The organism is Alphaproteobacteria bacterium (assembly GCA_040216735.1).
In the GTDB taxonomy this organism is placed as follows: Bacteria; Pseudomonadota; Alphaproteobacteria; order SHVP01; family SHVP01; genus CALJDF01.
In genome coordinates, this window is record JAVJOO010000005.1 from 567,955 (window position 1) to 624,060 (window position 56,106).

The following is a 56,106-nucleotide window of genomic DNA, read 5'->3' on the forward strand; positions in this document are numbered from 1 at the left end:
TACCTCCCCGAGCGTTACCTGTCCGTTGCCATCGCCCCAGGTCTTTGTGTCCGCTAGCCCCTGGAGCGCCATCAAGAGATGGCGTGTGAACAGGCCATGCCCGGCGTCTTCGTCCCAACTCGCGACTTGATCGCCCGACGCTGCGGTGACCATGACGATCCCCGCTTGGCTCCCCTCCGGCAGCGCCGGCGACAATCCAATCCCCGAGGTCGCCCGCAGGAGCGATCCACCCGCGGAGTTACCCGAAAAGCATGCATCGAGAAAAATCTGCACCGACCGCGCCGGCAGGCGCGACAGATTGTGGTGTAGCGTATCGAGCGAGTAGCCGGTCAGTTCTGCAAGGTTGGGATCGCCGTCCACCGGCAGAAGATATCCTCGGCGATCCTCCAAGCCTGGGACGCCGTGCCCAGAATAGAACACCGTCACATCCGACCGTCCGTCGCGTATCCAGTTGGCGAGTTGCGCCCGCCTGCTGCGCTCGGTGCCAAAGACCCGATTGAAGTCGGCTAGGGTCGCGTCGCGCAAGTCGATGACATTGCCATCGCGGTAACCAAGGACGTCGATCACATGACGGCGAACCGCGTCGGCGTCGTTGTGCGCGTAGGTCACATCCGGGATATCGCCGCCGTAGCGGCGGTTGCCGATAATGACCGCAACGGCGTGGCGATTTTCCGGAACATCCGCCGATCGCTGGGGCGTCAACGGAGCAAGCGCCGCCAATGCTTCCGGGCTTCCTTCCTCGGCAATTAGCGGGGCAAAAACGTAACCAAGGGGCGCGCCGTCGCGCGCAATGAAGAACCAATCCGCGCCGCGTACGCGGCCAAGGGCGACCACAACGGTCCCTTGGGTCACGGTGGCAACGCGCTGCGCGCGCACGTCAGGCCCTTCGCGTACGTTGGCGTTGCCGATCGCGACAAAACGCCGATCGATCGGCTCGAGATCGGGCGCCACGACAGCCGATTCCGACCGCGGCGCCCCGGCAACCTGGGGGCTGTTGGCCACGGCGGTGCCTAGGGCGGCAACGAGGGCCGTCATCGCTGCATTTGCCTGCGCATCGACGAAGCCGCTGCGCCCGCTGGGCAAACGGACGAGAAACCACCCTGCGCGACTCGTTTCCGCGACCACATCCAGTTCGAGGTCGTCAAGGCAGCCTCGGCCTGAGATCAACGGCCGAGCCGAGGGATCGGGCAAAACCCGCACGACATAATCGTCGGGGCCGAATATGCACGGACCGGTGCGCGGCGTGGGGTTGCGCGACTCGGGCGCGCGGGGCGCTTGCGCGACCGTCGCAGGCACGGTCAAAGGTTCTTGCGCCGCCAAGCGGGTGGGCGGCAACGCCAGCGTAGGCGCCACGGCAAGGGCCGCGCCGACATAGGCGCGTAGCGAGGGGTTGGTAACCTCAACAAAGCCGACGCGCCCGTCGTCGAGACGAACTTCTACCCAGTCCTCCACCGCGTCGCGTAAGACGGTGAAGCCGGGCTGATCGAGGCACCCGCCCCCGGAGCGGAGCCGTTCGCTGCTATCGCTGGTAGCGGCGCGCACAGTGAAAGTGCCCACAAAGGTATCGCACCCTACCTCCCGCATTGGCTCCGCAGACACCATTGTTTGCGGGCTGGACGGAACGCTCCGCGCCGCCGACGCCGTTCGTCCCGCCGGTGCGGCATTGGCCTTTTCAATTTCGGCAAACCGCGCAGGCTCGATGAAACGCAGCCGTCCAATATCGCGGCGTTTTGCACCCCGCATGAAGGACCTCGTGATGAGCGAGGCGCTGGCCTCCCACAAAGGTCCGGTGATATCCACCTCGATCTTTTTGTCGTCGGCGCCGTGCATGACAAAAGCGGTGCCCAAGAAATCTCCCCTTGGGTCGATACGCCCGGTGACCGCGCCTTTGTAGGCTGCGCCCTCCCAAAAGAGCGTGAGGTTGCCCATAACATTGCCGCCGGCAATGCGGATCTCACCGTCCCATCCGCCGATGCAGTGTCTTGCCGAGGGAATACAGCGATACGTGCCGCTCCATTGGCTGACGTTTTGGGCGCGTGCCTCGGGTGTGGCAACCATTGAGAGCCAAAGAAAACCTGCAAATAGGATCGCAACGCACTGCAGCGGTGTCTTGCGCCAAATCATCGGCGCTAGGCGTGGCAGAGGATTTTCACGGTGAAGCCGTTCGCCCGGCGGGCAATGTCAGGGACCGTCGCTGTCGCACCGTTGCCTACGCGGCTGTAGGCGACGCCGAGCGAATCCAATAGTTGTGTGACGACCGCACCGTGAATCGCAAAGTTGGTGTTTTGTTGCCCGTCGATGGCGAGCCGCGCGTTGTTAACGCCGACTACCCGCGCCTGCCCGTCAAGCAGCGGACCGCCGCTATTGCCCGGATTGATGGGCGCGGTGTGTTGCAGGTTGTTGACGTTGTTGGCGACGCCTGAGAGCGCCGAAACGATCCCCGTCGATACCTTCGGTTCGTCCGATAGGAGATCGCCGAAGGGGAACCCGTAAGCGACGACGGACTCTCCGGGCGTCGGGCGCTCGACCGCGAAGACGGCAAAACCGGACTCGGCCGACTGTTGTTGTTGCGGCACCGAACCGCGCCGCGCGGTGGCTTCGACCACGTTGCGCCAGCCGCCCCGCGCGGGCGGCGGCGGTGGCGCGGCGGTCGGCTGTTGGACTCGTGGCGGTCGTCCGCCGTCGGCGAGTTCAACAAAGCGAAGGACCGCGAGGTCCTGTCGCGGCGCTTCGCCGACAACCTGAGCCGCGCCGTCGAACCCGAGACCGACAATTTGGAGCCCCCCGCATCGACGCACGTCGCCTGCGTCGTCGCGGTAGAGGATCACATGTTGATTAGTGACGATATCGCCGTCGGCGTTGACGATGAAGCCGGTGCCGGAACTCACGATGTCAGCCTGCGCGGTTGTCGCGGTCGCGATCAGGAACGCAGCAAACAGTGATGTCCTCATGGTGCCCCCTAGGATCTCCCCCGCAGCGACACCGATTATGGCAGGATTCGAAGGACGCGGGGACCTGGAACGAGATCGCCCGGTTCGGCAACCGGTAAACCGGCGAAAATCCGCCGAACCGCGTCCTGGGCGAGCGAGGGCAGCACATCGGGATCATAGGCGAGGGCCGCCGCCCGGTGATCTGCGATGGGGGCCGCGATCACCCCGAGCGGGAACTCGCCGTCGCTGCGGACCGCGATATGGTGAGCCCGCCACAGCAGGGTGTCACTCTCCCACACGCCAATGGAGCGCCAAGGCGTCGGTGCGCCCACACCAGCGCAAAAACATTCGTGTCCACGGTTACCGACCAGCGCAGCACACCCGTGCATTTAGTGTCGTCGGCAAGACGGCGTGAATTGCTCGAGCGAGCCGCCCTTTCCGCGCCGTCGAATAACACGCGATCAAAGTGCTGAGGTGCGTGTTGCCCGATCGCCTTCGCGACGACCCTCTGGACCCGATCGTCTTCATTCTCCGCTGCGGTAATCGCAACGCAACCCGGATGCTTTGCCCCAAGTGCCGGAGAGATCTCGCGCTGAACGAAACGTACACCGACAGGCACTGGGTGCCCGTCGCCGTAATCGCGAAAGACAACGGGCGCACAGCCGATTGCGAACCATGCACCCATGAGGCACATCGCCCCCACCCGCTTCCCCTTCAGTGGAGGCATGCGCTGTTCAACGGGTTCAGGTCGATCTCGGTTACGACCCGGGCGCCGTCCACACGGAGATCGACAATAGACAACGCGTTTCCCCGTTGGCGGTAGCGTCCGGTAATCGTTTGGATGGCAATGTGGCCGGCGGTGCGTTGCAGCGACGCAAACGCCTCGAGCAGCGCGGCATCGAGGCGCCGCGGAAAAACCCGTACGGAGGCGCCTCCATTCCTTGCCAAACGGCTCGCCATCGCGGCCGGTAATCCGTCGCCCGGCAAGCGCGCGAGGCGACTGTAGCGGTCGTCGTCCGTTGCGGTGTCGAGCCCGGCCCGGTCGACTATGAGGCGGCCGTCGAGCAATACACGGGCGTCGCGCATCCCGTAGCACCGGCGCAGCACCCGCTCCAACGCGGCACGGTCGGCCGCTGCCTGCGGCCACTCGATCTCGATCGCTGGGCCGTCGCCATGTTCGGCAAGACGGAGCATCGCCGCCGCCGAGGGGCCGATCCTGTCGCGCGGATTGAGCAGTGCAACGGTTGAACCGGCGGGGCCGGGCACTTCGGCTCGCGCCTCAAACGCCGGGGTCGGCGCGCCCCCCCGGTGGGCCGCACGTATGGTTATGGCGAGCGACCCAGGTGCCGCGGGAGGCACTGGGGAACGCGGTGGCGGCGCAAGCCCGGACGCAAGTCGCTGGTTCCGCTCAGTCGCCGGCAGAGATTTCGTCTCTGACGGCGTTGTCTGGCCGACGCTAGGCCCGTGCGGCAGGAGCGTCGCCACCCCGGCGGCCTGCGCCAAGGCCCCTACTGGGCGGGCAACAACAGAGATCGGGGCGGGCGGCGTCGGCGACCGCACGCCGCCGTCGCGCAACGAAATCGCCGGGGGCGGTGGCAACGTCACGCCAGGGACGGATGCTTCCGGTCGCGCCATGGAGTCCTGCTGGACCGGCGCAATGGTATTGCGCGACGACGGCTGCACCGCATGGATCAGGGGGAGAAAGATCAGCGCCGCTACGCCCAGTCCGCGGGCAACACGAGGCCGGTCCACTACCTAAGGCGCGCACGGCCGGCAGCGATTTCCAAATCCGCCGCGAGGCGACGCAAGGCACGGGCATCGAGGATGGTGTCGGGCGGCGCAGAGGACAGCAGGTCGATAGCGAGTGATTCCGGTGCGGTCCGGGGAGCGCTGATTGGCTCCAGGTCTAGGGTAACCGATGATACATCCGCCGCGGTCGGAACGGGGCCTAAGTCGCCAGCGATATTTGGCAGCTCCGGCGGAAGGACGGAGTTCGTATCGGGCGCGAGCATACCTGTCGCTGGGACAACATCGGAATCCCCTTGAACGTTCAGATTGAGCGGAGGATCGGATGACCCCCCTTGCGCACGGTCGGCACTCTTCGCTCGGGGTCCGGTCGCAGTCGATCCAGGTGTGGACGGCAATTCGTTAGACCGTCGCGGCGACGAGTCCGGCCAAGCGGCGTGGAGATTGAAACCGGATAACCGATCCGCAAACAAGAGGTAGCCCAGAGCGGCGACCACGCTCGCCGTAAACGCCAGAGACTTCACGGCGTACTTCCCGTGCCGATTCGCATTGTCATCGAAACGCCAAGCAGCGCACGTAGCGCGGCGGCGACCGGCAGACCGACGATCGTCGTCAAGAAGGCACGCCCGAACGCCTCGCCAAGCTCGGCGATGATCGGTTGGACGGTCTCGGGGCTAAGGGTTCGGCCATGCAACGTGGTGATACCCGCGCTGATACCGACAAGGGTGAACGTTAGTGCCAACGTGACCAAACCGTTTGCGGCGGCCGACCCGACCTCGAACCAGAGCCGTGCGTCGGGTCCGGTCCGAACGCGGTACCATGCCACGAGGGCGGTGCCGACAAGACCGATCGCCCCGGCGGCGAACAAAGGGCCGAGACCGTCGGTCACCGCCGCAAGGGCATTCCGCGGCGATGTCCCGGCGACTAAGTGTACCGCGGCGAGCGAAATCAAGACCGCCCCAAGGCACCAGCCCGCAACGCCGACGCCGTCCCGCACGAGCGCTAAACGCGTACTCACCGCCGCCCTATCCGTGCCGCCATCAGAGTCTCGGTCGTTAGGCCCACCTGGGCGAGCCATGTGTCGATCGCTGCCTGGCGCTGTTCGATCCCCGCGTGGGTCAGGAAGGTGAGGTCAAAATTCGCGAACGCACGCCGCACTGTCGGTGTGTTGCGCCCAATCAGCGAATCGTCGCGGAGGACCAGTTGTTCAAGGGTCAGCAAGCGCCGCTGCGATAGCGTCAGCGCTTCGGCGCGCGCCTCGGCATCGAGGCCTGGGTCGAACCACGTCCGGATCATCGACGCGCGTTCGCGCTCCAGATTCTCCAACGGACCGGCTACCCCCGGTCGCGTCTCGGCAACCCAAAAAATCAAGCCAATCGTCAACACGGCGGCTACGCGAGCCGTACGAATCCTACCTATCATGACTACCTCGACTTGCGGTTGGTGAAGAGAGAAACGGCGGCTGGCGTTGCAAGGTCCGGGCCTGTCCGGCGGTCTCGCCCGCTGACTCGATCGAAGGTCGCGGCGAGCGCCTGCGCGTCGAGGGCAACCAAACGGGCCATCAACCCCGTCAGACGCACTTCTTGGTCCAACAGCGAGAGCCGTGATTCGGTATCTGCCAGCAACCCGCGCACGGCATCGGCATCGGCATCGCCACCGCCCGCGTCGTCCTCGGGTGCCGCGAGAGGGTGGTCGGCAATCGCTGCGGCAAGTGCACCTATTGCGTCTTCGTTGGCGGCATAGTTTTGGGCGTAGCGGCCATACGATGCCTCCGGGTCGGATGGCGCCGCGTCCTCGACACCGGCAAACCTGCGCCGTGCACCATGTTGTATCTCGACAAGGTTTTGAACGACGACCGGAGCGTTGCGTCCGCCTTGCTGCCGCTCGACAAGCAGACCTTCCAGGAGATCGCGGCGCGCTTCCAGCGCCCGTCGATACAAAGCATGGTGCCGCAGCCGGTAGTCGACGAAGGCCTTTTTCTCGACCACAAGCGCGCGCCTCAGGTTGTCCGCCACATCGCCGTCGGCCAACGGAAGCGCTTCTTGGAGTTCGAGAATTGCCGAGTGGCTGTCGTTGAGGGCGTTTTCCACGCTGGCGATGGCACTGGCCAACGCCGACTCGCCAAAATCGTCTTCGATCGCTTGGTCGAGATAGCGCACGGGGAGCTGAACCAATCGCTCGCTCACCGCCGGGCGCCAGTCTTGCGCCTCCCCATCGCGGCTCTGCGCCCCGGCCCACGGGACGCCAACCGCTGCAACGGCGAAAAAGCCGCAAACCACTGCCACGAAGCCCGCGCGGCCCATCAGTTCCGCGCCCAATAGCGCACCCGGCGCAATTCATCGCGCAGCGGCTCACCGATGTTGGGGACAGTCAGATCGACAGTGTCCGTAGCGGAATCGCCCCGGAGTAGTAGGTCGACCGTGTCGATGAACGACGATCCGTCACCAAAATAGAGGTCACGCCCGGCGAAGGCTTCTCGGTATCGGTCCAGGCCGGTGCGCGCGGCGGCAAGATCGCCGCCCTTGATGTAATTCTGAATAGCTAGGGCGTATACCCGCATGCGCGTTTCGACCGGCACCAACGACAGGGCTGCGGCGTCCAACGCGCCGTCGCAGGTGTCGGCAACCCGCGCACTTGCGAGGTACCGCGCGGTAGACGCGCCTTGCCGGGCCAGGGAATCGAGCGTTACGGCTTCGTCTTGGCATTCGTCGTAGTCGCGCAGGGTTTGTGCCTGGAGGGCGCGCGTTTCACGAAACCCGATTCCGACGTCGGGCCCGCTTACGGCATTGCTCATCGAACACCCCGCCGCACCGAATCCGGCGAGGATGACCGTCACAGCGATACGGCAGTTCGAGCGTCGTGACACCATGTCCGCTTCCTCCATTAGCACTGCAACAGAGGCTATGGCGGGGCTAGAGCGCTTTTTTCAACGCCCTTCGATCCGGCGGCGTTGAATCTGCACCGCTGGCTCTACGGTTGCGCCGGAAAAGGCACGGTCCAACGCGGCCGGTGCGATCGGCGTGTCCGCGGACAGGACGACCATGTCGTAATCGATTGCGCGCGCCTGACGAACCGGCAAATCGATCCGCCACGCGGCCGCCCCCGCAAAGCGCGTCGCGCCGCCAAGCTCGGGCGGTCGGGGATATTGCCGGTCGGATCCGCCCTGTCGCCCGCGAAGACCCGCCAACACGAAAAGCGATGTGGCGGTGCGGACGTTGACGGAGAACCCGCACAGGTCCGAACCCAGTGTCATGGATACGGTCCCGTCGGGGCCGGCGCTCAATGCTGCCCGACGGGATTCCACACGGTCAAAAAGTACCGCTTGGCAGGTGCTGCCGGCTGGCGCAAAGAGCCCCACGACGGTCACCTCGATCGGCTGCGCGGGCGGTGGTGCAACCGGCGGCGCGGACGCAGCGTCGTCCTGGACCGGCCGCAACACCAGCAGCGCTACGAGGACGCCTGCGGCGACCAATCCGGCACCGACAGCCGCCCAAAACCATCGTCTGCGGATCGCGGAACGGTTGTTCTGGGCAGGCACTCGCCCCGGCGACGCGGATCCAATGCCTAGGTGACGCAAGACATCGTCGACCGCTCGCGCGGTCGCGACATCGACGACGGCAGCATCGAGCGCGGGAATCGCCGCAGCATTCTCGACCGGCACGATGAACACCGGTTTTGTGCCGTGCACCGCGCATTCCGCGAGGAGCGCACCGGAAGCGTCGATTTTGGAGGCGACCCCGGCGACCGCGCCGATATTAAGGTCGCCGTCGACTGTACCGGTGAACCAATAGACCGCGTCGAACGGATCTTCCGGGCCTGCCAACTGGCCCCGGGCCCATAGGGCGTGGGCAACAAAGACGCCGAGCTGCCAACTATCGCCGTCGCCGATTTCGCCGGATACATCCAGACGAAAAGCGCCATCGCCGAACGGTCCGAATTCGCGATCGATGACCCCCGAAGGCGCGCGGACAAAGGCATCGTACCCGGCGCTCACCGGAAGCACCCGCGTCGTTCGCTTGAGGCACATGGCCGAACGCGGCGCGGATTCGCGGGCGATGCGCTCGACCAACACCGGTCCTTGGGTGGTCGCAAGGTAGACCCGTGCTTTCATTCAGCGCAGGAAGACTTCGGCGTCCAGATCGCGCAATCCGCGCAGCAGGTCGGACTCGGAATCGACGAGGAGTTGTACGACGCCGCCGATGGCGTCCGGCAACCGGTGGCGAAGTGGCGCCCGATCGGCCCGGCAGACAAAGACGGTACGCGGCGCCGTCTGCGCCGTATCGTCGAATTCGAAGATGATATAGGTCTGCGTCGATTCTGCTTGGGACGGTTGGAGGCGGATTCGGTACCCCCGCCCTTCCCGCGTCGTGACCTCACGCGAACTCGCGGCGGCGAGCTTCGGCAACGCGTAGAGCGCCGTCCGTTCGAGTAGCGTTTGAAAGCGCACGCGCAACGCCGGGTTTTCCGCCAATTGAACCTCGAGCGCCGCGTCGTCGTGCTGCGGGTCGGTCGCCAACCGGTAAAGTTGCGCCATCGTGACGGTCGGCGACTCCGGCCGCACCGCGAGAACAGCGCGCATGTCCGTCAACGCGTCGAATACGAGGCGCGCATCGTCGTCACGAGATGGTAAGCGCAGAGAAATCGTCATAGCTATGTTCCATAGAGTGCTGCGAATTGCGCCGCAAACGCGGGGCGATCCGCGGTGAATTGGGCGTCGAGGTCGACGCCGTCGAAGCGCACCAAGAAACGGTCGACATGATCTTTGGCGTCGGAAAGTGCCGGTGCGGCGAATTGGTAGGCGGCGACGACATCGGGATCCTTCAGATCTTCTTCGCGGAATCCGGCCCGTGACAATTGACGAAACGCGAGTGAAGCGCGGTCGACCACAACGCTGTCCTCGACGCCGGCCGCTTCGGAGGGCGAGTCGCGGAACCGACGCAACACGTGGAGGACGGCGAGCATGATCCGCTCCTGTTGCGCGAGGCCGCGCTGGTAACCGGCGACCCGCGCTTCGTAGGTCTCAGTCTCGCGACAAGTACACAGGGCGGGAACCTCGTCGGCGGCGGCACGGCGTAGCGCTTGGGTGATCTGACCCTGCGTCGCACCGAACGTGTCGGCCCGCAGCACCGACACCGGCAGGTCGAACGCCGCTGGCCCGTAATCCATCAAGTCGCGTAGAAACTCGCCCTCCTTTTTATTGAAGAATTTGACCCGGTCGGCCGGTGCCTCCGCCAAGACCGCGAGCGGAGAGCGCCAGGGGTCCACCGTATCCAGCGTGGCTTCCAACGCATCGGGATCGACCTCGCCCAACTCGCGATCGCTGCCTAAGCGCAGGGCGCGCGACATGGCACCCTTGGTTTCGACGCCTCGGATCGACTCGACGAAAGAAACAAACGCCGCCAAGACGGTGCGGTAGGCCCGAAAGTCGCTGGCACCGTCGGGATCGTTCGATACCGCTTGCCAAAACTCCAAGACCGTTTTGTCGTCGATCGACACGGTGCCGTCATTACTTGTGGCCGACACATGATCGACAATACGGCGGTATTTGTCTTGGTTCTGGGCGCTCGGCAACTGGTCCGCCAGGACGCGGTAGAGACGTCGCGCCAACGCGTTCGACGCGTCCTTGATCGCGCGCTGGCCATGCGCGTCTGTCAGCATCGCGGTGAATATCCCGTCTATTTCCCTGTAGTCGTCGACCCCGATCAAGAATTCGGCGACGGCAATGAGATAGGGCATCCGCGCATAGGGCACGCTAAAACCGCCGTCGCGGTAGGCGATGTCGACACCGTCCGCGGTCAGTTCAAAACCGGGCCGGCGCCACCCATGGGCGTCGATGGCCCGCCGCAAATGGCCCCGCGCAGCGGACGACGCGACGCGGTCCAAGCCGAAGAGAAGGGATTCATAGCGTTCCCGTCCGTGCCCAGCGGCGTCGGCAAGGTTAACGAAATGACAAAGCTGCAGCAGCGAGGACGCGTAGCTGCGGCAGGCGATGGCGCGCGCAAGACGGCGCGGCACCGTCGGCGCATAGCGCAAATCGCCGTCCGCCGTGGTCGCTTCGGCAAGCGCAGCAAAGGCCGCTGCAAGGGTGTCGCCGATACCGCCTTCGATCAACCGGCGTGTTGCTTCCTGTCCGTCCATGGATCGTCCGGTCAACCTCCAGTCCAGCGAAACACCGGCGTAAAGTCGTCGAGCGTGTGCCGGACCCTTAGTCTACGCATGTGGATCGACGAGCCCAACGACCATTCTCCGGCGGCAAAGAGCGGTTCGGGAAGCGACCCAGGCGCAACCGCCACCGCTAGGGCGCGCACCGAGGTACGGGCCGGATACCAGCCAGGCTTGGCTTGCGGGTCGCCCCACAGCGCCGTCTGGAGCCGGTATCGCCGCTCCCATTTCAGCACCGCGCGGACGTAGTCGCGCGTGACCGGTAGCGGCACCGCATGGGGCGGCGTACCAAGCACGCTCCCGCCGTTGTAGTGCGAAAGGGCAAGGTCCCAGGCGCCGTAGCGGTCGTAGAGCTGCTCAAGAAACGCCACCCCAAGCTGGACGTTGAGCCGGGCGTCCCATAATTCGTCTGGCTCGACACCGAACTCGCCACGCGCGGTTGCCGGCATGATTTGCATCACGCCCCGCGCGCCAGCCGAACTCTCGGCGTCGGGGGCGAAATTCGACTCGATCCGCGCAACCGCGAGCGCAAGGCTGGGCGGCACGCGACTGTTCAACGCCTCCTCGACGATCAGTCGTTGGAGCACCGTGGGTTCGGTCGCCGCCTCGGCGTCTGCCGGTAGTCCCAGCGCCACCACCAGGGCGACAAGCGCGGCAGCCCAGCCAATTGTACGGGTCATTGCAAATCCTTTCGAGCGGCCAGGGCGTCGATCCATTCTTGGGTCTGGGCCGCGATCACCACATCGCGCCCCGCGAGTTGCTGGGTGAGCGCCACCATGGCGGCGAGCGGGGTCGCCGGATCAACCGCTACCGCTAGAGGCTGAGCGCCTAGAGGATCGACCGGGTCGAGCGTGTGGGGATCGAGGAATTGTCCGCGATGCCAAATGAGGACATCGCGGTCGTTGGCGGCGCCGACAGGTCCGACGCGGCTTTCCACCACGGCGACACCACCCGAGCCAACCCCGGGGGTCGCAATCCCCGTGCCCATCGAAACCAACGCCAATACCAACAGGGTAAAGAAGGCCATGGCCAGTGCTAGCGCGATTTCAGTCATCGCGTGATTGGCAAATTCATCGCGCATCGAGAGCCGCCGCTGTCATGGCGTTCCCTATGCAAAGGTTAGGCGCGGATTGACAGCCGCCTAGCGCGCTTCGGTCACCGTGATCGGTAGCGAAGCCTCGGTCGTGCCGGAGTCGGGCAGCGCGCGGAAGACCGACGAGAGGCGGAAGCGGAAACCGGGGGGGAGCGGACGCAAGGCATTCTCGCGCACCGGGGCCGGCAGATCGGCAGTCACGTCGCGCTGGGTCGCATAGCACTTCAGTAGTTCGATCCCCGCCGGCGGCAAGACGTCGAGCGAAAACGGAAACGCCGCCCCGGGCATCTCGTGAACTTCACCGCCCGCGAGCCGCGCATCGGTATGCCGACTGTTGGGAAAGATCTTCACCAACGTATCGTCGGCCTGAAGGTAGAAGCAATAAACGTAAGCGTCGACGTCGGTGCGCAACAGGAACGAGAACCGTTCGCCGATAGCGTAGCTCGGAGTCCGTCCGCGGTCGCTGTCGAGTTGTAAGCGAATCGGGCCAACCTGGTTTTCGGCGAGCAGCCCAAATTCTCCTGGCGGCCGCAACCGACCGGGGGGCAGATCGTCGCGGCGCACGGCGCTTCGGAAGGAGACCAAGTGGCCGCCAGCACCCTCTAGGCGCACCCGCACCTCCACGGTATCGCCCTGCTCCCAATAACTGCCCGACAACACGTAGGCCCCGCGCTCGGCACCCCCGTCGTCGCGCAGTCCCTGCCGGGCGACACGGAGGCGTCGGTCCGACAACGCCGATGCAAATACCTCCTCCAAATCGCGCACGATATGCCCTTCGATGGCGTCGCCGATCGGCGTCCGCAAGCCGGTATCCTGGTATGAAAGTCCGGCAAGCCGCAGCAATCGAAGGTCCGGCGCGCGCTCTCGGATTTGCCGGGCGGCCGCCCGCGCGACCTGATCCAACAGGTCACCCTGGGCGCTCACTGTGGCGCCGCCACGAACGGTACGCCAATCGGTGGCGGCAACCGTTTCGGGGCGGCCGCTTGTGCGAGTCGCTTGGTAGCGCAGTCGAAGATCATTCTGGTCGCGTTGCATCCGGCCGACAATCAGAACGTCTACCCGCGCGCTTTCGATCAGGGCGGGCACCGGATTATCAAGCTGCAATGCGCCGGTTTCCTCGAGGTCGCGGATGACCTCGCGCAAGTCCTCGCGGGCGATGACCACCACAGCACCATGACCGCGCTGCACCAGAGCGGCGACGAGGCGATCATTGAAATCGGCCGCGCGATCGGCGGGCACAGGAATACGCTCGCTATCGAAGGGAAATACCGCCACGCGCAGGGGCGCGTCTTTGAATTCGATTTCGGCCCGACGCAGTCCGATCAGCAATTCTTCGGCAAGGCACGCCACGATGGCCTCGGCAGAATCAGGTTCGTTGCGGCACAGCGGTGGTGGCGACACGTCACGCTGCGCCAGCACCGGGGACCCACCTCCTAGGGCAACTAGGGCAACGAAGACCGCCAGCGGTCGGGCGAGGTTATTCAGTAATGGCACGGCGGGTGGATTTTGGCACGGGGCGATGGGGGAACGCGATTACCTCGACCCGCCGATTGTCGGCGGCGTTGGGGTCGAGCGGGCGTTTTAGCCGCGATTCCCCGTAGCCCTCCGCGGCAACCCTGTCCGCGGCGAGACCGTGTATTTCGATGAGGTAGCGGCGAACGGCTTGGGCGCGCGCCTGGGAAAGGCGCAAATTGAGACCTTCGGCGCCTCGCGCATCGGTATGACCGGCCAGAACGAACCGCGCCTCGGCCAATTCTGGTCTGCTTAGCGCCGCAGCAAGCTCGTCCAACTGGTCTTTAGCCCGCAGTGTCAGAACCGCTGAACCGAGGCTGAACGCGACATCGAGGTCGATGCGGGCGCTCCGCTGGGCATGTTCGGGGAGGAAACGGACGGGGGCCAACGCCTTCACAATGTCACTACGATCGACGACGAGCTCGGTCGCTTCGCCGCGGGACGCTGGGGAAAGGGGCGCGATCAGCGCGAGGAACAGCAGCACCGACCACCGGCACATATGGAGGGCGCGTCGTCTCTGCCACAGGTTAAGAGGTGCGTCGTCCATCCCCAATTCCCGCAAGGTCACCGCCGGTGCGTCGCCACACCACGTCGTCGAGCCGCCAGTCGCCGTCGCCGCGCTTGCACAGCCGAATACTGCCGCGCACCGCACCCAAATCTAGGCGATGCTCATGTTGAACCAAGGCGCAGGTCCGTACGTCGCCGATCAACGCACCGAAACGCGAGAGTCGCAACGTCCCCTCGTTGCGGCCATCCGATCCGCTCCACACGATCCTAGTTCCTTCGCGGCCCTGCCCGATCAGCGCGGCAAGGGCTCCGTTAATCTCCGCGCGTGACGCGTCGGCCAAGAGGCCACCCGACCGCTCAGCGACCAGCGCTGCCAGATCGAAGATCTCGGGTAAGGGTGCAGCGACCACTGTTGTGGGCGGCGCAGATGGCGGGGCGATCGTCGTCTCCACAGCGACCGCACATCCGGTAACCGCCAGGACAAAGACCAAGATCGCTGCCGCGCGCATCGCGACGCTCCGGTGTTACTCGAAATCGTCCGCGTCGACCTTGAGGCTACGGCGCGCTCGGATCTTAGTCACACGAAACTCGCTGCCAGAGAAATTGACCTGACCGCGCACGTCGAGGTGGTCGAGCATCTTTTCGAGATTGCGGGAGAGCCGCGCCGAAGTGGAGTCGGTTTCGTACCAATATTCCCGGTGCCGGCCGCCGGTGAATACCGGGCGGTAGCGCTTGTAGCCGCCAAAGACCACGAGAAACTCCTCGACATCCAACATTTCGTCGGCGTCGAACCCCCGGAATACCAGCGTGTAGGCGCCGCCCAACCCCTCGCTGCCCCGCGCGGCCTGACCATCGTCGTCGCCCTCGACGAGATCGGCCAACTTGATCGACAACGCGTCCCCGACATCCTCGGCCAGTACCTTGGCGTACCGGCCAACCGTTTCCAGGATGCAATCGCGCGGGCAATCCACCGGGGCATTCCACGCCCGTGGACTGTCGACCTCGAAGTTGCCGAGGCGTTTGCCTGTTTTGACGTTGAGCAAACGACCGGTCACACGGGCATGGACGCGCGTCGTGTAGCGCAACTCTTCGACGCTGGCGAAGATCGTGAAAATGACAGCGACGTCAATCGGCGGCCGGGTGACACTGCGGGCGACATCGATCAATTCGGCGTCGGTGCGGCGCACGCGGTCCTGGGCAAAATTGCCAAGGCTCGCCGCGGTTTCATCGTAGACATCGAAGCCGGCGATATTGAGCTCTTCAATCAGCGCGTCTTGCACTCGCTGAAAAATGCGGCTGAAGCGCGGCACGCTGTCTTCGTCGGCATCCTCGCCCACCACGATGATATTGATTTGGTCTTGCGCCAGCGCACCGGACGGAAACATTGTTACCGGCCCAACTAGGGCGAACAAAAAAAGAGAAACAAGCGCCGCTTTCATGGGAGTTCCCTTCGCTGCCGCGTGATACCGCCGACTCCATCCCCTAGGCATGGATCAGGGCGGTTTTAGCTTCGCCCATGGAACCATGATACGCGAGGCCTTTGCCCAGCACCAACCGGCGATTGCAATCCCCGCCCGTTAGTCGCCCCCTTGGGCCACAACCTGGGACATTGTCCCCACAATGCTGGCGCGCTGGTCGCGGTTGAAACGGCGGCGGGCCTGAAAGGTCATTTCGTCGTCGAGGTAGGCCTTCACCTCGGACAACGTCACATTGCCGTCGCCGTTGCCCCAGTCGGTTCCGTCGGCGACACCGCCCAGCGCCGCGAGCAAATGCCGCGTAAACAAGCCCTGTTTGACGTCGTGGTCCCAACTCGCCACTTGGTCCCCGGACGCAGCGGTGATCATGACAAAGCGCTCACCAGCAGTTTCGGCGAGAGGAGTCGAAATTCCGATCCCCGACGTTGCCCGCAGCAACACGCCGCCAGCCGAATTCCCCGAGAAGCATGCATCGATAAATATCTGCATGGAGCGCGCCGGCAGCTTGGCCAGATTGCGTTGCAAGACGTCGAGGGGGTAGCCGGTCACTTCCGCTAGATTGGGATCGCCGTCAACCGGGAGCAGGTACCCCCGTTTGTCGTTAAGCCCCGGCACGCCGTGGCCGGAGTAAAATACGGTCACGTCGGAACGCCCGGCGCGAATCCAATTGGCAAGCTGCGCCCGCGGATTTCTATCGTTGCCAAACACGCGGTTCAAATCTGCCAAGGTCGCATCGCGCAGATCGATAACATTGCCGTCGCGGTAGCCCAGCACGTCCATCACGTAGCGCTTCATGGCGTCGGCATCATTATGCGCGTACGACACTTCCGGTACGTCACGGCTATAGGTGCGGTTGCCGATGATGACCGCCACAGCATCGCGGTTTTCCGCCACGGTAGCGGTTGGGGGTGGTGCGGCCTGCGTGGGCCCGGCCCGATCCAGCGCCGCCATTGCCTTGGCACTCCCAACCGGTGCGACGAGCGGGCCGAACACGTAGCCTAGCCGTTGACCGTTGCGTGAGATCAGATACCAGTCGGAATCGCGGACTTTGCCGAGCGCGGTGACTTGGTCCCCAAGAGGAAGCGTCCGGAGTCGTTGCGACGACACCGACGCATCTGCCCGAACATTCGCGTTGGCTATAACGACGAAGGCCCCATTGAGCGGGTCGAGCGCCGGGTCTTCGCGCGTCGCATGGGCATTTGCGCGACCTTGGGCGATTTCCTGACGGACGTGCTGAGAAAACTCAGAGTCTGCCCCCAGGGCAATTGCATGGGCAAGAGTGGGATCAGCCTCATCGAAACGGCCAAGGCGGGCAAGCATCAGGGCTGCGCGGACGGCCGGTTCCGGATCGCCAGGCGAAATGCTCATCATCCGAGTGGCTGCGTTCAACGCCTTCTCGTTTTCGCCGATTTCCATTGCAGAGGCCACGAGGACCGAAAGGATCAATAGGTCGTCCGGCCAATGCCGTAGTCCTTCCTCGGCAGCGAGAACCGCCTCGGGCTTGAGGCCCAACGCGTGGAGCGCAACGCCAAAATGACCGGTTGCTGCGCGTCGAGAAAAATCGTCCAGATGATGGTCCTGCGCTGCGTTGCGGCAATACGTCGCCGCGGCAGCGGGATCTTTCTCCTCTCCCGTTGCTGCGTCGATACATGCTTTGTATTGGCGTTTCGAGTCGAGGGTCGGCGTCGTCGTGCCTAGGGCGAGCCGAGCGCGCTTTCCCGCTACGGATGCACGCTGATCCTCAAGCACGGACCTATAGATTTCGGGTTCGATGTTGCGTGTGAGCGCAGAATCGAGAGCCTTGTCGGCCTCGTCAAGCCGCCCTAGCGCTTCGAGCGATTCGGCCTCCAAAATATATGGTACGCCGCTATCGGGCTGGGCTCTGCGCCAACGCTGTGCCATAGCGATCGACTCTTCATAATCGCCAAGGTCGCGGAACGCGAGGGTAAGCGCCTTAAGGTAGATGAGATTGTCCGGATCCTCTACCAGCCCCTCTTCTGCAGCAGCGACGGCGTCCTCCATGCGCCCCGCTCGTACAAGGGTTGCTACGAAAGCGCCGAACGCCGCACGTCGCTGACCTGGCTCTAGGTTTCTGTCACGCCCCGGCCCTCGGCATGCATCAAGGATTGCCTCGAGGCTCGCGTTGCTATCTCGCACTGTCGCTACGCAGGCATCGAAGCTCTTTTGAGCACTTTCAGACGGAGTCGATCCAACGGGTTGAGCGACGACCAGCGCCGGCCAACCGACCAGGATTACCGACAGCACTATTGCCGAGACGGATCGCCCACCGCGCGACCTCGCCAACCGTGGAGACAAGCCTACCAACTTCACGGAGGAATTCTCCTAAGGTGTTCCGGCAAACTAAGTAAAAAAAATTCTAGCCATAATCTGTTGACGGTCCAACAAATGCTGGCTGACCCATCCATAGCCCCCATTGCGCCGCCCCCAACCGGCGCGTCAAAGGCCCCCCGGGCCTGGGGCGGACCGACGGGTCCGCCCCTACGCCGGGTCGAACAGGCCGAAACCGACCCCGAGGCCCGCCCCTTTTCGATTTGGGGGTCGATCAACCCGCCCGCCCGCCCGCTATCGCGTTACCTCTCCAAACGATGAATCAATTGCGAATAGTTCTCAGTCGCAATATAATCTGCCTATGAAAGCCGAGGGACAAAACTTGCCCGCCAATTCCTGCCAAAACTGCCTCAGCGTGGCGGAACGGCACCTCCTTTGTGCTTTCCGGTGGTGGCTGGTGGGCTCCGCCCAGTTCGATCGGACCGCCAACGACCGGGCAAGGAAGGAACTCGAGCCCCTTGTAGGGACCGCCCAAGCCCACCTTATCCTCGCTCACTTCGACATCATGATACGCGCGATAGCGCGGTGTCCGCGCCGCACTCTTCGCTATCATCCACCGTGGTGTTCCGCTGTGTGCCGGGACGAATTATTGCTTCTCGCGCTGACGGCGACCCATCAACGGGGCGACGCGATCATGGGGGCGGCCCTCGCCGAAGCGGTCTCGGGCGAGGGCGGCACCGCGAAAGTATGCCTCGCCGCCGACGACCTCGCCCAATCGGTCTTGGCTGCTGGTGTCGTGCTGACCCTCGCGGGAGCGGCCAATTCAGCAATTGCTTTAGGCGCTCTCGGCCTCACTAGGCTTCACTAACAAAAAAAGGGGGCCGCAAAGCAGCCCCCTTTTCGCCTTAGGTAACGGGTCGACTAGTCGGTCAACTCGATATCGGCCCACGACGGGACGCGGTTGACGAGGCGGTAGCCCTTTACCTTGGGCGACAGACCGTCGATCGCCGGGCGCTCATGACTGAACACCACGGCGGCATTGTCGTGATAGAACTGCGCGACCTTACGCAACAGGGGTTCGCGCTTTGCCGGGTCCATCTCGGCATCCATTGCCTTGATCGTCGGCATGATTTCCTCGAAGCAAGTGTGCTTGGCGAAGAAGTTGCAGGAATGCGTGCCCATGACGCGCGATAGATCGGCCATCGGGTGCGCCTCGTACATCATGGTGAAGCCGTCGCCTTCCCAGGGCTTCTGGGCCAGAACCTTTTGCACGAAGATGGGGATCGAAAGGTTCACCAGTTCGACATTGACGCCGACTTTCTTGAAGTCCTGGGCCATCGCTTGGAAGGTGTCGCCGAACTCGCCGCTCGACGTAACCAACTCGACCTTCATGTCGAACCCGTTCGGATAGCCCGCTTCGGCCAACAGCTTTTTGGCTTTTTCAGGATCGTACGGATACGGCTTGATGTCTTCGAAGTAGCCCGTCGCCGTTGAATCCGACGGCTGTCCGTTAGTGCGCGTGATCCCGCCCATGACCTCTCTAACAAAGGTCTCTTTGTCGTAGGCGTAATTTAGAGCCTGGCGGACACGGACATCCGAAACCGGGCTTTCTTTCTTCTGATGCAACAGGATCAAGTTCAACGTGTCATGCCGCTTGGACAGAACGATTTTGTTGCCAGCATTATCCAATAGCGCAATCGCGCTATTGTCGAGAGCCCAAGCAATGTCGATTTGGCCCGAATTTATCGCCTGAATCCGCGTCGCGATTTCAGGAATAATCGCTATATCGACGTTCTTCATCTTGGGTTTGCGCCAAGCATTTTCGTACGCCGTCATAAGGATACGATCGGCCTTCCACTCGACGATCTTGTAGCTGCCCGCACCAACCGGCGCCTTGGAAAAGCCCTCGGCTCCAAGGTCCGCCCACGCCTTGGGTTCGTGCACGCGCATGATGTGCAGACGCTTTGGGAACAAGGGGTCGGGTACCTTAGTCGTCACTTCAACCGTGTGGTCGTCGATTTTTCTCGCGCTGGCCATCGTGTTGAGTTGACGGCTGGCCTGCTGCTTTGAAACGACCTCATCGCTCAAAATGGCTTCTACGTTTGCGATCATCGCGTCGGCGTTCCACGCCATGCCGTTGTGAAACGTTACGCCCTGACGCAACTTAACCACCCAAGTCGTTGGGCTGGTCAACGTCCATTCGGTAGCAAGCACGGGGTTGACCGACTTGTCGTTATCAACAAAAGTCAGCCCATCGAAAATCGCGTAAAGCTGGTAGGCACCGTTGGCTCCGAACGTGCCATAGGGCATCCCGCCTTGCGCTGGATTGTCGTAGTGGGCGACGCGCAGAGTGTCGCTCGCCGCTTGGGCGATGGTCGCCGTTCCCAACATCGAGAACGCAGCAATACCGCCCAAGACCAATGTCTTGAATTTCATGGATACTCTCCCAGTAGCCTTTTGTTTCGTCCGGGTTGACTATACAGGAGGAAATGCCCCAATCCCATACGCCGCCGCCAGGAACCGGTATGCTGGCGTTCGAACTGCAATTCGGGTTGCAAGGAGAGCCGATGTTCCACCGCCGCAAAGTCGGCAAGGCATCATCGCACTTTCCGCTTGGCAGCCTAGCGACGCGGCCCCTCCCTAGGTGGATTTCCACTGGGGCAGCCGCTGGGCAGCTCGATTGCGCTGCCTTTTCACGGCGGAACAAACTCGAGACGACCTGTAGGGCACCGGTAACAGAAGGCCGCACCGTGCCATTCCCGACGCGGTCGCAAGCAACCTAAATGACCGCATCCGACCTCCTGCTAGCAATCGACCAGGGCACCAGCAGTACCCGTGCGATTGTCTTCGACCGAGACGGTCGGGTCGTCGCGTCGGTACAACGGCCGCTCGATCAGCACTATCCGCGCGACGGCTGGGTTGAACACGACGCCGAGGAAATCTGGTCAGCCACCGTCGCGGTGTGCCGGGAGGCCGTCAAAGATGTCGGTGCGCCCCGTATCGCCGCAGCGGGAATTACCAACCAGCGCGAAACCTGCCTGCTGTGGGACCGAAGAACGGGACAGCCGATCCACCGCGCTATCGTGTGGCAGGACCGTCGCGGTGCGGCGATGTGCACGGCTCTCGAAGCGGCCGGACACGGTCCTGCAATTCGCGGGGCCACCGGCCTTATCCTGGACTCCTACTTCTCCGCTACGAAGCTTGCGTGGCTCCTCGATAACGTGCCGGGCGCCCGCGACCGAGCCGAACGCGGCGACCTCGCGTTCGGCACAATCGATACCTATTTGCTATGGCGCTTGACCGGCGGACACCGCCACGCCACCGACGCGACCAATGCTTCGCGCACGCTGCTGTTCGATATCCACACCCAAACCTGGAGTGAGGATCTGTGCACGTTGTTTGGCGTTCCCCTTTCCGTCCTCCCGACGGTCTGCGACAGCGCGGACGACTACGGGGTCGTCGGGACAAACGTTTTGGGTTTCGACCTGCCCATCGGCGGTGTCGCGGGCGATCAACAGGCCGCCTTGATCGGCCAGGGCTGCGTCGAGCCGGGCATGGCCAAGGCCACCTACGGGACGGGGTGTTTCGTCCTCACCAACGACGGGCCGAAGGCGCCGCAAAACGACGGCGCCATGCTGACCACCGTCGCCTACCGGGTGGACGGACACGTCACCTTTGCCACCGAGGGCAGTGCGTTCAACGCCGGTACCGCGGTGGCATGGCTGCGCGACAACCTGGGCATCGTCGGGTCGAGCGCGGACTCCGAACCCCTCGCGCGGGGATTGGCCGACAACGGTGGGGTCTACTTTGTCCCCGCCTTCACCGGCCTAGGCGCCCCCTATTGGGAACCCGAAGCGCGCGGCGCCATAATCGGCTTGACCCGCGATACCACCCGCGCCCACCTCGCCCGTGCAGCGCTCGAAGCGGCGGCATACCAGACGCACGATTTGCTCGCCCAATCCGATCGCCGGCCAAGCACGCTGCGAATCGATGGCGGGATGGCAGAGAACAACTGGTTCGGGCAATTCCTGGCGGACCTTCTTGGCATCGCCGTCGAACGTCCGGCGGTCACCGAAACGACCGCCTGGGGTGCCGCGGTTTTGGCGGGCGTTGGCGCGGGGATTTTCCCCTCGCTCGACCATGTGGCCGGCAATTGGCGAGCCGCGCATGCATTTACGCCGCAAATCGACAATTCCGAACGAGCCAGGCGCCTAGCCGGATGGCGCCGCGCCGTGGCCCAAGTCCGGGCTGGTTACGCCTGACGGGTCGTCGTTCTTTGCTATGCCGCCGGGTGCGTCGCAATCCAATGGTGGGCGATGTCCTCGCGTCGGCAAATCCACACGTCGTCGTGCCGTTGCAAATGGTCCATGAAACGCATCAATCCGGCCATTCTGCCGGGATGACCAGCAAAGCGTGCATGGAGGCCGATGGACATCATGCGCGGCGTCCGCGCACTCTCGCGGTAGTAAACATCGAAGGCATCCTTGAGGAAGACCTCGAAGTCGCTCGCCGTACCGAACCCAGGCGCCGCGGTGAACTTGGCGTCGTTGTTGGTGAACGTGTAGGGGATCACCAAGTGCGGTCGCCCGGACTCGGTAACCCAGTACGGCAAATCGTCGGCATAGGAATCGGAGTCGTATAGGAACCCACCCGCCTCGACGACCAGTCGTCGGGTATGTTCCGACGGCGAGTAGCGGCAGTACCAACCCAGCGGCCGGTTCCCCGTGGTTTTGGCGATCGCATCTACTGCGAGGCGAATGTGTTCCCGTTCCTCGTCCTCGCTCAACAGGTGGTGACTGATCCACCGCCACCCGTGACTACATACGTCGTGGCCGGCCTCGGCGATTGCGCGGGCGGCATCGGGGTGGCGAAGAAACGCAAGACCGCAGCCGAAGACCGTCATCGGCAATTGCCGCTCGGCGAACAGGTCCATCAGACGCCAGAACCCGACGCGGCTGCCGTACTCGTAGAGCGATTCGGTGACGAAATCCCGTTTGCCCGGTCCGACCGACGCTACCGGAATTTCTCCGATGTACGTCTCTGCGTGGGCGTCGCCGTCGAGGATCGAGTATTCTGAGCCTTCCTCGTAATTCAACACGAAATTGACGGCGAGACGGGCGCCACCGGGCCATTGTGCGTTGGGCGGGTTGCGCCCGTAGCCAATCAAGTCGCGGGGGTAGTCGCGCCAGTTTTCGGTCATCGGCCAGCCTCCGAGACCCTCAATCCGCCGTCGTCAGCAAATGAATTTCGCCGTCGGTGTGAAATATCCTCAGCCCCTTGGCGTGGTGATAGTCGGGATCGTCGTAGAAGGCGCGGGCCGAAGCCTCGTCCGGGAACTCGATAATGGCGCCCCGTTGCCAAGGTTTCGCACGCTCGAGCGCCGCGGGCGATCCGGCCGCGAGAATCTTCGCGCCGTGTTTCTTAAGCAACGGCATAACCAATTCGTAGTACTGGTCGCGCCAGCTTGGATCGTCGCTATGCTGGCTTGAAAGTGAAATCACGTATGCTGGCATGGAACCTCCCGTTTCGACCTCCGTGGCGGGCGGCAGGCCGCTCGTCGCAACCTCCTAGGACCCGAAGGGAAGACACTTATGGCCTGGGATATCCTAGAGCGCAATCTGCCGCAGTACCGGTTTGTGGAGCGCCACCAACGTTTCGTGCACGCGCCACCCGGGCGCGTTTGGCGAGCGCTGCATACCGTGCATGTCGAAGGATCCGGGATCACCAAGACGGCGATTGCGTTACGCATGTTGCCGGCTCGTTTGGCGGGGCGGCTGGCAACCCCGGCGCCTACCCTGTTCGATCTCAGCGGGATGGCGAATTTCCTCCGCCTCGGCGCAGTCCCCGAACGCGAATTCGTGCTTGGTATGGTCGGTCAATTCTGGCGTGCACAGGGTGGGCTTCTGCCGATCGACGCTGGAGCGTTCGCCGCCTTCGACGATCCGGCCTACGCCAAACTGGCGTTTGGCTTTCTGCTCGTCCCCCAAAGCGGCGGCACCCTGCTCAAGACTGAGACCCGCGTGCAGGGGTTGAGCCCCGCGAGCGAGCGCCGGTTTTGGCCCTACTGGCTGGTGATCCGCCCCATCAGCGGCATGATCCGCCGTCAAATTCTCGACGGCATTGCCCGGGAAAGTATGCGGACCCCGTAAGCCGAGAGCTAGTTCACCCGAGGCCGGCGCGGCAGCGTTTCCGCGGCGGCGCCGACAATCCGATCGCCAAGGATACTGTCCTTGACGACCGCGTAAACGAACGCCTCCTCGGTGTTCGCGTAGCAGGTAACCCGCACGCGATCCTCCGCCGACCGGTCCCCAAGATCCAAATAGAAGACCGTGACCGATTGGGCAGTCTGATCGGAAAAATAGTGAGTTCGGCTGAGTTCGTAGTCGAATTCGGGGGATGCGGCCGCATAGTCCGGACGATTATCGACGACCGCCTGTTGGCAGGCCAATTCGTACTCCTCCGAACAGGCCGCGAGGATCGCCACGACGCCCAGCACTATCATCCAACCGCGCATGGCCGGCGTCCTTGTTTGGATTAATTGGTCGGAGCGAGTGGATTCGAACCACCGACCCCCACACCCCCAGCGTGGTGCGCTAACCAGACTGCGCTACGCTCCGACCGTACCGCGTTATATAGCGGCTGATCGGTGTGCCGTCCACGCGCGGCGCGACGTTATCGGCGCCGGGCGCTTCGCAACAGCTTGCGCAGGCCGTCCAGCTCCTCGATCGCCCCTTCGATCGCGGCGGTCTTGTTTTTGGCCGCACTGGGCCTATCGCTTAACCGCGCCGCGGTCTTGGACGGGCGGACGATTTCAACCCGCTTGCCGTTCTCTTTCAGGAGCTTTTGCACCCCTTTGATGGTGTAGCCCTCTTCATAGAGGAGCGAGCGAATCCGCCGCAGCAATTCTACATCTTCGGGCCGGTAATAGCGCCGCCCGCCGCCCCGCTTGAGAGGTCGGACTTGGGCGAACTTACTCTCCCAAAAGCGCAGCACGTGTTGCGGCACGTCGAGCTCGTTCGCGACTTCGCTAATGGTTCGAAAGGCGTCGGGCGATTTGCGATTCCGGGAGCCCCCCGTGTCGCCCCCTGCCGTCGTCGTCGCCATGCCCTACTCCCGTTCTTTTCCGGTTTCCGCGTTGATGCGGTCCTTCAAGACATGCGAGGGGCGAAATACCAGAACACGCCGCGGTAAAATCGGGACTTCTTCGCCCGTCTTCGGGTTTCTTCCGATCCGCCGGCCCTTTTCCCGTACATAGAAACTCCCAAACGAGGAGATCTTGACGGTCTCGCCCTTGACCAGACTCTCACCGATTTCCCGCAGAACCGACTCAACAAGGTCCGCAGACTCGTTTCTGGACAGGCCGACCTCTTGGTACACAGCTTCGCTAAGCTGCGCACGGGTCACCGTATTCCCTGCCATTGCGGAACCCCTCCCTCACTGCCGCGCAAACGGTACTCGCGAGCGAAAAGCCCGTCAATAACAAAGGGATATCAATAAGATAAGACGCGACGCTGATGTTGCATGGAATCCGCAGTAAATGGCGGAATCACCATCTAACGAGGCAGGCACCCCAGGTGAATCCACCGCCCATGGCCTCCATCAGGACGAGATCGCCCCGCTTGATCCGCCCGTCCCGGACTGCCACGTCGAGCGCCAGCGGGACCGAGGCCGCCGAGGTATTGGCGTGCCGGTCGACGGTGACAACGACCTTTTCGGGGTCGATCCCGAGCTTTTTTGCCGTCGAATCGAGAATTCTCTTGTTGGCCTGGTGCGGCACCAGCCAATCGATATCGGCGAGTGACACACCGGCTGCATCAACTACTTCCTCGACAACTTTGGCCATGTTGACGACGGCGTGGCGAAAAACCTCTTTGCCCTGCATCCGGACATGTCCGACGGTCCCGGTTCGCCCAGGCCCGCCATCGACGTAGAGAGCATCGTGCATCCGACCGTCCGAATGCAATTTGGTCGCCAAAACCCCACGGTCGGACACGGCGCCTGTACCCGTTTCGGCGCGCAGGACCACGGCACCGGCACCGTCGCCAAACAGGACGCATGTGCCACGGTCGTCCCAATCCAGGATGCGAGAAAAGACCTCGCTCCCGATAACCAGCGCGGTACGGGCCTGTCCGGTGCGCAAAAGGCTATCGGCCACGGTCAGCGCATATACGAAGCCCGAGCACACTGCCTGCACATCGAACGCCGCACCTCGGGTCATGCCGAGCGCCGACTGCACCGTGGTTGCGGTGGCGGGAAACGTCTCGTCGGGGGTCGTTGTCGCCAAGACGATAAGATCGAGGTCCGTTGTAGGATCGATACCGGCTTGGGCCAACGCAATTTTCGATGCTTCCAAGGCCAACGTAGACGCGAATTCATCCTTGGCCGCGACGTGCCGTTCCCGGATACCGGTACGTGCTTGAATCCATTCGTCGGTGGTATCGACCGTTTTTGACAGGTCGTCATTGGTGACCAGACGGGGCGGCAGGTACGCGCCGCACCCGTGAATGACCGACCGGACGATGGTCACGAGACGGCAGCCTCGGTGCCAGGTGCGCCCTGGCTCGAAATGGCTTGCAGATCGCGGACGATTTGCTCGTTGAAATGACCGCGAATGAGATCGGCCGCGACACCGATCGCGTTGGCAAAACCGATCGCGTCGGTCCCGCCGTGGCTCTTCACAACAACGCCGTTCAAACCGACGAAAAGGGCGCCGTTGTAGGTCCGAGGATCGACTTTCTTACGGATCGCCCGTAACGCGGGACGCGCCATCAAATAGCCGACCCGCGATAGAACCGACCGGCGAAAGGCCGTGCGCAGCATCTCGCTGTAGAATTTTGCGGTCCCCTCGGCAGTCTTCAGGGCGATGTTTCCGGTGAACCCGTCGGTGACAAACACATCGACCGTACCCAGCCCGACGTCGTCGCCTTCGACAAATCCTTCGAACGCCAGCGGCAGGTCGACCGAGTCGCGGAGAATCTGTGCCGCGAGTTTAACGTCTTCGTGACCTTTGAGTTCTTCGGTACCGACGTTCATGAGGCCAACCATCGGCCGGGTCACGCCAAGAACGGACCGCGCGAATTCGGCGCCCATGATAGCGAACTGCACGAGGTTGTCGGCGTTGCATTCGATGTTGGCGCCGAGATCGAGAATGACGCTCTCGCCGCGCATGGTCGGGACGACCCCGGCCATCGCCGGACGATCGATGCCCTCGACCGTTTTGAGTACGAACTTAGACATCGCCAGCAAGGCGCCGGTGTTCCCCGCCGAAACGACGCCCCCAGCTGTCCCGTCGCGCACGGCATTGATCGCCAAGCGCATGCTGCTTTCCTTGCCGCGACGTAACGCCTGGGACGGCTTGTCCTCGGCGGCAATCACCTGTGGCGCGTGACGAATTTCGCAGCGCCCCGTCAGCTTAGGAAAACGCTTGAGAATCGGTCCGAGACGGCGCTCGTCGCCGAAAAGCAGGAAGTTGGCGTCCGGATGACGTTTCCGCGCGATATCGGCACCCTTGAGAACAATGCCCGGGGCCTTGTCTCCACCCATGGCATCGAGCGCGATCGTGATCGGCTGCGTCAAAACGGACCCCTGCGCGGTCTAGGCCGCGTCACTACCTTCGGTAACTTCCTTACCATTGTAGTACCCGCAAGACCCACACACATGATGGGGTCTTTTGAGTTCGCCACAATTGGGGCATTCGGCCGAATTTTGCGGCGCCAAGGCGTCATGGGCGCGCCGCATGTCGCGTTTGGAGCTTGATGTCTTCTTCTTTGGAACAGCCATAACAATCCTACCGGTTCACTAACTTGCGCTTTGCCAAGTACTTAAACCTTGTTTCTCAACTTTGCCAGACCCGCGAAGGGGCCCAGGTCCCGCTCCGGAGCGGTATCGAAGGTGAATTCGACGCCGGACTTACGGGGATAGGGGTCCAAAGCCAGGGACAAGAACTCCGCCGCGACGGCACCAAGATCGATCGACTGCCCGTCAAACGGCTCTACGTCGCCATCGTCCGGGGATACCTCAACATCACTCTCGGTTGCAACTGCCCCATCGCCGCCAGGAACGTAGCGTATCTCAAAGGTGTCTTCGAGACGGCTTTCCACCGGGTCGAGGGTCACCACGCAGTTTTGCACGACTTCCGCTACGAACCCGCCCTGGACGAGAATCGTCCGGCCATCCGAGAGCGGCTGAATTTGGCCGGAAACCTCAAAACTAACCAGCTTTCGCAGGCCCAGGCGCTGTCCTAGGGCCGCGCATTCCTCGGGACTTGCAGCAAAGGCGAAGTCTCGGCCACCGTCGGCCACGTCATTCACATCAAGAATGTAGGAGAAATCGTTCATAAACCGGCTCGCGGCGAGACACTCCCGAGGTGCCGGGACAACCGAATGACCTGATACTTAGTAATTATGCCCCGAGGGGTCAATTGCGGCGCCCGTGGTTTGCGCCGGCGGGTCGAACCGGACGTTGCCGCCGAGAATATCGGCCAAAGCCTGGGCCTCGAGCGCTGCGACTTGATGGCGCACGTCTGCGGCAAGGAGGCCCGGCCCGGGGCCGCCCTCGGGCACATCGGCGAAGACGTTGCGTTCGAGGGCCTCTTCGAGTGTCGGCGCGCCCGAATCGAGTGCGGCCTGATAGACCTTTGCACGCCCGTAGAAGGCATCCGCCATCGCCTTGATTTTTCTGCCCACCCCCATGTCGCCGGTTCCCATTTCGCGCAAATTCCGATCCATATCGGCGAAAAGGTAGGACATGAACTCCCGGCCGAATCGGTCGCTGTCCGGCCCCTGCCCCTTAATGCGGCGAATGAGAAGAACCGCGTGCAGGGTGATCATATCGAAGCGACCGTCGACTGTGTCAGGTACGCCAAACGACCGGTAAAACGAGGCCTCCCGTGCCTGGGCGACAACCCTCAAATAGGCTTCGCGGGCAGGCGCAGCGAACGGTGATTCTGCGAAGATCGACCGCCACAGGGCCGTGAGAACGCTCATCTACAGCCTCCCTCGCGCGCGAAGTTGACAGCGTTAGACCGCAATAGCATGGTCCGCGCAGTCCCTTCGACACCCGTCATCGATAGAATAGCCACGGTATCGGTTTCCAATGCAGCGATTCGCCCCAACATGCCGCGCTCTGCTCCTGTGCGTCGCCCTTGCGGCCTGTACACCAACCTTGGTGATCAACGGTTACGTCCCGGACGATGAGACGCTGGCGACCATTCAATCAGGCGTCGATACCAAAGATACCGTGACCAGAAAACTCGGATCGCCGTCGACTATCGCGACCTTCGACGACAATACCTGGATCTACGCCAACAAGCGGACCGAAGTCTTTGCCTTCTTCGAGCCCAAAGTAATCGGGCAAAACGTCGTCGCCATCAACTTCGACGACGCAGGTCGAGTCGAAGAACTGCGGCGCTTCACGCTCGAAGATGGTCGGATTATCGACCCCGTGACGCGCAAGACGCCGACCCAGGGCCGAGAGCTGCGTTTTCTCGAACAGCTCTTCGGCAATGTGGGCCGCTTCAACACGGGCAACTAGCGTTAAGCGAGAACCGCTAGCAGCAACAACGCGACGATATTGGTGATCTTGATCATCGGGTTGACCGCCGGACCGGCGGTGTCCTTGTAGGGATCGCCAACGGTGTCGCCGGTAACGGCGGCCTTGTGCGCATCCGAACCCTTGCCGCCGTGATTGCCGTCTTCGATGTACTTCTTGGCGTTATCCCAAGCACCGCCACCGGCGGTCATGGAAATTGCCACGAAAATCCCGGTGACGATGACGCCAAGAAGCATCGCGCCAAGCGCCGCAAACGCAGCCCCTTGACCGGCAATGGCCCAAATCACGAGGTAGAGGGCAATCGGCGCCAAAACAGGCAACAGCGAAGGGATGATCATTTCCCGGATCGCCGCCTTAGTCAGGATGTCGACGGCGCGCCCGTAGTCGGGTTTACCCGTCCCCTCCATGATCCCGGGGATCTCCTTGAACTGGCGTCGGACCTCGGTGACCACGGCGCCGGCCGCACGGCCAACAGCGGTCATGCTCATCGCGCCGAACAGGTAGGGCAGTAAGCCACCCATGAACAGGCCGATGACGACATACGGATTGCTCAACGAGAAATCCACTGCGACGTTCGGGAAGAACTGATGTAGATCCTCGGTGTAGGCACCGAACAAGACCAACGCCGCCAATCCGGCGGAACCGATCGCGTACCCTTTGGTGACAGCCTTGGTCGTGTTGCCGACCGCGTCGAGGGCATCGGTCGTCTTACGGACATCGGCGTCCAAGTCAGCCATCTCGGCAATGCCGCCGGCATTGTCGGTAACTGGGCCGTAAGCATCGAGGGCGACAACCACACCTGCCAAGGCAAGCATCGTGGTCACCGCAATAGCGATCCCGAAAATGCCGGCAAGCATATAGGTCGAGATGATACCGGCCACGATGATCAACGCCGGCACTGCCGTCGCTTCCATCGAAATGGCCAAACCTTGGATTACGTTCGTACCGTGACCAGTCGTCGAAGACTGCGCCACACTACGCACCGGACGGTAATTAGTGCCGGTGTAGTACTCGGTAATCCAGATCAAAGCACCGGTCACGAATAGACCGATCAAGCCACAATAGAAGAGGAGTCGACCGTCGAACGTTACGCCACCCGACGTCGTGTACTGGGTGGAAGCGCCGAGAATGAGATCGGTCACAATCCACAAGCCAATAGCCGAGAGGATCGCCGAAACGACGAACCCGCGGTAGAGCGCGCTCATGATGTTCTGGTTCTTGCCAAGGCGGACGAAGAACGTACCGATGATCGACGCAAAGATGCACACGCCACCGATCGCCAAGGGGTAGACGAGGAAGTCGGCGCTGCCCGAGAATAGGATGGCGCCCAGGACCATCGTCGCGACCATGGTCACGGCATAGGTTTCGAAAAGGTCGGCGGCCATGCCAGCGCAATCGCCCACATTGTCGCCGACGTTATCGGCAATCACCGCTGGGTTGCGGGGATCGTCTTCGGGGATACCTGCTTCGACCTTACCAACGAGGTCGGCACCGACATCGGCGCCTTTGGTGAAGATGCCGCCGCCGAGCCGGGCAAAAATCGAGATCAAGGAGCCGCCAAAGCCAAGCGCCACCAACGGGTCAATAATCTCCCGCCCTTCGGCGCCCATCGCGAGCAGGATAGCGTAGTAGCCGGCGACCGAGATCAAAGCGAGGCCAGCAACCAACATGCCGGTGACGGCGCCCGCGCGGAACGATACCGCGAGCCCTTCAGCCAGCCCCTTACGCGCCGCTTCGGTGGTACGTACGTTGGCCCGAACCGAGATGTTCATGCCGATGTAGCCGGTTGCGCCGGAAAGGATGGCGCCGATCAGGAAGCCAACGGCTTCTTTCCAGCCGAGCAGGAAGAGGAGCACAACGGCAATAACCACGCCCACGATCGCAATGGTGCGGTACTGGCGGTTCAAATAGGCGCTGGCGCCTTCTTGGATCGCCCGCGCGATCTCTTGCATGCGGTCGTTGCCCGCGCTCTGGGCAAGGACCCACCGGCTCGCGTAAATGCCGTAAAGAATGGCGAAGCCGCTCGAAATGATCGCAAACCATAACCAGTTTGACATGGGATGGGCCCTCTTAATCCTGCTGACAGAAAAACCTCTCGCGGACCGCACTTTGGCACGACCCCGCCGAAAATCGCGCGGAACATGCCAGAACTACCCTGGCAACGCAACAAATGGGGAGCGATTCGGACCCGTGCGGCGCCTTTAGGCTTTGGCGGGCTCGGGTCGCCGCAGGAGGAGCCAGACCAACGCGAGAGTCACCACGATCAGGAACGGCACTGCGCCGAAGCTAACCGCCCGCCAACTCAGGAGTTGGAGGAGTGCACCGGAGGATAGCGACGCTAGGGCGACGAGGCCGAACACCATGAAATCGTGAAACCCTTGCGCCTTGGCACGTTCGGCGGGGGTGTAGGTCTGGGTCAACAGGGTCGACCCGCCGACGAACATGAAGTTCCAGCCGAGACCGAGCAGGAAAAGCGCGGCCCAGAAATTCAGGAAGGCGACGCCGGTAACCGCAAAAACGATCGCCCCCACCATGAAGACGACGCCTGCGCCGATGATGTTCAGCACACCGAAGCGCGTGATCAGCGCGCCGGTGATGAAAGACGGAGCAAACATCGCCAACGCGTGCCATTGGATTACCGTCTTGGCGTCGCTGAGCGCGTGGTGGAATTGCTCCACCATCGCGATTGGGGTCGCGGTCATCAACAGGACCATCACCGCGAAGCCGATCATGCTGGACAACACCGCGACAATGAATTTCGGTTGCCGCGCAATCTCCGACAGCGGTCGCCCGGTCTCCAGTTGTTCCTGCGCGGTAGGTGCGGGAATTCGGATGAATTGAATCAAGGCAATCGAGACGGTAACTAGGACAATGACGGCAAGGTACGTCCCGAGGAACTGAGCCCCGGGGACAAGATTTGCGGTGCGCAGGGCAATTTCGGGCCCGACGAACGCGGCCACAACTCCGCCAAACAGCACCAAAGAAATTGCCCGACCGCGAAACGCCTCAGACGACACGTCCGCGGCAGCAAAGCGGTAGTAGTGAGCAAAACCGTTGTACATGCCCATCAGCAGGATGCCGAAGGAGAAGCCCCAGAAGCTGAACTGCCAAACCGACAGAGCGGCGACCGCCGCGCCAAGGACGCCGATCGCCGCACCAATGGTAAAGCCGGCGCGCCGACCGACGCGCTTCATGATCATCGAGGCTGGGGCCGTCGCAAGCGCTGTGCCTACCACCATCGCCGACACCGGAACCGTGGCGAGCGTGGTGTCCTCGCCAAGGAACTGGAAGCCGACCAAGCCGGTCGTCAGCGCCATGATCGAACTCGAAGACGTAAAGAATGCCTGACAGACGGCCAGAAGGCCGACAGTCGCTTTTGGATTGGCCAAGAACGTAATCCCCCTAGTGGCCGCCGCTGGATTTTTTCGGCGGCGGCGGTGCGGCAGCGGCGGGCGGCGCGGGCCGGCTGGCCTGGGCGACGCCGATTTCGACGCTTTGAATCATTCCTTTGTCGAATACTTTTTCGGCCGATGCGCGGAAACGCGCATCGAGATCCCGCTGACTGAAAGAGCCATCTTCGTTAAGCTTGATGGGAGTCGCGTGAATGTCACGCACGATCGCATCGCGCAGTATGGGCCTGTTCTCTTCGGCCAAACTCGCCTGATCGGGCCGCGCCAGCAGTTCGTAACGCCCAACCATGATGATGTATTGCCGTACCTTGTTGTCGCGCACCAACGGTATGCTGATCGGGCGCAGTTCGAAGGTTACCGGCGCTGCGGGGTCCAGGGGAACCTCCGGCTTGACCTCGGCGACCTCTTTTTCTTCGCCGCCACCGCCACCGATAAACGACATGCCAGCCGCTGCCAGAACGACCAGGAGGATGATGCCTACGACTAGGAAAAGTAACTTTTTCATTGTCTCTCTCGCCGAGTCATGCGGCAACGCTACGCCGTCGGCACCAGGCCTACAAGGCGGTCCCCCGGCGGAACGCGCTCAAAAATGCACATGGCCGGGATGCCCAATCTCAATATCTGCGCCGTCCGCCCCGACAACCCGCACCCCCGAACCGGCAACAACGCGACCGATTGTCGCAATCGGCGTTTTGGTTGTTTCGGACACTCGACGCACGGCCTCACGCACTTCCGGCGGCGCGCAAAACAGGAGTTCATAGTCATCGCCGCCGCCCAACGCGTCGACTGCGGTCAGGAGCCCGCTTGAGATCGCGGCACCTAGCGCCTCCGATCGCGGGACCGCGTCGGCCTCGACGACCGCAGCAACCTTTGACGTGGTGCAAATGTGTCCAAGATCCGCGACCAATCCGTCCGATACGTCGATGGCAGCAGTCGCAAGCCCAACCAATCGTGGGCCCACCGTTGTGCGCGGGCGGGGTAACCGGTAGCGATCGATCAAGGCCTCAGCATGGGCGGAGGTAAGCGCAGCCCCCCCCTGCAATACGCGAAGCCCCGCCAGAGCGTCCCCGATCGTCCCTGTAACGTAAATATCGTCGCCGGGCCGTGCGGTTGAACGGCGTAGCGCGCGCCCAATCCGCACTTCGCCAAGGGCCGTAATCGAAATCATTCCCGGGCCGACCGTCCCCACGGTATCACCGCCGAGCAACGTGACTCCAAATGCTCGTTGGTCGATGGCCAGTCCCGCCGCAAACCCCTCCAGCCAGTCGTCGCCAAGCGCGCTGGGGATCGCGAGATTGAGCAGGTAGCCCCGGGCCAATGCGCCCATGGCCGCCAGATCCGAAAGATTCACCCGCAACGCTTTGCGCGCAAGGCTGTCAGCGGGATCGTCGGCCAGATAATGCACACCGGCCAAAAGGGTGTCTGTTGTGAGGACGACACTGTGACCGGGTTGAGGAACAAAGAGGGCCCCGTCGTCGGTAAGCCCGAGGCCCTGATCCAAATTGCTGAGCGGTGCGAAAAGCTCGGCAATCAGGTCGAATTCACCCCGCTTCCCCATGACCAAGACGCCTAGGCGGCACCCTTTTGGTTTCGAGTTGCCGCCATTTCGTCGGGGCGAATTTGCTTCGCAAGACGATCGAGCACGCCGTTTACAAACCCTGGCTGAGGGCCATCGAAAAAGGCGTGTGCGACATCCACGTATTCGCTGATGATAACGCGGCCAGGGACGTCGACCCGCGCGAGAAGTTCATAGGCCCCGGCTCTCAGCACGACACCGAGAATCTTCTCCAGCCGCGCCAATTCTCGGTCCTTCGACAGAGCATTTCCAATGAGTATGGAGATTTCGGCTTCGCGAACACTTACACCGCGGACGATGTCCTCGAAAAAGGCTCGGTCGGCCCCATCGTACTTCAGCCCGTCGATCTCACGCCCGAATCGATGTTCGACGAACTCGCCGATTACTCCGTCGGGCGACACATCGGTGACCGATATTTGGTACAACGCCTGAACCGCGGCGAGCCGGGCCGCGGTGCGGGCACCGGAGGCAGGTTTGGATGGGCCCATCGTCAAACCTACTTCAGCGACCGTCGAGGAGTGCATGCCTCGCGGCGATCAAGTCGAGCGCGGCGTTGGCTGCCGCAGCTCCCTTGTTGCCCTGATCGACCGCCGCCCGCGCCCACGCTTGATCGCGATTCTCGCAAGTCAAAATACCCGTCCCGACGGCCAGAACATGGCGCAAAGCCAAGACATGCAATCCGCCAATACTTTCCTGGCACACATGTTCGTAATGGGTGGTTTCACCGCGAATTACACAGCCGAGCGCCACGTAACCGGCGAAGGTTGGGCCCGCCCCGGTTTCGGATGCGGCAACGGCGTAGCGAACGACCTGGGGAATTTCCATCGCGCCCGGAACTGCGATTCGACGGTAGGTCCCGCCCCTTTCTTCTACAGCGGCGATGGCGCCTGCCATGAGCTGATCGGCGATATCCTCGTAGAATCGCGCTTCGATGATGAGAATCGCGGGAGCGTCGGTCACGATGCTGACCGAACGCCGGTAATCGCTCGACGTTCCACGATCGACAATCCGTAGCCTTCGAGGCCGACGACAGGCCGCGGTTTGTTGGTAAGCAGGATCATGTTCCGCACGCCGATGTCGCGCAGGATTTGCGCCCCAACCCCATAGTCCCGCAGCGGCCCCGGGGCATCTTCGCCAAGTTCGAAGCGAATCCGGTCTACTAAGCTGGTGGGGCGGGCTTCGCGAATGATGACGACCACGCCCCGACCCTCTTCGCCGATGTGACGCATCGCCGCATAAAGTACGCCGCCGCGGGCGCTGACTTCGCCCAGGATATCGTTAACCACATTGAGGGGGTGGACACGTACCATCACCGGATCGGGTCCGGCGACGTCACCCTTGACTAGGGCAATGTGTTCGGCGCCGTCGACACTGCTGGTGTAAACCGACACCGTCCAATCGCCGCCGTGGATCGACTTCAGCGGCCGGCTGACCGCGCATTTTACGATCTGTTCGGTTCGGCGCCGATAGGCGATTAAATCGGCGATGCGCGCGACCTTGAGCCCGTGCAGTTGGGCGAACTGAACGAGGTCAGGCAGGCGCGCCATGGTCCCATCGTCGTTCATGATCTCGCAAATGACCGCCGAGGGGTTCATCCCCGCGAGCCGGGCGATATCGACCGCGGCCTCGGTGTGACCGGTGCGCACCAAGACACCGCCCTGGCGGGCCATTAACGGGAATACGTGGCCCGGCGAACCGATGTCCTGGCGGCCTTTGGACGGGTCGATCGCGACCTTGACGGTTTGCGCCCGGTCGGCCGCCGATATGCCGGTGGTAACCCCTTCCCGCGCTTCGATCGAAACGGTGAACGCCGTCTCGTGGCGGGACTGGTTCTTGCGGGTCATCAATTCGAGCCCGAGTTCGGCGCATCGCGCCTCGGTCAAGGCAAGGCAAATCAGCCCGCGCGCATGCTTGGCCATGAAGTTGACCGCCGACGCGTTTGCCATCTCGGCCGGGATGATCAGGTCGCCCTCGTTTTCGCGATCCTCGTCGTCGACGAGAATGATCATCTTGCCCTTCTTGACGTCCTCAAGAATGTCGTCGATCGACGACAAATAGTCGTTGAGCGACGCAGTCGTCAGAGAATCCAGTGTCATAGGGTCTCCCGCAACCGGTCGACATACCGCGCGAGCACATCAATCTCGAAATTGACGCGATCACCCGGCTTGAGGGCGCCAAGTGTCGTCGCCGTTTGCGTGTGAGGAATGATATTCACCCCGAATCGATTGCCGTCTACCTCGTTGACCGTCAACGACACCCCGTCAAGGGTCAGCGATCCCTTGGGCGCAACGTATTTCGCGAACGATTTGGGCACTTCTAGCACGAAACGCCGTGAGTCGCCTTCGGGCGCGATGCTGATAACCTCGGCGACCCCATCGACATGCCCGGTCACGATGTGCCCGCCCATTTCGTCTCCGACACGCAGCGCGCGCTCGAGATTGACGGTCGTTCCCTCTTTCCAAATGCCCAGCGTCGTTTTGGAAAGCGTTTCGGCAGAGGCATCGACCGCAAACCAACCTTTGTCCTTATCGACAACGGTCAGGCAGGGTCCCGCGCAGGCGATCGACGCGCCGATCAGGATGTCACCCGTGTCGTATTGCGTTTCGATCGTAAAGCGGGTGTCGCCCGCCTTTTCGATCCGCTTGACCCGACCGACGTCGGTAACGATGCCTGTAAACATGGGGGATACTTAGTCGGACAGAAGGAAAGTTTCCACTACATCGTCGCCCACCGCCCGGAGGGCGGTCCGTTTCAGGCCAATATGCTGATCCAGCGCCGCGACGCCGAGCGGGCCCGTCATCGGGATGCCGTCGCCACCGATCAAGAGCGGCGCGCGGAATATCGCCAACGCATCGACCAAGCCGTCGCGCAGCAACGCGCTGGCCAACGCCCCGCCGGCCTCCGCCAGGAGTCGCGTAATCCCGCGTTCGGCGAGATGGTTAAAGGATTGACGGAGATTGACCCCGTGTCCCGAACCGTCGGTGGCTACCGTGATCAGATCCGCGCCGGTGTCCTGCCGTTCCTTGAAGCGCGCATCGTCGGCCGCAACCGCACAGAATACCCACAATGGACGTCCCCGCGCGGTGGCATAGAGTTTCGCCGTCGGCTCGACGCGGAGGTGCGCGTCGAGCAAGACTCGGACCGGCGAGCGTTCAGCCATGCCGGGCAATCGGCACGTCAAGGTCGGGTCGTCGGCGATCGCCGTCGCCGAGGCGACGACAATGGCGTCGTGGTCGGCCCGTAACCGGTGCCCGTTCGCCCGCGCAGCCGGGCCGGTGATCCATTGGCTCTCGCCGTCGGCGGTCGCGATTCGGCCATCGGCCGAAACGGCGCTCTTCAGGGTGACCATCGGCAGGTTCTGGTCGATCCGTTTCAGGAAACCGCGGTTGAGGTCGCGAGCTTCGGCGCCGCAGGGCCCGATCTCGACATCGATCCCCGCCGCCCGCAATGCAGCGATGCCCTGCCCGCTCACCCGCGGGTCGGGATCTTCCATCGCGACGACGACCCGGTTGACGCCCGCCGCGATCAGAGCCTCCGCGCAAGGCGGCGTTTGCCCAACGTGACTACAGGGTTCGAGGGTGACATAGGCGCTCGCGCCGCGCGCCAGGGCGCCGGCGCGCCCGATCGCCTCGGTTTCTGCGTGGGGCCGCCCGCCGGGCTGGGTCCAGCCGCGCCCGACGACACGCCCTTGGTTGACCAGAACGCACCCTACAGCCGGGTTCGGCCAGACTTGCCCGAGACCGCGTTCGGCGAGGGCCAACGCCGCGCGCATATAGGCGCGGTCTTGTTCAGTAGTCGTTGTCGCTTCCTCCGCCCATCTCGCCGATGAAGGCCTCGAAATCGCGCGCTTCGCGGAAGTTCTTGTAGACCGACGCGAACCGCACGTAGGCCACTTGGTCGAGGTTGGCGAGCGCCTCCATCACGAGTTCACCGATGGTAGTGCTCGAGATTTCGGATTCTCCAAGGCTTTCCAACCGCCGGACGATGCCGTTGATCATACGGTCGACTCGTTCGGGTTCGACCGGGCGTTTACGGGTCGCGGTGATGATCGAGCGCGCCAACTTGTCACGGTCGAACGGAACGCGCTGGTCGTTCTTCTTGATCACCGTGAGTTCACGTAACTGGACGCGTTCGAAGGTGGTGAAGCGCGAACCGCACTCCGGGCAAAACCGGCGTCGACGGATCGCAGAGTTGTCCTCTGCAGGTCGCGAATCCTTGACCTGGGTATCTTCGTTTCCACAAAACGGGCAGCGCATTCAATTTCCCCCGGCCAACGTGACGACCTTCAAATCGTGTTATCTCGGATAAATCGGAAAACGGGCACAAAGCGCCAGAACGCGGTCTTTGACGGCGGCTTCCACGGCGGCATCGCCGCCCGGCGTCGCGGCAAGCGCGTCGAGCACCTCGACGATCATGGCGCCGATTTCGCGAAACTCGGCGACACCGAAACCGCGGGTCGTGCCCGCTGGCGCACCCAGGCGCAAGCCCGATGTGACCATCGGTTTCTCGGGATCGAACGGGATCGCGTTCTTGTTGCAGGTGATGAACGCGCGCTCGAGCGCCTGTTCGGCATCCCGACCGGTCAGCGATTTGGGTCGCAGATCGACCAGCATCAGATGGGTATCGGTGCCACCGGTCACGATGTCGAGGCCGCCCTCGACCAGCCTGGCCGCCAGCGCCTGCGCATTGTCGACGATGGCCCGCGCGTACACCTTGAAATCGGGCTGCAGGGCCTCCTTAAAGGCGACAGCCTTGGCTGCAACAACATGCATTAACGGGCCGCCTTGAATCCCCGGGAAGATCGCCGAATTGACCTTTTTGGCGATTCCCTCGTCGTTGGTCAGGATCATGCCGCCGCGCGGGCCGCGCAGGGTCTTATGGGTCGTGGTCGTCACCACATGGGCGTGCGGAAAGGGGCTGGGGTGCACTCCGCCAGCGACAAGCCCGGCAAAGTGCGCCATATCGACCATCAACAGGGCGCCGACCTCGTCCGCAATGGCGCGGAAGCGAGCAAAGTCGATGATCCGCGGAATCGCCGAACCGCCCGCGATCATGAGGCGTGGCTTGTGTTCGGCGGCGAGTGCAGCAACCTCGTCGTAGTCGATCAGCGCATCCTGGCGGCGCACCCCGTATTGAACGGCGTTGAACCATTTGCCCGACTGGTTCGGCTTGGCGCCGTGGGTGAGATGGCCGCCGGCAGCCAGCGACATGCCGAGAATAGTGTCGCCAGGTTTGATCAGCGCTTGGAACACGCCTTGGTTCGCCTGCGACCCCGAACTCGGCTGGACATTGGCAAAGCCGCATCCGAAAAGGCGTTTCGCCCGATCAATCGCGAGGTTCTCGGCGACATCGACGAACTCGCAGCCACCGTAGTAGCGCTTGCCGGGGTAGCCTTCGGCATATTTGTTGGTGAGGACCGAGCCCTGCGCTTCTAAGACGGCGCGGCTGACAATATTTTCCGACGCGATCAGTTCGATTTGGTTTTGCTGACGCCCAAGTTCGTGCTGGATGGCGTCGAACAGTTCGCCGTCTTCGTCAGCCAAGCTCGCCGTGAAGAATCCGTTTTCCAGGGTATTTCGCGCAGCGGTCGCACTCGTCATCAAACAGCCTCTTTCGTTCGAACATGATCGATCTTATCGACGCGACTGACATGCCGTTCGCCGCCGAAGGGTGTGGCCAGGAAGGTCCGAAGACAATCGCGGGCGACTTCACTCCCGACGATGCGCGCGCCAAGCGCAAGAATGTTCGCGTCGTTGTGCTCGCGTGCCAGGCGCGCGGTCGTCGCGTCGTGGCACAATGCCGCACGGATGCCGCGATGCTTGTTGGCCGCCATGCTGATGCCGATCCCGGTCCCGCAGCAGATCACCGCATAGGCCGCGCGGCCCGATAGGACAGCGTCGGCCGCGGCGTGGCCAAAATCGGGGTAGTCGACCGATTCGAGACCATGCGTGCCCAAATCCAACGGTTCGAAACCGAGCGAGCGCACGTCCTCGATGAGAACTTCCTTCAATTGAAATCCGGCGTGATCTGCGGCGAGCGCGATGACGGTTTTGACCATGGTAATCGGTTGTTGAGGCACCCAGTTCGGGGCAGCCTACGTACCATATGTGGCAAGGAGGTACCAGCGCTCTACCATTTCTCGCCGGTCGTAGAGTCAGCCCGTCAAATCCGGCCTACATCTAGTAAATGCCATGATTTCAATATCTTGTGAGAATTAGACTAGATATTGGGCGCACGTCGGGACCGAAGAACACGCCACTCAGCCTTCTCGGTCCCGCCGCCGCGCCAGCTTTTCGACCAGTGTCCCGGCGACCCCGGGCCGGCTCCACGGACAAACAGCGATGCAGATACCGCAGCCCTTGTTTTCGTTGAAGAACGGCAAGCACCGGTCGAAATCGACGTACCACTTCTCGACACCCCTGATCCATCGTTTGTGGTCGGCAATGGCCGCAGGCGGACAGGCATCCGTGCAAACCTGGCAGCGCGTGCAAAAGTCGTCGGCGCCGAATTCATCTGCGCCGTCCTCGACCAGCGGCAAATCCGTCAACACTAGGGCAAGGCGAAAATTTGCACCGAGGGTCCGGTGGATCATTGAGCCATGGCGACCGAGTTCCCCGAACCCAGCCTTGATCGCCGCTGGAATCATGACCATTGAGCCCGCCATCGGCCCACCCTTCGGTTCGGCCGCCCAGCCCTGTTTCCGAATCCAGCCGGTCAGGTCCTTGACGACACTGAGGGCGCGACCGTACTGGTTGACGACCTCCGTTGCCGCGGGATCGGCCGGGGCAGTCTTAAGCGCCTCGTAGTCGTGGGCCACCGCAATCGCGATCGCCCATGTCCACGTACGCTGTTCGTGCCCTTCGAAGATCCAGGCCGGATCCATCCGCGCAATACCGGCATCGTCAGCGCCGAAGGACAATGCCATTTCCTTGACGAGAGCCGCCCAACGGGGCGGCGTTTCGGTGCGTTGGACCGGTGCGACGTCGGGGAGCGGCCGTTCAATGATCTTTTGGCGGCGGGCTCGCGACGCCGCGACATCGGGCGACTGCGTGTAGCGGCTGTAGAACCAATTCTGCAGCGGGCCGTGGGGGATCGAGTCGGGCTCGTGCCAATACACCGGACTGGGGCGCCGGGGCGCGGTCTCGCCCAAGCCGTTGATCGCATTGCCCGAGACATCGGGCCACAGGGCCATCTGGTCGGGGTCCGGTGTGAAACGGTGGCGGTCCGCTCTGACGTTCATTGAGCCATCTTAGCCTAAAACCCGGCTGCGGCGCTCGGTCCCGGCACAGATGTCGTGCCGTCAGCCGTTATCCGCTAGTGTTTCCGGACGATATGGAGAATCCGCCTGAAATGACCGCCCACGGAACAGCGCCCCTGCTTCGATGATCGAGTTCATCAATTTCTATCTGATCCCCGGCCTCGTGCTCGGCTGCATGTATGCTCTGGGTGCCATCGGCATATCGTTGCTGTTCGGGATCTTGCGGTTCGCCCATTTTGCCCATGGCGACGTCATCACGCTGGGGGCTTACTTCGCGTTGCTGTTCGTCACCGCTCTTGGATTTCCGGTTCTGCTGGCGCTCCCCGTCGCGATGATTTTGGCGGCGGCAGTATCGGTCGGCGTCGACCGAGCCTTCTACAAACCGTTTCGCAACAGCCCGACCATCTACCTCGTGATCGCCTCCTTTGGCGTGGCGTTGATGATCCGCTCGCTGGTTCAGTTGGCGTGGGGCGTCAAAGTCGAATCCTACGCCGCCGGCACGTTCAGCAAGCCGTTGATCTTCTTCGACGCGCTGCGCATTGCCGACAAACACCTTTGGATCGTCGGCCTCACGATCGTGATCGTGGTCGCCCTCCACTACTTTCTGTCGCGCTCGAAAATGGGCAAGGCGATGCGCGCTATGGCAGACGAGCCCAACCTTGCGCAGGTCAGCGGCATCCCGACCGAGAAGGTCGTGCGCACGACCTGGATCATCGGCGGCGGACTAGCCGCTACCGCCGGGGTGTTTCTAGGCATGGACACTCAGCTCAATACCAACATGGGATGGGACCTCCTGTTGCCGATTTTCGCGGCGGCAATCCTGGGGGGAATCGGGAGCCCCTACGGGGCGATCGCGGGCGGTCTCGTGATCGGGCTGGCGGAGGAGTTGTCCAGCTATCCTTGGATCGGCGACGCACCGTTACTCTCGCCCGGCTACAAGACCGGCGTCGCCTTTGCCTTGATGGTCGCGCTGCTGATCTGGCGGCCCAGCGGCCTGTTTCGCGGACGGGTTTTCACGTGAGCAGCGAACTCGCACTTGGGCTCCTGTTGTACGGTGTCTCGCTGCTGACGATGGCGGGGATCTACGGCGTGATCGCCATCGGCCTCAACATCCAGTGGGGCTATACCGGGCTGTTCAACGCGGGGATTGCAGGGTTTTTCGCGGTTGGCGCCTACGTCAGCGCCATCCTCACCTCAGATGCTTCGCCGAGTTTCATTGGCGGCCTCGATTGGCCGTTCCCCATGGGGTTGCTGGCCGCGATGGTCTCGGCGGGCGCTATCGGCTACCTCGTCGGTCGATTATGCATACGGTTGCGCGCGGACTATTTGGCGATCGCCACCATTGGCGTGGCCGAGATTCTGCGGCTCATCCTCAAGAACGAAATCTGGGCGACGAACGGACCGCGGGGTATTTCGAATATCCCCCGTCCCTTTGAGGACCTGGGCCAACCGTGGTCTCAGTTGGCGTTCCTCGGCGTCGTCGCCCTGATCGTGCTAATCGCCTATCTGCTTGCCGAACGCGCCGGTAAATCGCCCTGGGGCCGGGTCATGCGCTCGATCCGCGACAACGAAGCTGCGGCGGCGGCGATCGGCAAAGACGTCGTCGGGTTTCGGCTCCAGGGCTTCGTGATCGGTGCGGCCCTTATGGGATTGGGCGGCGCGCTTGCTGGACATTTTTTTAAGTTTATCGGCCCCGAAGCGACCGAGCCGTTGATGACGACCTTCCTAGTTTGGGTGATGTTGATCATCGGTGGCAGCGGCAACAACCGCGGCGCACTTCTTGGTGCGTTAGTGGTGTGGACGCTGTGGTCGGCCACTGAACTGTTGACCTCGCAACTGCCGCCCGACTGGGCCGTGCGCGCGACGTTCCTGCGGATATTCCTGATCGGCCTCGGCTTGCAGTTCGTGTTGCAACGCTATTCGACCGGCCTGCTACCGGAAAAGCCGCCCAACGCGAACATCGACGATCTCGTCGCCGAACCGCGCCGCACGCAAGAAAAAGCCCCGCCCGCGGAATAACCGCTGGCGGGGCGATTTCATCGGGGCAACCGACTAGTTGATGTCGATAATGCCCATTTCCTTGAAGGTATCGCCTTCGATCCCGTATTCGCCGATCACACCGGCAACGTCGCCGGCGGCATCGAAGTCGAGGGAACCAGCGGCGCCGTCATAGTCGATGTCCTGCCCGCTCGCGAGCAAGTCGACGGCCTTTTTCCAGTCGCCGGGGCCGACCTTGACGCCCGGCGGTCCGGCAACGAAACGCAGCGCATCTTTGATCTTGGCACGATCGGTGCTGCCGGCCTTTTGGATGGCCAAGGCGATCAGCATTGTCGAATCGTAGCTTTGCTGGACGAAGATCGAGTTGGGATCGCCACCCGCTGCCTTGAAAGCTGCGTCGAATGCGTCCTTCGCGGGGTTGGCTTTCGACGTCGGTTGCGTGATCAACAAGTTGCCCTTCAGCGCACTCGCACCGAGTTGCTGGATCAAAATGTCGTCGCGCATCCCGTCGGCCCCGACGAACATCTTGAAGAAGCCGTTCTCAAGGCTTTGGCGCAGGATGGTAACGCCCGAGGTACCGGCATAGGCCAGGACCACCAGCGCATCCGGTTTGCCGGCTGCAAGGGTTGCGAGCTCGGCGCGGTAGGACGACTTCTTGTCCTCATGGACTTGGTCTCCGGTGATCTTGCCGCCTTCTTTAACGAACGCTTCGCGGAACGCCGATGCAAGGCCAACGCCGTAATCGTTATTGACGAAGGTCAACGCGACGCTGTTGATCCCTTTCGATTTGACGTACTTGGCAAGGACGACGCCTTGATAGGCATCGGACGGCGCGGTGCGAAACACCAGGTCTTTGTCGTCCAGACCGGTGATTTCGGGTGACGTCGAAGCGGGCGAGACCATGACGACGCTGGCCGGGATGGCAACGTTGCTGGCAGCACCGATTGTCGCGCCGGAGCACAGCGCGCCGACGATCGCAACGACTTGCTCGACATTGACCAGCTTACCCGCAGCATCGACCGACGCTTGGGCGTTGCATTGAGTGTCGCCGACGACCAATTCGAGTTGACGGCCGCCAAGAATGCCGCCCGCCTCGTTGATCTGCTTCACCGCAAGTTGTTCGGCCTCGATGATAGGCGGGACGAGGTTGGCGATCGGGCCGGTTACGGCCGAGAGCGAACCGATCTTGACGTTTTGGGCGATAGACGCGTTGCCCATGCCGACCGCGAGCGCGGCGCCCAGCACGATCGGCAACGAGCGCCGGAAGATAGAAGATTTCATGGGATAGCCTCCCTTGTTGTGTCTTGGTTTCTTCACACCATTCAATTGCATTGTGGGCTTACCGCAAATGCAAGCCGCGATCATCGCATAGGCGCGCCGGTGGCCCCAAGAAAGATCGGTGGCGCGCGGAGGGTTTGGCTGTTTTCAGCGCCTCACAGCGCCGGATGACGCAAGGTCAAGGTCAACCGCCGAGGAACATCTCGGCGACCTCGCTGTTCGCCAGGAGGTTGGCGCCGGTATCTTCGTGACGATTGCGTCCAAGCGCCAGGACGTAGCCCCGGTCTGCCAGCGCCAGCGCATCTTTGGCATTTTGCTCGACCATGAGAATGGCGACACCGGTCGCGTTGATTTCTTTGACCTTGTCGAAAATCATGTCGGTGAAAAGCGGCGACAGTCCGGCGGTCGGTTCATCTAGCAGAAGAAGTTTGGGCTCCAACATCAGAGCGCGGCCCATCGCGACCATCTGGCGCTGGCCGCCCGACAGGCTCCCCGCCGGCAGGCGGCGTTTTTCGACCAAGGGTGGGAAGATGTCGTAAACCGCCTCCAGTTGTTTGGAATAGTCGTCGGTGCGCAGGAATGCGCCCATCTCCAGGTTTTCGTGGACCGTCAAGGTCGGAAAGACGTTCTTCTCTTGTGGTACATAGCAAACCCGTAGCCGGGCCACTTCGTCGGGACGCTTGCCCGTCACCTCGTGACCGTCAAAACGGATATGGCCCTGGCGTACCTTGACCAACCCGACGACAGCTTTCATCGCGGTCGACTTACCGGCACCGTTGGGGCCGACAATCACGACGATCTCTCCGTCTTCGACGCGGAGATCGACACCGTTCAGGATATCGACACCGCCATAGCCGCCGTAGACCTCTTCGACCTGAAGGAGACTCACGCGCCGGCCTCTACCGGAATCCGTGCGCTACGCCCACCGCCAAGGTAAGCGTCGAGGACTTCTTGGTTTTTGCGAATCTCATCCATCGCCCCCTGCGCGAGGACCGCCCCCTCGGCCATCACGACGATCGGATGACAAAGCTTGGCTACCAAGTCCATGTCGTGTTCGATGATACAGAACGTATAGCCGCGCTCTTCGTTCAGGCGCCGGATATCGTCGGCCAGCTTCACCATCAGCGTCGGGTTGACCCCCGCACCGGGTTCGTCGAGAAGGACGATATCTGGATCGCTCATCATGGTGCGCCCGAGCTCGAGCAGTTTCTTTTGACCGCCGGACAGATTGCCCGCGTACTCTCCTGCGACATGAGTCAGCCCCAGGAAGTCCAGCACCTCTTTTGCCTTTTGCCGGACCTGTACTTCTTCGCCCGAGACCCGGCCCCACAGAAACCACGACCGCAGCACGTTCTCGCCAGATTGACCGGCTGGCACCACCATCAGGTTGTCGAGCAACGTCATCCGTTCGAATGCCGCCGGAATTTGGAAGGTGCGCATCAATCCGCGGGCAAAAAGGCGGTGCGAGGGCAAACCCGTCACGTCCTTGCCGTTCAGCGTGACGCGCCCGGCATCGGGCCGGATGAATCCGGCGACGATATTGAAAAGCGTGGTCTTGCCGGCCCCGTTAGGACCGATCAGCGCAGTGATAGACCCGCGCGCGATGTCGAACGACGCACCGTTAACCGCGCGAATGCCGCCGAAGCTCTTGGTGATACTTCGAATCGACATCATCGGCGCAGATTCGAGTTGCGCGACGCCTCCCACGGCCATTGAGCACCCCTGTTTTTCTTTAGCTTAGCGGCCCCACTAGTCGCGTACAAACGGGATTGCCCCGCTCAACGTTTAGTCCCTGCTTGATTCTTTTTCATGACATATTCGAGTTTGCGAACCGCAAGTCGGGTCAATTCGGCTTCGCTCGCCCGGGCATCGCCCACGATCGAGGCCTCCGTATTGGTCACCGGATCAATGATCGATACCTTCACGTAGTTCCCGACACGGTAGAACTCGAGGAGGTAATTGGGTTGTCGGCTCATGGTAAACTCAAGCCGCGAGCATGCCCCCTCCTCGACCCCGCTGCAAATGCAACTTGACGGCACGCCGCGCGGCGACTCCATTAGTGTTTTCAGACGCGAGTGACAGCTTTGACGAACGAACCAGTGCCGGGGCCGATTGCCCCGCCACGCGATACCCTTGGTCAACGCCTAGCCCTGATCGGCGAACCGAACTTCCGGCGCATGTGGATCGTCGGCGGCGCAAGCATGGCCCTGCAGTGGCTCGAAATGCTGGCCGGGAGCATTTTCGTTTTCAGCGTCACGCAATCGGGCTTCGCGGTGACGCTGGTGACGCTGTCGCGCGCCGCGCCGATGGTCCTGTTCGGCTTGGTTGCCGGGGCTCTGGCCGAGCGGGTCAGCCGGCGCAACCTGCTAATCGCGGGTTACGGTATGCTGATCCTGACATCCTCCGTCCTGGGGACGCTCGCGATCACCGATACGCTTACGCCCTGGCACGTGGGCATCGGCATGTTCCTGACCGGTACCGTCTTTTCCATGGAATTTCCGGTGCGCCGGAACATGCTGGGCGAGTTCGCGGGGATGGACAGGATCGCGACCGCAATGGGCTTGGATTCAGTGGCCCGCAACGGGATGCGGATCGTCGGTCCGCTCGCCGGCGGCGCTCTGATGCAATTCGTCGGAATCGAGGGCGCGTATTTTCTCTCGACCTTCATCTACATCACGATCGTCTATCTTTTGGTTCGCGTGGACGACCAGCGTCCCCAAACGCAAAGCCAGGGCCCAAGCCTGCTGACGACAATCATCGAGGGGATTCGTTTCGCCCGCACCGACAAGGCCGTCCTCGGCCTTCTCGCCGTCACCATTGTGATGAATATCTTCGCCTTCCCCTATATGGCAATGGTGCCAGTGATCGGGCACGAGCAACTGGGGCTGTCGGAACTGCCGATCGGGATGCTCGTCGCCACGGAGGGACTCGGCGGCCTGATGGGGGCGATGCTGATTGCCGCGCGGGGCAACGCGTGGGCCGGCCTCTATCGCAGAATGTACTTTTTCGGCTCATGCATTTTTATGACGGCCATCGTCGGGTTCTCGCTCTCGGTGTGGTTCGAGCTGTCGCTGGCCATCGTTTTGCTGGGCGGGCTGGGCGTTGCCGGATTCTCGACGATGCAGGGCACGTTGCCGTTCGTCGTTGCGCCGCCGGAAATGCGTGCGCGTGTACTCGGCTTGCTGTCGGTCGCCATCGGCACAGGACCACTTGGAATCCTTCACCTTGGTCTAATGGTCGCTCTTCTGGGGCCGCCCCTGGCGACGACCGTCATCGGGCTCGAAGGCCTCGTCGCGATGGGCCTGCTGTATTACTGGATCAGGGAAGTGCGTTAGGCCGCAAGGTATCGTTGGATATCGTGGGCCGACCAGACCTGCGTCAGCGCCGCAACGAGATCGTCCATCATAGCGTCGCTGTGGAGCGGCGACGGCGTGAACCGTAACCGTTCGGTGCCACGGGGAACCGTCGGGTAGTTGATCGGCTGGACGTAGACGCCGAAATCGTTCAGCAGCATGTCCGAAGCGCGTTTGCAGCAGGGCGCATTGCCGACCATGAGCGGAACGATGTGGGTTGCCGACTCCATAAGGGGCAGGCCCGCGATACGGAACCGGTTTTTCAGCGATGCCGCGCGTTCTTGATGGCGCGCCCGCAAATCGTGATGGGTCTTGAGGTGCTGGACACTGGCTAATGCGCCCGCCGCGATGACCGGCGACAACGACGTCGTGAAAATAAACGAGGCAGCGTAGCTGCGGACGACATCGACGATCGTCGAAGAGGCCGCGATGTATCCGCCCATCACCCCGACGGCTTTGCCCAAGGTACCTTCGATCACGGTCAGCCGGTGCGCTAAACCCTCGCGGTCCGCGATGCCACCGCCGCGGGGACCGTAGAGGCCGACGGCATGAACCTCGTCGAGGTAGGTCATGGCACCGTACTTGTCGGCCAGATCGCAAATCTCGGCAATCGGCGATACGTCGCCATCCATCGAATACACCGACTCGAACGCGATCAGCTTTGGCACAGACGGGTCGGTTTCCTTGAGCAATTGCTCGAGGTGCTCGACGTCGTTGTGGCGGAAAATCTTCTTCTCGGCCCGGCTCGCGCGAATCCCGGCGATCATTGAGGCATGGTTCATGGAGTCCGAGAAGATCACGCACCCCGGCAGGAGGCTGGCCAGCGTGCCGATCGTCGCCTCGTTCGAGATATAGCCCGAGGTAAAAAGGAGCGCCGCTTCTTTGCCATGCCAGTCGGCCAATTCGCGTTCCAACAGTACATGGTAATGGTTGGTGCCGGAGATATTCCGGGTGCCGCCGGCGCCGGCACCGACGGTGTGAAGGGCCTCTTCCATCGCCTTGATCACGACCGGATTTTGGCCCATCCCGAGATAGTCGTTGGAGCACCAGACGACAACTTCGTCCTGGTGATTGCCATGGTGATAGGTCGCCTTCGGAAAATCGCCGGCACGGCGCGCCAAATCGGCGAACACGCGGTAGCGGCCCTCTTCCTTCAGCGCCCCGATCTTGCGGGCAAAGAATGCTTCATAATCCATCGGCAACCGACCTTTTCCGCGACTTTACGGTCACGCGGACCTTACGGCAAACATACATGATGTCGCACCCCCCACTTTGCGGCATCTCAATTACCCGAGTATATAAGGGCGAATACGGCATGCCTCGTAGGTTAACCCCTCAGGGACGCCCTCTATTCCGCATTTCGGAGGAATTCATGACTGTCACCGCGCGGGCCGATACCGAGAGCCAAAGGAAATCCGTCGCCACCTCGTTCCAATGGGACGATGCGCTGCTCCTCGACGAGCAACTGACCGAAGAGGAGCGGATGATCCGCGACACCGCGCGGGACTACGCGCAAGACAAGCTGATGCCGCGGATCCTGGAGGCGAACCGGCATGAAATCTTCCACCGCGAGATTTTCAATGAAATGGGCGAGCTCGGACTCCTCGGGCCGACAATCGACGGTTACGACTGCGCCGGCGTCGGCTATGTGAGCTACGGCCTGATCGCACGCGAAACCGAGCGGGTCGATTCCGGCTATCGCTCGGCCATGAGCGTCCAGTCGAGCTTGGTCATGCACCCCATCCACGCCTATGGCACCGAGGAAATGCGCCAGCGCTTTCTGCCTAAACTGGCCAAAGGCGAGTTGGTGGGCTGCTTTGGCTTGACCGAACCGGATCACGGTTCCGATCCCGGTGGAATGAAAACCCGCGCAACCAAGGTCGACGGTGGTTACACGATCACCGGGAACAAGATGTGGATTACCAACTCCCCGATCGCCGACGTATTCGTGATTTGGGCAAAGGACGACGACGGCAAGATCCGCGGGTTCGTTCTCGAAAAAGGGATGAAAGGTCTGTCGGCACCGAAGATCGAGGGAAAATTCAGCCTGCGCGCGTCGATCACCGGCGAGATCGTGATGGACAACGTGTTCGTCCCCGAGGCAAACGCCTTTCCCGACATCCGGGGTTTGGGTGGGCCGTTCGGTTGCCTGAACAATGCCCGCTACGGGATAGCCTGGGGCGCGTTGGGCGCCGCCGAGTTTTGCTGGCATGCAGGCCGGCAATACACCCTAGACCGCAAACAGTTCGATAAACCGCTAGCCGCCAATCAACTTATCCAGAAGAAGCTAGCCGACATGCAAACCGAAATCAGTATTGGGTTGCAGGCCTGCCTCCAGGTCGGACGGCTCAAGGACGAAGGCCGCGCCGCACCGGAAATGATTTCGCTGATCAAGCGCAACTCCTGTGGCAAAGCGCTAGACATCGCTCGTATGGCGCGGGACATGCACGGCGGCAACGGGGTTTCCGACGAATTCCACGTTATTCGCCATGTGATGAACCTCGAAGCAGTGAACACGTATGAGGGAACGCACGACGTGCACGCACTGATTCTGGGGCGGGCGCAAACGGGCATCCAAGCGTTCAAATAGGCGGCACGATGCAGGTTGGGCGAAGCAAAAGGGCCGGCTGCGCGGCCCTCGATACTTGAGGCCGTGAGATCAGCCGCCCGCCCCGGCCCGTTCGGCGCTGCCTCCACCGATCAACGTCGGTCGCGGCCACCGTGCCGCTGACGCGATCTCTAGCGGGTACCGCCGTAGCGGATCTCGTCGCTCCAAAAACGCTCCAGCGCCTGCAGCGTCTCGTTCATCGCGCCGAGCGTAGGTGCCCCTAGCGGGCCGCGTGCCAACGTCACGACGTGGGTTTCGTAGAGCGCGTTGATCTTTTCATAGAGATCGAGGCCCTTCGGCGACAGCCGCAACCGAATCGATCGACGGTCGTGGGGCGAACGTTCCTGCTCAAGGTAGCCGTTCTCGACCATCTTCTTGACGTTGTAAGACACGTTCGAGCCAAGGTAATAGCCGCGGCTGGTCAGTTCGCCGACCGTCATTTCGTCGCGCCCAACGTTATACAGGATGAGCGACTGGATATTGTTGATGTCCTGAATGCGTAGCCGGTCCAACTCGACTTTGACGACGTCGAGGAATCGGCGATGCAGCCGCTCAATCAACTGCAGGGAGTCAAGGTAGACCCTCTTGAACTCCTCGACATTCTCGTTACCGGTTGTATCCGCCATTATTTGTCGTTCCTTGCGGCGTAGCGCGGAACCCCCATAGTCATCGCGCTGCACCGGAAGTTAACGCGGCATCGGCCTTGCTTCCAGTATTTTCTATAGAATCAAGGCATAAGGGCGCTAACGTGTGGCTATCGCTCAAGCGGCGCCCAGCATCAACAACGCGGTTTCCCATGTTTCAGAACGATCTCCTGCGCGGCAAACGCATCCTCATCACCGGCGGCGGCACCGGTCTCGGCAAATCGATGGGCCACAGGCTGGTCGAACTCGGCGCCAATGTCGTCATTTGCGGGCGGCGCGAACAGGTGCTGCGCGAGACCGCGGCTGAGTTCAACGGCATCCGCGAGGGATGCGCGGGTTGGCATGCCTGCGATATTCGCGATCCGGAGGCCGTGGCGGCGATGGTCGACACGGCCTGGAACGACGCACCGCTCGACGCGCTCCTCAACAACGCGGCCGGCAATTTCATCGCGAAGTCCGAGACCCTTTCGCACCGCGCGGTCGACGCCGTATTGAGCGTGGTGCTCCACGGGACCGCTTACGTCACCCTAGCGTGCGGCCGCCGCTGGCTCACCGAGAAGCGTCCCGGCAATGTTCTGTCGATCCTCACGACCTACGCTGCTACGGGTTCGGCCTACGTCGTCCCCTCGGCCATGGGCAAAGCGGGCATCCTGGCGATGACCCGGTCGCTGGCGGTCGAGTGGGGCGGACGCGGCATCCGGCTCAACGCCATCGCCCCCGGCCCCTTCCCGACCGAGGGCGCCTGGAAGCGGTTGTTCCCCGAAGGTATGGCCGAGAAGAGGATGCTCTCGCGAATTCCGTTGGGTAGAGTCGGCGTGCACCAAGAATTGGCTGACCTCACCGCCTTTCTTCTTGCCGACCAGTCGGGCTTCATTAACGGCGAAACGGTGACGATCGACGGTGGGGAATGGCTTAAGGGCGCTGGGCAATTCAGCATGATGGAAGAGCTGACCGACGAGATGTGGGAACATATGAAACAACAGGGCAAGGGCTGACCAAGCGTGGCAATACTGTTCGTGGCAAAGAGCAAGGCCCTTCAGGATTGGGGGCACGGCGTCGGGGTGACCAAGTTTCTGTTCAAGGTTGGCGTGACGGATGGCTCGATCGACGACGCGATCCTGGTCATGAACGCCGAGAGGGTCGCCGGCTGCGACGACTGGAAACCATTGGACAAGCAAGAGACCGAGTTCGACGAGGCGACGGCGATCGAGCGCGTCGGACGGCGTGAGCAAGCGTTGGACCCCGATTTCTACCCGAAGATTCGCGCCGCGCGCGGGATCTTCAAGGTCAAGATCGACAACGTCGAGAACGACATGATGGTGCGCGCCGCGCTTGCGAACGAGAACCAGCAACTGAAGACGCTTAAGGCCAAGGACAAGGATATTGCCGCCTACCTTTTGCGCCGGGCAGGGGAGAACCACGCGGCCTAGACCGCCAGCCAATGCCCAGTTCTGACATGCTTCCCCGCCCCTCCTCTCTCCCAAGAGCCAACGAATGACCACACCCCAGCCCGCCTACCCGCGCACCAGGATGCGCAGAAACCGAAAAGCCAATTGGACCCGCCGGATGGTGTCTGAAAGCCGCTTGTCGGCCGACGATCTAATCTGGCCGGTCTTCGTGATCGATGGCAACAATCGGCGCGAATCCGTTTCGTCGATGCCCGGCGTCGAACGCCTCAGCATCGACCACCTGACCGAGGCCGCCGCCACCGCCGCCGAGCTTGGCATCCCGGCCATCGCAATCTTTCCCGTTGTCACGCCGGAACAACGGACAGACGACGGTGCGGAGGCAACCAACCCCGAGAACTTGATCTGCCGCGCCGTCCGCGCGGTCAAAGGTGCCTGCCCGGATATCGGCATCCTATGCGACGTGGCGCTCGACCCCTTCACCGCCCACGGGCACGATGGGCTGGTGCGGGACGGGAAAATCGTCAACGACGAAACCGTGCGAGTCCTGTGCCAGCAGGCCCTCGTCCAAGCGGAAGCAGGATGCGACATCATTGCCCCCTCCGACATGATGGACGGTCGCATCGGCGCGATCCGCGACGCCCTCGATGGGGCCGGTCATCAAGACGTGTCGGTCATGGCCTACGCCGCAAAATACGCGTCCGGCTTCTATGGGCCGTTCCGCGAGGCGCTCGGCAGCGCGACAAAACTAAAGGGAGACAAGAAAACCTACCAAATGGACCCCGCCAACGGCGATGAGGCCCTGCGCGAGGTTGCCCTCGACATCGCCGAAGGAGCCGACATGGTCATGGTCAAACCCGGCATGCCCTACCTAGACGTGGTTCGCCGGGTCCACGAGACCTTCAGCGTGCCGACTTTCGCCTATCAGGTGTCGGGCGAGTACGCGATGCTCAAGGCAGCGGCACTCAACGGATGGCTCGACGAACGGCGGGTGATGGCGGAATCCCTACTCGGGTTCAAACGGGCTGGGGCTGCAGGTGTTTTGAGTTATTTCGCGGTTGACGCGGCCCGCATGATTCGCGAAGGGTAGGGCCATGGCAGACTCCTCCTCACCCAACCAGCGCCGCTACCCCAATATGATCGGGGCGGGCCTCATTGCCGGAATTCTCTTTGGCCTCGCGGCGGGTGGCGCCTTTGACAACTTCGGTCTCTGGGTGCCCATCGTGGGCGCTTTGGGGCTTGTCGTCGGGCTCGTGCTCCATGCCACCCGGAGCAGCGACACACCTTGAAATTCTAGGCGCGGCTTTTTGTGCCGCGAACTAGACGCCAATAATGGGCGCCGCTACAGGGCTTTTGGCTGCCCTAAACCGAATGCAGCCCGCACGGAACGTGCAGGGCTCTCGTACATCGCCTAGCTTTGACCCCGGTCCCCGGCTCGACTAAACAAGATCGGGACTCATGCGCTGGATCTACCGCATCCTCACCACCCTGGTCGTGATCGTCGTCCTGGTCGCAGGCGGCGGCTACTACTGGCTCTCGCTGTCGCTGCCGCCGGCCTATGAGACGATCGTCCTGGCCGGTCCCGAGCAAGACATCAACGTGTCGCGCGACCGTGATGGTGTCCCCCACATCTCCGCCAAAACCGCCCACGATGCCTGGTTTGCCGTCGGCTTCGTCCATGCCCAGGACCGGTTGTGGCAAATGGAAATGAACCGGCGCATCGGTGCCGGACGCCTCGCGGAGGTCGTCGGCCCCGGCGCGCTCGGGGTGGACCGGTTTCTGCGCACCCTCGGCGTCTACCACTTTGCCGAGCGGACCTATGCGAATCTATCGTCCGACACGCGGCAGGCGTTGGACGCTTATGCCGCGGGGGTCAACGCGTTCTTGACGAACCGGCGCGGGCCACTGCCGCTAGAGTTCCTTTTCTTCGGTCACGAACCTGAGCCCTGGCGGCCCGCCGACTCGCTGGTCTGGGCGAAAATGATGGCGTGGGACCTCGCCGGAAACTGGAGCGAAGAAATTCTCCGCGCGCGCTTGGCCACGACGCTTCCGGCCGCACAGATTGCACAGCTCTATCCCGAGTCGAAGGAAAGCACGTCTGTTTTGGAGCGCTACGCCGGCCTCTATCGCACGCTTGGTCTTGATCGGATTGCCGCGGCCGGAAAGCCGCTCGAACGCGAGCGCCACAACGGTTCGAACAACTGGGTCGTCGACGGTTCGCGGACCGCGACCGGGAAACCCCTCCTCGCCAACGATCCACATCTGGCGCTCGGGGTTCCAGCACTATGGTATTTCGCGCATATTCAGGCGCCCGGCCTCCGGGTCATCGGCGCGACCCTGCCGGGCACCCCGTTTGTCGTCCTCGGTCGCACCGATCGCATCGCCTGGGGCTTCACCAACACCGGCACCGACGTCCAGGATCTCTACATCGAGAAACTGGATGGCGCGGACCGTTACGTGACACCCACCGGTTCGGCACCGTTCGAAATGCGCCAGGAGATCATTCGCGTCAAGGACGGCGAACCGGTCGCGCTCAACGTCAGGGTTTCGCGCCATGGACCGATCATCTCGGACGTTGTCCCCGATGCCGCGTCGATTGCCGGGGACGGACATGTGATTGCGTTCGCATGGCCCACCCTGAGCGACAACGACCTGACCGCACAGGCCGCCCACGACATGAATCGCGCCACGGACTGGGCGACGTTCTTTACCGCGCTGCAGTCGTTCCATTCGCCGCACCAGAACATCGTGTATGCCGACACCAGCGGCAACATCGGTTTCTATGCGCCGGCGCGCGTTCCGGTGCGCCGCCCGGGCCACACCGGCAACGAACCGGTACCCGGTTGGACCGGCGCCTACGATTGGGAGGGCTTCATTCCCTACGAGTCGCTCCCACTCTTGTTCAATCCCGAGGCCCGAGCCATCGTTACCGCCAACAACAAAATCGTCCCGGACGGCTATCCGTACTACCTGACCTACGATTGGTCCGAGCCCTACCGCGCCGACCGTATTGCGGTGTTGTTGGCGTCGCGGTCGCGCCATTCGGTCGAAAGTTTCAAGGACATCCAAAGCGACATCGTGTCGGGCGCCGCCAAAGAATTCCTCCCCCATCTCCTCGCCGCCCCCGCGACGTCGCAAAGGTCGGCAGAGGCTAAGGCGATGTTGGCCGGATGGAATCACACGATGGATCGCAATCGACCGGAACCGCTGATCTACGTCGCTTGGTATCGCGAATTAACCCGCCTCGTGTTAGCAGATGAACTGGGCGAGCTATTTGAGGACTATTGGGGATTGAAGCCACGGGTCATGCG

The 56,106-nt window shown here is 62.5% G+C and carries 61 protein-coding genes and 1 tRNA gene (2 of these 62 cut by a window edge); 13 read left to right on the forward strand and 49 right to left on the reverse strand.

The features are described from left to right. The 18 genes from RID42_16035 to RID42_16120 all read right to left on the reverse strand — a co-directional run. Positions 1–2,124 carry the 5' portion of a caspase family protein gene (locus RID42_16035; GenBank protein ID MEQ8249190.1) on the reverse strand. The gene continues 111 nt to the left of window position 1, outside the view, so 2,124 of the gene's 2,235 nt are visible here — the first part of the coding sequence; its start codon is at positions 2,122–2,124; the stop codon falls past the left edge of the window. A gap of 5 nt (positions 2,125–2,129) precedes the next feature. Further along, on the reverse strand, positions 2,130–2,951 hold the full coding sequence (locus tag RID42_16040) for a serine protease (protein ID MEQ8249191.1): 822 nt from the start codon (positions 2,949–2,951) through the stop codon (positions 2,130–2,132). A 35-nt stretch (positions 2,952–2,986) separates the two neighbouring features. Beyond that, positions 2,987–3,262, reverse strand: a complete 276-nt coding sequence (locus RID42_16045) for a hypothetical protein (protein ID MEQ8249192.1) — start codon at positions 3,260–3,262, stop codon at positions 2,987–2,989. A gap of 382 nt (positions 3,263–3,644) precedes the next feature. Continuing rightward, a complete protein-coding gene (locus RID42_16050; protein MEQ8249193.1) occupies positions 3,645–4,682 on the reverse strand; it encodes a hypothetical protein in 1,038 nt (345 codons plus the stop codon). A gap of 514 nt (positions 4,683–5,196) precedes the next feature. Beyond that, complete coding sequence (locus RID42_16055; GenBank protein MEQ8249194.1) at positions 5,197–5,694, reverse strand: hypothetical protein; 498 nt, start codon at positions 5,692–5,694, stop codon at positions 5,197–5,199. Further along, complete coding sequence (locus tag RID42_16060) at positions 5,691–6,098, reverse strand: hypothetical protein (protein MEQ8249195.1); 408 nt, start codon at positions 6,096–6,098, stop codon at positions 5,691–5,693. The genes RID42_16055 and RID42_16060 overlap by 4 nt, the downstream gene beginning before the upstream one ends. 2 nt (positions 6,099–6,100) lie before the next feature. After that, on the reverse strand, positions 6,101–6,994 hold the full coding sequence (locus tag RID42_16065) for a hypothetical protein (GenBank protein MEQ8249196.1): 894 nt from the start codon (positions 6,992–6,994) through the stop codon (positions 6,101–6,103). Further along, positions 6,979–7,545: a hypothetical protein gene (locus RID42_16070; GenBank protein ID MEQ8249197.1), complete on the reverse strand. Its 567-nt coding sequence runs from the start codon at positions 7,543–7,545 to the stop codon at positions 6,979–6,981. Before RID42_16070 ends, RID42_16065 begins: the two co-directional genes overlap by 16 nt. Before the next feature lie 57 nt (positions 7,546–7,602). Further along, positions 7,603–8,787 carry a hypothetical protein gene (locus tag RID42_16075; GenBank protein ID MEQ8249198.1) on the reverse strand — a complete coding sequence of 395 codons (1,185 nt, stop codon included), beginning with the start codon at positions 8,785–8,787 and terminating at the stop codon, positions 7,603–7,605. Beyond that, positions 8,788–9,324: a hypothetical protein gene (locus tag RID42_16080; protein MEQ8249199.1), complete on the reverse strand. Its 537-nt coding sequence runs from the start codon at positions 9,322–9,324 to the stop codon at positions 8,788–8,790. Between the two features lie 2 nt (positions 9,325–9,326). Beyond that, entirely contained in the window at positions 9,327–10,814 is a 1,488-nt protein-coding gene (locus RID42_16085; GenBank protein MEQ8249200.1) for a hypothetical protein, read from the reverse strand. A gap of 11 nt (positions 10,815–10,825) precedes the next feature. Then, a complete protein-coding gene (locus RID42_16090; GenBank protein ID MEQ8249201.1) occupies positions 10,826–11,518 on the reverse strand; it encodes a lytic transglycosylase domain-containing protein in 693 nt (230 codons plus the stop codon). Beyond that, positions 11,515–11,919: a hypothetical protein gene (locus tag RID42_16095; protein ID MEQ8249202.1), complete on the reverse strand. Its 405-nt coding sequence runs from the start codon at positions 11,917–11,919 to the stop codon at positions 11,515–11,517. Before RID42_16095 ends, RID42_16090 begins: the two co-directional genes overlap by 4 nt. 60 nt (positions 11,920–11,979) lie before the next feature. Continuing rightward, positions 11,980–13,350: a DUF4384 domain-containing protein gene (locus RID42_16100; GenBank protein ID MEQ8249203.1), complete on the reverse strand. Its 1,371-nt coding sequence runs from the start codon at positions 13,348–13,350 to the stop codon at positions 11,980–11,982. 58 nt (positions 13,351–13,408) lie between these two features. Continuing rightward, positions 13,409–13,990: an OmpA family protein gene (locus RID42_16105; protein MEQ8249204.1), complete on the reverse strand. Its 582-nt coding sequence runs from the start codon at positions 13,988–13,990 to the stop codon at positions 13,409–13,411. Then, positions 13,971–14,459 (reverse strand): hypothetical protein, encoded by a 489-nt coding sequence (locus RID42_16110; protein MEQ8249205.1) that lies wholly within the window; start codon positions 14,457–14,459, stop codon positions 13,971–13,973. The genes RID42_16105 and RID42_16110 overlap by 20 nt, the downstream gene beginning before the upstream one ends. A gap of 15 nt (positions 14,460–14,474) precedes the next feature. Further along, positions 14,475–15,389 carry a hypothetical protein gene (locus tag RID42_16115; GenBank protein ID MEQ8249206.1) on the reverse strand — a complete coding sequence of 305 codons (915 nt, stop codon included), beginning with the start codon at positions 15,387–15,389 and terminating at the stop codon, positions 14,475–14,477. Between the two features lie 138 nt (positions 15,390–15,527). Then, positions 15,528–17,447 carry a caspase family protein gene (locus RID42_16120; protein MEQ8249207.1) on the reverse strand — a complete coding sequence of 640 codons (1,920 nt, stop codon included), beginning with the start codon at positions 17,445–17,447 and terminating at the stop codon, positions 15,528–15,530. 916 nt (positions 17,448–18,363) lie between these two features. Here RID42_16120 and RID42_16125 point away from each other — a divergent pair. Beyond that, positions 18,364–18,582, forward strand: coding sequence for a hypothetical protein (locus tag RID42_16125; GenBank protein ID MEQ8249208.1), 219 nt, complete (start codon positions 18,364–18,366; stop codon positions 18,580–18,582). Between the two features lie 53 nt (positions 18,583–18,635). Here the strand turns inward: RID42_16125 and RID42_16130 are convergent, their stop codons facing one another. Continuing rightward, positions 18,636–20,150, reverse strand: a complete 1,515-nt coding sequence (locus tag RID42_16130) for an ABC transporter substrate-binding protein (GenBank protein MEQ8249209.1) — start codon at positions 20,148–20,150, stop codon at positions 18,636–18,638. Between the two features lie 347 nt (positions 20,151–20,497). On the opposite strand from RID42_16130, the gene glpK reads away from it, so the two are divergent. Continuing rightward, a complete protein-coding gene (gene glpK, locus RID42_16135; GenBank protein ID MEQ8249210.1) occupies positions 20,498–21,976 on the forward strand; it encodes a glycerol kinase GlpK in 1,479 nt (492 codons plus the stop codon). Between the two features lie 17 nt (positions 21,977–21,993). Here glpK and RID42_16140 read toward each other — a convergent pair whose 3' ends face one another. Both RID42_16140 and RID42_16145 read right to left on the reverse strand, forming a co-directional pair. Continuing rightward, positions 21,994–22,914, reverse strand: a complete 921-nt coding sequence (locus tag RID42_16140; GenBank protein ID MEQ8249211.1) for an allantoinase PuuE — start codon at positions 22,912–22,914, stop codon at positions 21,994–21,996. 19 nt (positions 22,915–22,933) lie between these two features. Next, positions 22,934–23,227: a DUF1330 domain-containing protein gene (locus RID42_16145; protein ID MEQ8249212.1), complete on the reverse strand. Its 294-nt coding sequence runs from the start codon at positions 23,225–23,227 to the stop codon at positions 22,934–22,936. A gap of 78 nt (positions 23,228–23,305) precedes the next feature. On the opposite strand from RID42_16145, the gene RID42_16150 reads away from it, so the two are divergent. Next, on the forward strand, positions 23,306–23,863 hold the full coding sequence (locus tag RID42_16150; protein ID MEQ8249213.1) for a hypothetical protein: 558 nt from the start codon (positions 23,306–23,308) through the stop codon (positions 23,861–23,863). Between the two features lie 8 nt (positions 23,864–23,871). On the opposite strand, the gene RID42_16155 is transcribed toward RID42_16150, so the two are convergent. From RID42_16155 to RID42_16195, 9 genes are all read right to left on the reverse strand, one after another. Then, positions 23,872–24,228, reverse strand: coding sequence for a hypothetical protein (locus tag RID42_16155; protein MEQ8249214.1), 357 nt, complete (start codon positions 24,226–24,228; stop codon positions 23,872–23,874). A gap of 25 nt (positions 24,229–24,253) precedes the next feature. Then, a tRNA-Pro gene (locus tag RID42_16160) sits at positions 24,254–24,331 on the reverse strand. 55 nt (positions 24,332–24,386) lie between these two features. Then, positions 24,387–24,818, reverse strand: a complete 432-nt coding sequence (locus tag RID42_16165; GenBank protein MEQ8249215.1) for a MerR family transcriptional regulator — start codon at positions 24,816–24,818, stop codon at positions 24,387–24,389. Between the two features lie 3 nt (positions 24,819–24,821). Continuing rightward, the gene (locus RID42_16170) at positions 24,822–25,133 is read right to left on the reverse strand and encodes an integration host factor subunit alpha (protein ID MEQ8249216.1); all 312 of its coding nucleotides are present in this window, start codon (positions 25,131–25,133) and stop codon (positions 24,822–24,824) included. Between the two features lie 127 nt (positions 25,134–25,260). Then, a complete protein-coding gene (locus RID42_16175) occupies positions 25,261–26,241 on the reverse strand; it encodes a beta-ketoacyl-ACP synthase III (GenBank protein MEQ8249217.1) in 981 nt (326 codons plus the stop codon). Further along, complete coding sequence (gene plsX / locus RID42_16180) at positions 26,238–27,290, reverse strand: phosphate acyltransferase PlsX (protein ID MEQ8249218.1); 1,053 nt, start codon at positions 27,288–27,290, stop codon at positions 26,238–26,240. Before plsX ends, RID42_16175 begins: the two co-directional genes overlap by 4 nt. A gap of 18 nt (positions 27,291–27,308) precedes the next feature. After that, a complete protein-coding gene (rpmF, locus tag RID42_16185) occupies positions 27,309–27,494 on the reverse strand; it encodes a 50S ribosomal protein L32 (protein ID MEQ8249219.1) in 186 nt (61 codons plus the stop codon). A gap of 41 nt (positions 27,495–27,535) precedes the next feature. Next, a complete protein-coding gene (locus RID42_16190) occupies positions 27,536–28,051 on the reverse strand; it encodes a DUF177 domain-containing protein (protein ID MEQ8249220.1) in 516 nt (171 codons plus the stop codon). A 57-nt stretch (positions 28,052–28,108) separates the two neighbouring features. Continuing rightward, on the reverse strand, positions 28,109–28,699 hold the full coding sequence (locus RID42_16195) for a ubiquinol-cytochrome C chaperone family protein (GenBank protein MEQ8249221.1): 591 nt from the start codon (positions 28,697–28,699) through the stop codon (positions 28,109–28,111). Positions 28,700–28,808: 109 nt separating this feature from the next. Between RID42_16195 and bamE the strand changes: the two genes are divergently transcribed. Next, positions 28,809–29,246 carry an outer membrane protein assembly factor BamE gene (bamE, locus tag RID42_16200; protein ID MEQ8249222.1) on the forward strand — a complete coding sequence of 146 codons (438 nt, stop codon included), beginning with the start codon at positions 28,809–28,811 and terminating at the stop codon, positions 29,244–29,246. A gap of 2 nt (positions 29,247–29,248) precedes the next feature. On the opposite strand, the gene RID42_16205 is transcribed toward bamE, so the two are convergent. The 13 genes from RID42_16205 to RID42_16265 form a co-directional block, all read right to left on the reverse strand. Next, positions 29,249–31,321 (reverse strand): sodium-translocating pyrophosphatase, encoded by a 2,073-nt coding sequence (locus RID42_16205; protein MEQ8249223.1) that lies wholly within the window; start codon positions 31,319–31,321, stop codon positions 29,249–29,251. A gap of 144 nt (positions 31,322–31,465) precedes the next feature. Next, entirely contained in the window at positions 31,466–32,653 is a 1,188-nt protein-coding gene (locus RID42_16210) for an MFS transporter (protein ID MEQ8249224.1), read from the reverse strand. Positions 32,654–32,666: 13 nt separating this feature from the next. After that, entirely contained in the window at positions 32,667–33,179 is a 513-nt protein-coding gene (locus tag RID42_16215; protein ID MEQ8249225.1) for a hypothetical protein, read from the reverse strand. A 78-nt stretch (positions 33,180–33,257) separates the two neighbouring features. Continuing rightward, positions 33,258–34,232 carry a thiamine-phosphate kinase gene (gene thiL, locus RID42_16220; protein ID MEQ8249226.1) on the reverse strand — a complete coding sequence of 325 codons (975 nt, stop codon included), beginning with the start codon at positions 34,230–34,232 and terminating at the stop codon, positions 33,258–33,260. Positions 34,233–34,243: 11 nt separating this feature from the next. Continuing rightward, positions 34,244–34,738, reverse strand: a complete 495-nt coding sequence (nusB, locus tag RID42_16225; protein ID MEQ8249227.1) for a transcription antitermination factor NusB — start codon at positions 34,736–34,738, stop codon at positions 34,244–34,246. 13 nt (positions 34,739–34,751) lie between these two features. Further along, a complete protein-coding gene (gene ribH, locus RID42_16230) occupies positions 34,752–35,210 on the reverse strand; it encodes a 6,7-dimethyl-8-ribityllumazine synthase (GenBank protein MEQ8249228.1) in 459 nt (152 codons plus the stop codon). Further along, complete coding sequence (gene ribB, locus RID42_16235) at positions 35,207–36,346, reverse strand: 3,4-dihydroxy-2-butanone-4-phosphate synthase (protein ID MEQ8249229.1); 1,140 nt, start codon at positions 36,344–36,346, stop codon at positions 35,207–35,209. The genes ribH and ribB overlap by 4 nt, the downstream gene beginning before the upstream one ends. Further along, entirely contained in the window at positions 36,343–36,930 is a 588-nt protein-coding gene (locus RID42_16240; protein ID MEQ8249230.1) for a riboflavin synthase, read from the reverse strand. Before RID42_16240 ends, ribB begins: the two co-directional genes overlap by 4 nt. A 9-nt stretch (positions 36,931–36,939) precedes the next feature. Continuing rightward, the gene (gene ribD / locus RID42_16245) at positions 36,940–38,091 is read right to left on the reverse strand and encodes a bifunctional diaminohydroxyphosphoribosylaminopyrimidine deaminase/5-amino-6-(5-phosphoribosylamino)uracil reductase RibD (GenBank protein MEQ8249231.1); all 1,152 of its coding nucleotides are present in this window, start codon (positions 38,089–38,091) and stop codon (positions 36,940–36,942) included. Next, on the reverse strand, positions 38,039–38,506 hold the full coding sequence (nrdR, locus tag RID42_16250; GenBank protein MEQ8249232.1) for a transcriptional regulator NrdR: 468 nt from the start codon (positions 38,504–38,506) through the stop codon (positions 38,039–38,041). The genes ribD and nrdR overlap by 53 nt, the downstream gene beginning before the upstream one ends. Positions 38,507–38,545: 39 nt before the next feature. Then, the gene (glyA, locus tag RID42_16255; GenBank protein MEQ8249233.1) at positions 38,546–39,850 is read right to left on the reverse strand and encodes a serine hydroxymethyltransferase; all 1,305 of its coding nucleotides are present in this window, start codon (positions 39,848–39,850) and stop codon (positions 38,546–38,548) included. Next, positions 39,850–40,308, reverse strand: coding sequence for a ribose 5-phosphate isomerase B (rpiB, locus tag RID42_16260; protein MEQ8249234.1), 459 nt, complete (start codon positions 40,306–40,308; stop codon positions 39,850–39,852). The genes glyA and rpiB overlap by 1 nt, the downstream gene beginning before the upstream one ends. A gap of 201 nt (positions 40,309–40,509) precedes the next feature. Further along, positions 40,510–41,490 carry a 4Fe-4S dicluster domain-containing protein gene (locus RID42_16265; GenBank protein MEQ8249235.1) on the reverse strand — a complete coding sequence of 327 codons (981 nt, stop codon included), beginning with the start codon at positions 41,488–41,490 and terminating at the stop codon, positions 40,510–40,512. Between the two features lie 142 nt (positions 41,491–41,632). Between RID42_16265 and RID42_16270 the strand changes: the two genes are divergently transcribed. Together RID42_16270 and RID42_16275 are read left to right on the forward strand one after the other, a co-directional pair. Next, positions 41,633–42,529: a branched-chain amino acid ABC transporter permease gene (locus RID42_16270; GenBank protein MEQ8249236.1), complete on the forward strand. Its 897-nt coding sequence runs from the start codon at positions 41,633–41,635 to the stop codon at positions 42,527–42,529. 50 nt (positions 42,530–42,579) lie between these two features. Then, positions 42,580–43,527 (forward strand): branched-chain amino acid ABC transporter permease, encoded by a 948-nt coding sequence (locus RID42_16275; GenBank protein ID MEQ8249237.1) that lies wholly within the window; start codon positions 42,580–42,582, stop codon positions 43,525–43,527. A 33-nt stretch (positions 43,528–43,560) separates the two neighbouring features. Here RID42_16275 and RID42_16280 read toward each other — a convergent pair whose 3' ends face one another. The 4 genes from RID42_16280 to RID42_16295 form a co-directional block, all read right to left on the reverse strand. Next, positions 43,561–44,787, reverse strand: coding sequence for an ABC transporter substrate-binding protein (locus tag RID42_16280; GenBank protein MEQ8249238.1), 1,227 nt, complete (start codon positions 44,785–44,787; stop codon positions 43,561–43,563). Between the two features lie 181 nt (positions 44,788–44,968). Further along, positions 44,969–45,673 carry an ABC transporter ATP-binding protein gene (locus RID42_16285; protein MEQ8249239.1) on the reverse strand — a complete coding sequence of 235 codons (705 nt, stop codon included), beginning with the start codon at positions 45,671–45,673 and terminating at the stop codon, positions 44,969–44,971. Next, a complete protein-coding gene (locus tag RID42_16290) occupies positions 45,670–46,458 on the reverse strand; it encodes an ABC transporter ATP-binding protein (protein ID MEQ8249240.1) in 789 nt (262 codons plus the stop codon). Before RID42_16290 ends, RID42_16285 begins: the two co-directional genes overlap by 4 nt. 104 nt (positions 46,459–46,562) lie before the next feature. After that, entirely contained in the window at positions 46,563–46,760 is a 198-nt protein-coding gene (locus tag RID42_16295) for a hypothetical protein (GenBank protein MEQ8249241.1), read from the reverse strand. A 108-nt stretch (positions 46,761–46,868) separates the two neighbouring features. Here RID42_16295 and RID42_16300 point away from each other — a divergent pair, with 108 nt between their 5' ends. Then, a complete protein-coding gene (locus RID42_16300; GenBank protein MEQ8249242.1) occupies positions 46,869–48,119 on the forward strand; it encodes an MFS transporter in 1,251 nt (416 codons plus the stop codon). Here RID42_16300 and hemA read toward each other — a convergent pair. After that, complete coding sequence (hemA, locus tag RID42_16305; GenBank protein MEQ8249243.1) at positions 48,116–49,333, reverse strand: 5-aminolevulinate synthase; 1,218 nt, start codon at positions 49,331–49,333, stop codon at positions 48,116–48,118. The genes RID42_16300 and hemA overlap by 4 nt on opposite strands. A gap of 176 nt (positions 49,334–49,509) precedes the next feature. On the opposite strand from hemA, the gene RID42_16310 reads away from it, so the two are divergent. Further along, on the forward strand, positions 49,510–50,727 hold the full coding sequence (locus RID42_16310) for an acyl-CoA dehydrogenase (protein MEQ8249244.1): 1,218 nt from the start codon (positions 49,510–49,512) through the stop codon (positions 50,725–50,727). A gap of 149 nt (positions 50,728–50,876) precedes the next feature. Here RID42_16310 and RID42_16315 read toward each other — a convergent pair whose 3' ends face one another. Beyond that, positions 50,877–51,371 carry a MarR family winged helix-turn-helix transcriptional regulator gene (locus RID42_16315; protein ID MEQ8249245.1) on the reverse strand — a complete coding sequence of 165 codons (495 nt, stop codon included), beginning with the start codon at positions 51,369–51,371 and terminating at the stop codon, positions 50,877–50,879. 170 nt (positions 51,372–51,541) lie between these two features. Between RID42_16315 and RID42_16320 the strand changes: the two genes are divergently transcribed. From RID42_16320 to RID42_16340, 5 genes are all read left to right on the forward strand, one after another. Further along, positions 51,542–52,384, forward strand: coding sequence for an SDR family oxidoreductase (locus RID42_16320; protein ID MEQ8249246.1), 843 nt, complete (start codon positions 51,542–51,544; stop codon positions 52,382–52,384). A gap of 6 nt (positions 52,385–52,390) precedes the next feature. Further along, positions 52,391–52,819, forward strand: coding sequence for a hypothetical protein (locus tag RID42_16325; protein MEQ8249247.1), 429 nt, complete (start codon positions 52,391–52,393; stop codon positions 52,817–52,819). Positions 52,820–52,883: 64 nt separating this feature from the next. Next, positions 52,884–53,885 carry a porphobilinogen synthase gene (gene hemB / locus RID42_16330; protein MEQ8249248.1) on the forward strand — a complete coding sequence of 334 codons (1,002 nt, stop codon included), beginning with the start codon at positions 52,884–52,886 and terminating at the stop codon, positions 53,883–53,885. A gap of 4 nt (positions 53,886–53,889) precedes the next feature. Continuing rightward, complete coding sequence (locus RID42_16335) at positions 53,890–54,084, forward strand: hypothetical protein (GenBank protein MEQ8249249.1); 195 nt, start codon at positions 53,890–53,892, stop codon at positions 54,082–54,084. A 169-nt stretch (positions 54,085–54,253) separates the two neighbouring features. Further along, positions 54,254–56,106, forward strand: partial view of a penicillin acylase family protein gene (locus RID42_16340; GenBank protein MEQ8249250.1) — the 5' portion only. The gene runs 514 nt beyond the window's last position; only the first 1,853 of its 2,367 coding nucleotides appear in the window; its start codon is at positions 54,254–54,256; its stop codon lies off the right edge, out of view.

Bases quoted from the DNA above. Each gene is read 5' to 3' on its own strand.
- RID42_16290 (MEQ8249240.1), bottom strand. From the start codon at position 46,458: ATGATGTCGATTCGAAGTATCACCAAGAGCTTCGGCGGCATTCGCGCG.
- RID42_16110 (MEQ8249205.1), bottom strand. From the start codon at position 14,459: ATGCGCGCGGCAGCGATCTTGGTCTTTGTCCTGGCGGTTACCGGATGT.
- RID42_16085 (MEQ8249200.1), bottom strand. From the start codon at position 10,814: ATGGACGGACAGGAAGCAACACGCCGGTTGATCGAAGGCGGTATCGGC.
- RID42_16280 (MEQ8249238.1), bottom strand. From the start codon at position 44,787: ATGAAATCTTCTATCTTCCGGCGCTCGTTGCCGATCGTGCTGGGCGCC.
- thiL (MEQ8249226.1), bottom strand. From the start codon at position 34,232: ATGGGGAAGCGGGGTGAATTCGACCTGATTGCCGAGCTTTTCGCACCG.
- RID42_16145 (MEQ8249212.1), bottom strand. From the start codon at position 23,227: ATGCCAGCATACGTGATTTCACTTTCAAGCCAGCATAGCGACGATCCA.
- RID42_16120 (MEQ8249207.1), bottom strand. From the start codon at position 17,447: ATGGAGGACGCCGTCGCTGCTGCAGAAGAGGGGCTGGTAGAGGATCCG.
- hemB (MEQ8249248.1), top strand. From the start codon at position 52,884: ATGACCACACCCCAGCCCGCCTACCCGCGCACCAGGATGCGCAGAAAC.
- hemA (MEQ8249243.1), bottom strand. From the start codon at position 49,333: ATGGATTATGAAGCATTCTTTGCCCGCAAGATCGGGGCGCTGAAGGAA.
- RID42_16090 (MEQ8249201.1), bottom strand. From the start codon at position 11,518: ATGACCCGTACAATTGGCTGGGCTGCCGCGCTTGTCGCCCTGGTGGTG.
- nusB (MEQ8249227.1), bottom strand. From the start codon at position 34,738: ATGGGCCCATCCAAACCTGCCTCCGGTGCCCGCACCGCGGCCCGGCTC.
- RID42_16190 (MEQ8249220.1), bottom strand. From the start codon at position 28,051: ATGAACGATTTCTCCTACATTCTTGATGTGAATGACGTGGCCGACGGT.
- RID42_16205 (MEQ8249223.1), bottom strand. From the start codon at position 31,321: ATGTCAAACTGGTTATGGTTTGCGATCATTTCGAGCGGCTTCGCCATT.
- RID42_16095 (MEQ8249202.1), bottom strand. From the start codon at position 11,919: ATGCGCGATGAATTTGCCAATCACGCGATGACTGAAATCGCGCTAGCA.
- RID42_16105 (MEQ8249204.1), bottom strand. From the start codon at position 13,990: ATGGACGACGCACCTCTTAACCTGTGGCAGAGACGACGCGCCCTCCAT.
- RID42_16320 (MEQ8249246.1), top strand. From the start codon at position 51,542: ATGTTTCAGAACGATCTCCTGCGCGGCAAACGCATCCTCATCACCGGC.
- RID42_16270 (MEQ8249236.1), top strand. From the start codon at position 41,633: ATGATCGAGTTCATCAATTTCTATCTGATCCCCGGCCTCGTGCTCGGC.
- nrdR (MEQ8249232.1), bottom strand. From the start codon at position 38,506: ATGCGCTGCCCGTTTTGTGGAAACGAAGATACCCAGGTCAAGGATTCG.
- RID42_16170 (MEQ8249216.1), bottom strand. From the start codon at position 25,133: ATGGCAGGGAATACGGTGACCCGTGCGCAGCTTAGCGAAGCTGTGTAC.
- ribB (MEQ8249229.1), bottom strand. From the start codon at position 36,346: ATGACACTGGATTCTCTGACGACTGCGTCGCTCAACGACTATTTGTCG.
- glyA (MEQ8249233.1), bottom strand. From the start codon at position 39,850: ATGACGAGTGCGACCGCTGCGCGAAATACCCTGGAAAACGGATTCTTC.
- RID42_16240 (MEQ8249230.1), bottom strand. From the start codon at position 36,930: ATGTTTACAGGCATCGTTACCGACGTCGGTCGGGTCAAGCGGATCGAA.
- RID42_16075 (MEQ8249198.1), bottom strand. From the start codon at position 8,787: ATGAAAGCACGGGTCTACCTTGCGACCACCCAAGGACCGGTGTTGGTC.
- RID42_16315 (MEQ8249245.1), bottom strand. From the start codon at position 51,371: ATGGCGGATACAACCGGTAACGAGAATGTCGAGGAGTTCAAGAGGGTC.
- bamE (MEQ8249222.1), top strand. From the start codon at position 28,809: ATGCAGCGATTCGCCCCAACATGCCGCGCTCTGCTCCTGTGCGTCGCC.
- RID42_16215 (MEQ8249225.1), bottom strand. From the start codon at position 33,179: ATGAAAAAGTTACTTTTCCTAGTCGTAGGCATCATCCTCCTGGTCGTT.
- RID42_16130 (MEQ8249209.1), bottom strand. From the start codon at position 20,150: ATGAAATTCAAGACATTGGTCTTGGGCGGTATTGCTGCGTTCTCGATG.
- RID42_16155 (MEQ8249214.1), bottom strand. From the start codon at position 24,228: ATGCGCGGTTGGATGATAGTGCTGGGCGTCGTGGCGATCCTCGCGGCC.
- RID42_16165 (MEQ8249215.1), bottom strand. From the start codon at position 24,818: ATGGCGACGACGACGGCAGGGGGCGACACGGGGGGCTCCCGGAATCGC.
- RID42_16070 (MEQ8249197.1), bottom strand. From the start codon at position 7,545: ATGGTGTCACGACGCTCGAACTGCCGTATCGCTGTGACGGTCATCCTC.
- RID42_16150 (MEQ8249213.1), top strand. From the start codon at position 23,306: ATGGCCTGGGATATCCTAGAGCGCAATCTGCCGCAGTACCGGTTTGTG.
- rpiB (MEQ8249234.1), bottom strand. From the start codon at position 40,308: ATGGTCAAAACCGTCATCGCGCTCGCCGCAGATCACGCCGGATTTCAA.
- RID42_16140 (MEQ8249211.1), bottom strand. From the start codon at position 22,914: ATGACCGAAAACTGGCGCGACTACCCCCGCGACTTGATTGGCTACGGG.
- RID42_16295 (MEQ8249241.1), bottom strand. From the start codon at position 46,760: ATGAGCCGACAACCCAATTACCTCCTCGAGTTCTACCGTGTCGGGAAC.
- rpmF (MEQ8249219.1), bottom strand. From the start codon at position 27,494: ATGGCTGTTCCAAAGAAGAAGACATCAAGCTCCAAACGCGACATGCGG.
- RID42_16195 (MEQ8249221.1), bottom strand. From the start codon at position 28,699: ATGAGCGTTCTCACGGCCCTGTGGCGGTCGATCTTCGCAGAATCACCG.
- RID42_16335 (MEQ8249249.1), top strand. From the start codon at position 53,890: ATGGCAGACTCCTCCTCACCCAACCAGCGCCGCTACCCCAATATGATC.
- RID42_16265 (MEQ8249235.1), bottom strand. From the start codon at position 41,490: ATGAACGTCAGAGCGGACCGCCACCGTTTCACACCGGACCCCGACCAG.
- RID42_16310 (MEQ8249244.1), top strand. From the start codon at position 49,510: ATGACTGTCACCGCGCGGGCCGATACCGAGAGCCAAAGGAAATCCGTC.
- RID42_16060 (MEQ8249195.1), bottom strand. From the start codon at position 6,098: ATGATAGGTAGGATTCGTACGGCTCGCGTAGCCGCCGTGTTGACGATT.
- glpK (MEQ8249210.1), top strand. From the start codon at position 20,498: ATGACCGCATCCGACCTCCTGCTAGCAATCGACCAGGGCACCAGCAGT.
- RID42_16040 (MEQ8249191.1), bottom strand. From the start codon at position 2,951: ATGAGGACATCACTGTTTGCTGCGTTCCTGATCGCGACCGCGACAACC.
- RID42_16080 (MEQ8249199.1), bottom strand. From the start codon at position 9,324: ATGACGATTTCTCTGCGCTTACCATCTCGTGACGACGATGCGCGCCTC.
- RID42_16115 (MEQ8249206.1), bottom strand. From the start codon at position 15,389: ATGAAAGCGGCGCTTGTTTCTCTTTTTTTGTTCGCCCTAGTTGGGCCG.
- RID42_16275 (MEQ8249237.1), top strand. From the start codon at position 42,580: ATGGCGGGGATCTACGGCGTGATCGCCATCGGCCTCAACATCCAGTGG.